Origin of the sequence: Pseudomonas syringae group sp. J309-1 (genome assembly GCF_032582135.1) — a bacterium.
Classification (GTDB): Bacteria; Pseudomonadota; Gammaproteobacteria; order Pseudomonadales; family Pseudomonadaceae; genus Aquipseudomonas; species Aquipseudomonas quasicaspiana.
Genome location: NZ_JAWHNU010000054.1, coordinates 1 through 46870, shown reverse-complemented (window position 1 = coordinate 46870; position 46870 = coordinate 1). Strand labels below are relative to the sequence as shown.

44 protein-coding genes and 1 pseudogene are annotated in these 46870 nt (G+C 57.6%); 30 read left to right on the top strand and 15 right to left on the bottom strand.

Annotated features, from left to right (window positions below):
- The first annotated feature begins 365 nt into the window (after positions 1-365).
- The 14 genes from flhA to RX972_RS23305 all read left to right on the top strand — a co-directional run bounded on the left by flhA (position 366) and on the right by RX972_RS23305 (position 15176).
- Positions 366-2495, top strand: coding sequence for a flagellar biosynthesis protein FlhA (flhA, locus tag RX972_RS23370; protein ID WP_316878886.1), 2130 nt, complete (start codon positions 366-368; stop codon positions 2493-2495).
- A gap of 11 nt (positions 2496-2506) precedes the next feature.
- A complete protein-coding gene (flhF, locus tag RX972_RS23365; protein ID WP_316878884.1) occupies positions 2507-3835 on the top strand; it encodes a flagellar biosynthesis protein FlhF in 1329 nt (442 codons plus the stop codon).
- A gap of 114 nt (positions 3836-3949) precedes the next feature.
- The gene (gene fleN, locus RX972_RS23360) at positions 3950-4783 is read left to right on the top strand and encodes a flagellar synthesis regulator FleN (protein WP_027898770.1); all 834 of its coding nucleotides are present in this window, start codon (positions 3950-3952) and stop codon (positions 4781-4783) included.
- Positions 4780-5520, top strand: a complete 741-nt coding sequence (gene fliA, locus RX972_RS23355) for an RNA polymerase sigma factor FliA (RefSeq protein ID WP_027898771.1) — start codon at positions 4780-4782, stop codon at positions 5518-5520. The genes fleN and fliA overlap by 4 nt, the downstream gene beginning before the upstream one ends.
- 289 nt (positions 5521-5809) lie before the next feature.
- The gene (locus RX972_RS23350; protein ID WP_176469940.1) at positions 5810-6184 is read left to right on the top strand and encodes a chemotaxis response regulator CheY; all 375 of its coding nucleotides are present in this window, start codon (positions 5810-5812) and stop codon (positions 6182-6184) included.
- Positions 6185-6203: 19 nt separating this feature from the next.
- Positions 6204-6992, top strand: a complete 789-nt coding sequence (locus tag RX972_RS23345; RefSeq protein ID WP_027898773.1) for a protein phosphatase CheZ — start codon at positions 6204-6206, stop codon at positions 6990-6992.
- A 38-nt stretch (positions 6993-7030) separates the two neighbouring features.
- Positions 7031-9316: a chemotaxis protein CheA gene (locus RX972_RS23340; RefSeq protein ID WP_316878877.1), complete on the top strand. Its 2286-nt coding sequence runs from the start codon at positions 7031-7033 to the stop codon at positions 9314-9316.
- 239 nt (positions 9317-9555) lie between these two features.
- The gene (gene cheB, locus RX972_RS23335) at positions 9556-10755 is read left to right on the top strand and encodes a chemotaxis-specific protein-glutamate methyltransferase CheB (RefSeq protein ID WP_316878875.1); all 1200 of its coding nucleotides are present in this window, start codon (positions 9556-9558) and stop codon (positions 10753-10755) included.
- Positions 10755-11495 carry a flagellar motor protein gene (locus tag RX972_RS23330; protein WP_099267345.1) on the top strand — a complete coding sequence of 247 codons (741 nt, stop codon included), beginning with the start codon at positions 10755-10757 and terminating at the stop codon, positions 11493-11495. The genes cheB and RX972_RS23330 overlap by 1 nt, the downstream gene beginning before the upstream one ends.
- Positions 11496-11501: 6 nt before the next feature.
- On the top strand, positions 11502-12389 hold the full coding sequence (gene motD, locus RX972_RS23325) for a flagellar motor protein MotD (RefSeq protein WP_027898777.1): 888 nt from the start codon (positions 11502-11504) through the stop codon (positions 12387-12389).
- 45 nt (positions 12390-12434) lie between these two features.
- Positions 12435-13223, top strand: a complete 789-nt coding sequence (locus RX972_RS23320; protein WP_027898778.1) for a ParA family protein — start codon at positions 12435-12437, stop codon at positions 13221-13223.
- A gap of 114 nt (positions 13224-13337) precedes the next feature.
- Positions 13338-14240 (top strand): CheW domain-containing protein, encoded by a 903-nt coding sequence (locus RX972_RS23315; RefSeq protein WP_316878869.1) that lies wholly within the window; start codon positions 13338-13340, stop codon positions 14238-14240.
- Between the two features lie 57 nt (positions 14241-14297).
- Positions 14298-14777, top strand: coding sequence for a chemotaxis protein CheW (locus tag RX972_RS23310; protein ID WP_027898780.1), 480 nt, complete (start codon positions 14298-14300; stop codon positions 14775-14777).
- The gene (locus RX972_RS23305; protein WP_099267343.1) at positions 14778-15176 is read left to right on the top strand and encodes a DUF2802 domain-containing protein; all 399 of its coding nucleotides are present in this window, start codon (positions 14778-14780) and stop codon (positions 15174-15176) included.
- Positions 15177-16464: 1288 nt separating this feature from the next.
- Here the strand turns inward: RX972_RS23305 and RX972_RS23300 are convergent.
- Together RX972_RS23300 and RX972_RS23295 are read right to left on the bottom strand one after the other, a co-directional pair.
- Complete coding sequence (locus RX972_RS23300) at positions 16465-16788, bottom strand: EscU/YscU/HrcU family type III secretion system export apparatus switch protein (RefSeq protein WP_027898021.1); 324 nt, start codon at positions 16786-16788, stop codon at positions 16465-16467.
- Positions 16788-18425 (bottom strand): flagellar hook-length control protein FliK, encoded by a 1638-nt coding sequence (locus RX972_RS23295; protein WP_316878864.1) that lies wholly within the window; start codon positions 18423-18425, stop codon positions 16788-16790. The genes RX972_RS23300 and RX972_RS23295 overlap by 1 nt, the downstream gene beginning before the upstream one ends.
- Positions 18426-18617: 192 nt before the next feature.
- On the opposite strand from RX972_RS23295, the gene ccmA reads away from it, so the two are divergent.
- From ccmA to RX972_RS23245, 10 genes are all read left to right on the top strand, one after another.
- Positions 18618-19259 (top strand): cytochrome c biogenesis heme-transporting ATPase CcmA, encoded by a 642-nt coding sequence (ccmA, locus tag RX972_RS23290; RefSeq protein WP_316878862.1) that lies wholly within the window; start codon positions 18618-18620, stop codon positions 19257-19259.
- On the top strand, positions 19256-19927 hold the full coding sequence (gene ccmB / locus RX972_RS23285) for a heme exporter protein CcmB (RefSeq protein ID WP_122394921.1): 672 nt from the start codon (positions 19256-19258) through the stop codon (positions 19925-19927). The genes ccmA and ccmB overlap by 4 nt, the downstream gene beginning before the upstream one ends.
- An 84-nt stretch (positions 19928-20011) precedes the next feature.
- Complete coding sequence (locus RX972_RS23280) at positions 20012-20809, top strand: heme ABC transporter permease (protein WP_027898025.1); 798 nt, start codon at positions 20012-20014, stop codon at positions 20807-20809.
- Complete coding sequence (ccmD, locus tag RX972_RS23275) at positions 20806-20982, top strand: heme exporter protein CcmD (RefSeq protein ID WP_027898026.1); 177 nt, start codon at positions 20806-20808, stop codon at positions 20980-20982. The genes RX972_RS23280 and ccmD overlap by 4 nt, the downstream gene beginning before the upstream one ends.
- Positions 20979-21443 (top strand): cytochrome c maturation protein CcmE, encoded by a 465-nt coding sequence (ccmE, locus tag RX972_RS23270; RefSeq protein ID WP_027898027.1) that lies wholly within the window; start codon positions 20979-20981, stop codon positions 21441-21443. Before ccmD ends, ccmE begins: the two co-directional genes overlap by 4 nt.
- 2 nt (positions 21444-21445) lie before the next feature.
- Complete coding sequence (locus RX972_RS23265) at positions 21446-23416, top strand: heme lyase CcmF/NrfE family subunit (RefSeq protein ID WP_263267847.1); 1971 nt, start codon at positions 21446-21448, stop codon at positions 23414-23416.
- A complete protein-coding gene (locus RX972_RS23260; protein ID WP_122705972.1) occupies positions 23413-23949 on the top strand; it encodes a DsbE family thiol:disulfide interchange protein in 537 nt (178 codons plus the stop codon). The genes RX972_RS23265 and RX972_RS23260 overlap by 4 nt, the downstream gene beginning before the upstream one ends.
- Positions 23946-24416, top strand: coding sequence for a cytochrome c-type biogenesis protein (locus RX972_RS23255; protein ID WP_231677508.1), 471 nt, complete (start codon positions 23946-23948; stop codon positions 24414-24416). Before RX972_RS23260 ends, RX972_RS23255 begins: the two co-directional genes overlap by 4 nt.
- Positions 24413-25618 (top strand): c-type cytochrome biogenesis protein CcmI, encoded by a 1206-nt coding sequence (gene ccmI, locus RX972_RS23250; protein WP_316878857.1) that lies wholly within the window; start codon positions 24413-24415, stop codon positions 25616-25618. The genes RX972_RS23255 and ccmI overlap by 4 nt, the downstream gene beginning before the upstream one ends.
- Positions 25619-25631: 13 nt before the next feature.
- On the top strand, positions 25632-26036 hold the full coding sequence (locus RX972_RS23245; protein ID WP_027898032.1) for a hypothetical protein: 405 nt from the start codon (positions 25632-25634) through the stop codon (positions 26034-26036).
- A gap of 269 nt (positions 26037-26305) precedes the next feature.
- Here the strand turns inward: RX972_RS23245 and RX972_RS29625 are convergent, their stop codons facing one another.
- The 6 genes and pseudogenes from RX972_RS29625 to RX972_RS23220 all read right to left on the bottom strand — a co-directional run bounded on the left by RX972_RS29625 (position 26306) and on the right by RX972_RS23220 (position 33419).
- Positions 26306-27010 carry a methyl-accepting chemotaxis protein gene (locus RX972_RS29625; RefSeq protein ID WP_410478254.1) on the bottom strand — a complete coding sequence of 235 codons (705 nt, stop codon included), beginning with the start codon at positions 27008-27010 and terminating at the stop codon, positions 26306-26308.
- A gap of 150 nt (positions 27011-27160) precedes the next feature.
- A pseudogene (locus RX972_RS29620) lies at positions 27161-28234 on the bottom strand (methyl-accepting chemotaxis protein); the annotation flags it as partial.
- Between the two features lie 329 nt (positions 28235-28563).
- On the bottom strand, positions 28564-29562 hold the full coding sequence (locus RX972_RS23235) for a sulfate ABC transporter substrate-binding protein (RefSeq protein WP_316878853.1): 999 nt from the start codon (positions 29560-29562) through the stop codon (positions 28564-28566).
- 126 nt (positions 29563-29688) lie between these two features.
- Positions 29689-30522, bottom strand: a complete 834-nt coding sequence (locus RX972_RS23230; protein ID WP_099267334.1) for an ion transporter — start codon at positions 30520-30522, stop codon at positions 29689-29691.
- Positions 30523-30682: 160 nt separating this feature from the next.
- Positions 30683-32314: a methyl-accepting chemotaxis protein gene (locus RX972_RS23225; RefSeq protein ID WP_122705981.1), complete on the bottom strand. Its 1632-nt coding sequence runs from the start codon at positions 32312-32314 to the stop codon at positions 30683-30685.
- A gap of 493 nt (positions 32315-32807) precedes the next feature.
- Positions 32808-33419, bottom strand: a complete 612-nt coding sequence (locus tag RX972_RS23220) for a TetR/AcrR family transcriptional regulator (RefSeq protein ID WP_316878850.1) — start codon at positions 33417-33419, stop codon at positions 32808-32810.
- A gap of 168 nt (positions 33420-33587) precedes the next feature.
- On the opposite strand from RX972_RS23220, the gene RX972_RS23215 reads away from it, so the two are divergent.
- Positions 33588-34496, top strand: coding sequence for a DUF808 domain-containing protein (locus tag RX972_RS23215; protein WP_099267332.1), 909 nt, complete (start codon positions 33588-33590; stop codon positions 34494-34496).
- Between the two features lie 16 nt (positions 34497-34512).
- Positions 34513-34728 (top strand): hypothetical protein, encoded by a 216-nt coding sequence (locus RX972_RS23210; protein ID WP_027902392.1) that lies wholly within the window; start codon positions 34513-34515, stop codon positions 34726-34728.
- Between the two features lie 133 nt (positions 34729-34861).
- On the opposite strand, the gene RX972_RS23205 is transcribed toward RX972_RS23210, so the two are convergent.
- Positions 34862-35647, bottom strand: a complete 786-nt coding sequence (locus tag RX972_RS23205; protein WP_027902391.1) for an outer membrane protein OmpK — start codon at positions 35645-35647, stop codon at positions 34862-34864.
- A 14-nt stretch (positions 35648-35661) separates the two neighbouring features.
- Here RX972_RS23205 and RX972_RS23200 point away from each other — a divergent pair, with 14 nt between their 5' ends.
- Positions 35662-35865: a hypothetical protein gene (locus RX972_RS23200; RefSeq protein ID WP_263267836.1), complete on the top strand. Its 204-nt coding sequence runs from the start codon at positions 35662-35664 to the stop codon at positions 35863-35865.
- Between the two features lie 231 nt (positions 35866-36096).
- Here the strand turns inward: RX972_RS23200 and RX972_RS23195 are convergent, their stop codons facing one another.
- The 6 genes from RX972_RS23195 to RX972_RS23170 all read right to left on the bottom strand — a co-directional run bounded on the left by RX972_RS23195 (position 36097) and on the right by RX972_RS23170 (position 40922).
- Positions 36097-37389 (bottom strand): urate hydroxylase PuuD, encoded by a 1293-nt coding sequence (locus RX972_RS23195; protein WP_316878844.1) that lies wholly within the window; start codon positions 37387-37389, stop codon positions 36097-36099.
- A 43-nt stretch (positions 37390-37432) separates the two neighbouring features.
- A complete protein-coding gene (locus RX972_RS23190; protein WP_027897924.1) occupies positions 37433-37936 on the bottom strand; it encodes an ureidoglycolate lyase in 504 nt (167 codons plus the stop codon).
- Positions 37937-38072: 136 nt separating this feature from the next.
- Positions 38073-39068, bottom strand: coding sequence for an allantoicase (gene alc / locus RX972_RS23185; protein WP_316878841.1), 996 nt, complete (start codon positions 39066-39068; stop codon positions 38073-38075).
- 42 nt (positions 39069-39110) lie between these two features.
- Positions 39111-39626, bottom strand: a complete 516-nt coding sequence (gene uraD / locus RX972_RS23180; RefSeq protein WP_231677516.1) for a 2-oxo-4-hydroxy-4-carboxy-5-ureidoimidazoline decarboxylase — start codon at positions 39624-39626, stop codon at positions 39111-39113.
- Entirely contained in the window at positions 39623-40552 is a 930-nt protein-coding gene (puuE, locus tag RX972_RS23175; RefSeq protein ID WP_099267328.1) for an allantoinase PuuE, read from the bottom strand. The genes uraD and puuE overlap by 4 nt, the downstream gene beginning before the upstream one ends.
- A gap of 13 nt (positions 40553-40565) precedes the next feature.
- Positions 40566-40922, bottom strand: a complete 357-nt coding sequence (locus RX972_RS23170) for a hypothetical protein (RefSeq protein WP_316878889.1) — start codon at positions 40920-40922, stop codon at positions 40566-40568.
- On the opposite strand from RX972_RS23170, the gene uraH reads away from it, so the two are divergent.
- The 3 genes from uraH to RX972_RS23155 all read left to right on the top strand — a co-directional run bounded on the left by uraH (position 40902) and on the right by RX972_RS23155 (position 46304).
- Complete coding sequence (gene uraH / locus RX972_RS23165; RefSeq protein ID WP_316878838.1) at positions 40902-41255, top strand: hydroxyisourate hydrolase; 354 nt, start codon at positions 40902-40904, stop codon at positions 41253-41255. The genes RX972_RS23170 and uraH overlap by 21 nt on opposite strands.
- Positions 41256-41357: 102 nt before the next feature.
- The gene (locus RX972_RS23160) at positions 41358-45449 is read left to right on the top strand and encodes a dermonecrotic toxin domain-containing protein (protein WP_316878836.1); all 4092 of its coding nucleotides are present in this window, start codon (positions 41358-41360) and stop codon (positions 45447-45449) included.
- Between the two features lie 111 nt (positions 45450-45560).
- Positions 45561-46304: a GntR family transcriptional regulator gene (locus tag RX972_RS23155; protein WP_316878834.1), complete on the top strand. Its 744-nt coding sequence runs from the start codon at positions 45561-45563 to the stop codon at positions 46302-46304.
- Positions 46305-46870: the final 566 nt, after the last annotated feature.

Here is a 46870-nt window from a genome sequence, read left to right as displayed (position 1 = left end):
GTTTAGCCGCCTCAGGCCATGGATGGCCGGTGGCGGCGGCCCCACGCAGCAAGGTCGGATTACGGGTATGCCGAGCGCCAGCGAGGGACCGAGTGGTGGGGCAAGAGCGTTTTGCTTACTTTTGTCTGGGCCGGCTTCCGGATTTCAAAAGTGACGCGCTGTAAAAGCGCAACCAATATCAGCCATTAACGCAACAACGGATATGTACACAAAAATCAGTACCCGTTCCAAAAAATCTCACACTTTCTTACAGACCCCACCCGCTATTTCATCACCGATTCCACAGTTGGAAAGCTTCTTGCAATAGGTCATATCAGGTCGCCATCGGCGTCAAAGTTTTGATTTAGCGCGCAGGTGAATAATCGGTGGAACGCTCTCAGTTAATCAGTAGCGCACGTAGCAATCTGGCAGGCCTCGGCCGCGGCCAGCTGGGCGTTCCGTTGCTGCTGTTGGTCATGATGGCAATGATGATGTTGCCCATCCCGCCGTTCCTGCTGGACGTGTTCTTCACGTTCAACATCGCGCTGTCCATCGTGGTTCTCCTAGTCTGTGTGTACGCACTGCGTCCACTCGACTTCTCGGTATTCCCGACCATCCTCCTGGTCGCCACCTTATTGAGGCTGGCGCTCAACGTCGCCTCCACACGTGTAGTCATGCTTCACGGTCAGGACGGTCACGCCGCTGCCGGTAAAGTGATTCAAGCGTTTGGTGAAGTGGTCATCGGCGGTAACTACGTCGTCGGTATCGTGGTATTCGCCATCCTGATGATCATCAACTTCGTGGTAATCACCAAAGGTGCCGGACGGATCTCCGAGGTGAGCGCGCGTTTCACCCTGGACGCCATGCCCGGTAAGCAAATGGCAATCGACGCCGACCTGAACGCCGGTCTGATCGATCAGCCTGAAGCCAAGCGTCGCCGTCTTGAAGTCGCTCAGGAAGCCGAGTTCTACGGTTCCATGGACGGTGCCAGCAAGTTCGTTCGTGGTGACGCCATTGCCGGCTTGTTGATTCTCTTCATCAACCTGATTGGCGGCATGCTCGTGGGTATGCTGCAACACAACATGACTTTCTCCGAAGCCGGCAAGATCTACACCTTGCTGACCATCGGTGACGGTTTGGTGGCGCAATTGCCATCACTGCTTTTGTCCACCGCCGCAGCGATCATGGTGACCCGTGCTTCCGGTTCGGAAGAAATGGGCAAGATGATCAACCGCCAGATGTTCACTTCATGGAAAGCGCTGGGTGTGTCTGGCGCGATCATGATCGTGATGGGCCTTGTGCCAGGCATGCCGCACTTTTCCTTCATCAGTCTGGGCCTTGTCGCTTGCGGCATCGGCTACCTGCTGTGGAAGAAAGAGAATCAGGTCAAGGTCGTCGCGTTGGAAGAGGTCAAGCGTCAGCAGGAAATGCTGCCTTCGCCGACGCGCATTCAGGATTCCAAAGAGCTGGGCTGGGATGATGTAACCCCCATCGACATGATCGGTCTGGAAGTGGGCTATCGCCTCATTCCACTGGTAGACCGTAATCAGGGTGGTCAACTGCTGGCGCGGATCAAGGGCGTGCGCAAGAAGCTCTCTCAAGAGCTGGGCTTCCTGATGCCGACCGTACACATTCGCGACAACCTGGATCTGGCTCCCAGCGCCTATCGTTTGACGCTGATGGGGGTCACGCTGGCTGAGGCGGAGATTTATCCGGACCGCGAGCTGGCCATCAACCCGGGTCAGGTGTTCGGTTCGCTCAATGGTATTACCGCCAAGGACCCGGCGTTTGGCCTGGAAGCCGTCTGGATCGAAATCAGCCAGCGCAGCCAGGCTCAGTCTCTCGGTTATACCGTGGTTGACGCCAGTACGGTGGTCGCGACTCACCTCAACCAGATTCTCTACAAGCACTCTCATGAGCTGATTGGTCATGAGGAAGTGCAGCAACTGATGCAATTGCTGGCTAAAAGCTCGCCCAAGCTGGCTGAAGAGCTGGTTCCAGGCATTCTGTCGTTGTCTGCCCTGCTCAAAGTGTTGCAGGCGCTGCTGTCCGAGCAGGTTCCTGTGCGGGACATCCGCACCATTGCCGAAGCCATCGCCAACAACGCTCAACGGAGTCAAGATACCGCCGCGCTGGTGGCTGCAGTCCGGGTCGGATTGAGCCGCGCAATCGTCCAAAGCATTGTAGGCATTGAGCCGGAGCTACCAGTTATCACGCTGGAGCCAAGGTTGGAACAGATATTGCTCAATAGTCTTCAGAAGGCTGGTCAGGGTCAGGAAGAAGGCGTTCTCCTTGAACCAAGCATGGCGGAAAAACTTCAGCGTTCGCTGATCGACGCCGCCCAGCGTCAAGAGATGCAAGGCTTACCAGTGATTCTGCTGGTAGCAGGCCCGGTTCGGGCCATGCTGTCGCGGTTTGGACGGTTGGCTGTACCAAATATGCACGTGTTGGCGTATCAGGAAATTCCTGACAACAAGCAAGTAACCATCGTAGCGACTGTCGGGCCTAACGGCTGAGGTAGTGAGTCATGCAAGTTAAGCGATTTTTCGCCGCCGATATGCGTCAAGCCATGAAACTGGTTCGTGATGAGCTGGGCGCAGAAGCGGCCATCATCGGTAACCGGCGCATTGCCGGTGGCGTCGAGCTGACTGCCGCTCTGGATTACAAACTGTCCGCGCTCGCACCTCGTGTGCCTAATATCGAGCTCGAGGACGAGTTGCGCAAAACCCAGTCGCGCATCGTCTCGGCCCAGGCAGAACTGAACAACCGCAGCGACAGCGACGGCGCGACCAATCGCCAGTTGTTTGCCGGTTTGCCATTGAGCACCGCTGACACCCACATCGAGCCGACGCTGGAAGAGCCGCCACGTCCCTCCGCACAGCCGCAGGCTGCTCCGGCGGCACCTGCTGGTGGTCAGCGCGGTTACGACTCGATGCGTTTCGAATTGAATGGCCTGCGTGAGCTGCTGGAGGTCCAGCTCGGCTCCCTGGCGTGGAATCAGTTGCAGGGCAGTCGTCCGGCCCAGGCCAACCTGTGGCGCCGTCTGCAACGTGTCGGCTTGTCTGGCCCGTTGTCCCGCGACCTGCTGGAAATGATCCCGGATATCGACGAGCCACGTCAGGCCTGGCGCATGTTGCTGGCCCACCTGGCGCGCATGATTGAAGTGCCGGGCGTCGAGCCGCTTGAAGAGGGCGGTGTGATTGCCATGGTCGGCCCGGCTGGCATGGGCAAGACCACCACGCTGGCCAAGCTGGCAGCGCGCTACGTACTCAAGTACGGCGCACAGAATATCGCTCTGGTCAGCATGGACAGTTTCCGTATCGGCGCTCAGGAGCAGCTCAAGACATTGGGCCGTATCCTCAACGTACCGGTGACTCACGTCGATCCTGGCCAGTCGCTGGCGCAAGCGCTTGATCCGCTGTTGCGCAAGCGCGTCGTGTTGATCGATACCGCGGGCCTGCAAGCCAGTGATCCGGCGTTGCGCATGCAGCTGGAAAGTCTGGCAGGGCGCGGTATCAAATCCCGTAATTATCTGGTCCTGGCAACCACCAGCCAGAAACAGGTGCTGACTGCTGCATATCACAGCTACAAACGCTGTGGTCTGGCCGGATGCATCCTGACCAAGCTGGACGAAACCGCCAGCCTGGGTGAAGTGCTCAGCCTTGCGATCAGTCATGAGCTGCCTGTTGCCTATCTCACTGATGGGCCTAGAATTCCTGACGATCTTCACATTCCACGCCGCCACCAATTGGTGACACGCGCGGTCAACGTGCAGATGCAAGAAGAGCCAAGCGAAGAGGCCATGGCGGATATGTTCGCCGACCTTTACCACAACCCCAACAAACGGGTCGGTTAAGTGAAGCGAACTATTGAGAGTTACCTGCATCGGTGGTCTGCCTGGCATTGCTCTTCATTGAGCGTGTCGCCTGCAATCTGGCTTCGGTCTACGCAAGACAAGGTAAAGAATTAAATGGGCAGCATGCATCCCGTACAGGTGATCGCGGTGACCGGCGGCAAAGGTGGCGTCGGTAAGACTAACGTGTCAGTGAATCTTTCACTGGCCTTGGCCGAGCTCGGCCGGCGCGTCATGTTGCTGGACGCCGACCTTGGCCTGGCGAATGTCGATGTCCTTCTGGGGCTGACGCCTAAACGCACCCTCGCCGATGTGATGGAGGGTCGTTGTGAGCTGCGCGACGTTTTGTTGCAAGGCCCGGGCGGGATCCGGATCGTGCCTGCTGCCTCCGGCACGCAGAGCATGGTTCATCTGAGCCCGGCGCAGCACGCCGGCCTGATCCAGGCATTTAGTGACATTGGCGACAATCTTGACGTGCTGGTCATCGACACGGCCGCCGGTATCGGCGAGTCGGTGGTCAGCTTTGTCCGGGCTGCTCAGGAAGTCTTGCTGGTGGTGTGCGATGAGCCCACTTCCATCACTGACGCCTACGCCCTGATCAAGTTGCTCAATCGCGATTACGGCATGAACCGTTTCCGGGTCCTGGCCAACATGGCCCAGAGCCCGCAGGAAGGGCGCAACCTGTTCGCCAAGTTGACCAAGGTGACCGACCGCTTCCTGGACGTCGCTTTGCAGTATGTCGGTGCAGTGCCTTACGACGAATGTGTGCGTAAGGCCGTCCAGAAACAACGCGCCGTATACGAAGCTTTCCCACGCTCTAAATGTTCGCTGGCATTCAAGGCCATTGCGCAGAAAGTCGATACCTGGCCTCTGCCTGCCAACCCACGTGGACATCTTGAGTTCTTCGTTGAGCGACTGGTTTACCAGACAAGTGCAGGGCCTGTTCAATGACCGCGAGCGGCTATCAGATGTACAGCAAAGCGTCCCGAAACTCGCAATATGAGTTGATCGAGCGGTATGCTCCGCTGGTCAAGCGCATTGCTTACCATTTATTGGCGCGCCTGCCTGCCAGTGTTCAGGTCGAAGACTTGATTCAGGCGGGGATGATCGGCTTGCTGGAAGTTTCCACAAAGTACGATTGCACCAAGGGTGCCAGTTTCGAGACGTATGCCGGGATTCGAATCCGGGGTGCGATGCTCGATGAAGTGCGCAAGGGAGACTGGGCTCCTCGCTCGGTTCACCGCAATACGCGCATGGTGAGTGACGCAATTCGCTCAATTGAAGCAAAAACCGGCCGTGACGCTAAAGATCACGAGGTTGCGGCCGAACTCCAATTGAGTCTCGATGATTATTACGGGATTTTGAACGATACCTTGGGCAGTCGCCTCTTCAGTTTCGACGACCTCTTGCAGGACGGCGAACATGAAGGACTGCATGAGGATGGCGCAAGCGGTTCGCTTGAGCCGTCGCGCGACCTGGAAGATGAACGTTTCCAGGCTGCGTTGGCAGATGCAATTGCCAACTTGCCGGAGCGTGAACGTCTGGTTTTGGCGCTGTACTATGACGAGGAGCTGAACCTCAAGGAAATCGGTGAGGTCCTGGGGGTCAGCGAATCTCGAGTCAGCCAGTTACACAGCCAGTGCGCAGCTCGTTTACGAGGGCGTTTGGGAGAGTGGCGAGCGCGTTGACAGGTGGTACGCAATCCCTGGTGATTGTGTGTCTCGTGTGAGCAGGCTGTGCAAAGCGTTACGTGGGACAGTGGACAAGGCTGGAGCCGTACAGGCATTCGCGCCACGGACTGTTAAAAGCAATAGCTTTCATGCAGTCCGTGGATTTGCTGTGCGGTTTCCATAGTTGTTGATTTGCCAAGCCCGTCGTTTACGTGCAGCCGATGTGAGCTGTGCCGGTATTGATTGAACAGCGCGTTCAGGTGCTGAACGCGTCAAAGACTGCTTGGAGGTCGAATTGGACAAGAACATGAAAATCCTCATCGTTGATGACTTCTCAACGATGCGGCGGATCATTAAAAACCTGCTGCGTGATCTGGGCTTTACCAACACGTCCGAAGCCGATGACGGGCTTACCGCGTTGCCGATGCTGGAAAGTGGTTCCTTTGACTTTCTGGTAACGGACTGGAACATGCCTGGCATGACTGGTATCGACCTGCTGCGTAAAGTGCGTGCCGATGAGCGCCTCAAGCACCTTCCGGTGTTGATGGTGACCGCAGAAGCCAAGCGCGACCAAATCATTGAAGCGGCTCAGGCCGGCGTCAACGGTTATGTCGTCAAGCCATTCACGGCTCAGGCGCTGAAAGAAAAGATCGACAAGATCTTTGAGCGCGTAAATAGCTGATGTATGCCGCGAGGGCTTTATGGAGAACAACGAAACGTCAATGGGCGAGTTTGAATCGACCCTGAAAAAACACGCAACCGAGCTGGTGGCGAGCCTTGAAAAAGGCCGTTTCGGCGACGCCGTGCAACTGATCCATGAGCTCAACCAGGCTCGGGATCGTGGCCTGTATCAAGAAATCGGCAAGCTGACGCGCGAGTTGCACAGCGCGATCGTCAACTTCCAGATTGACCCGAACATGCCGCAAGCCGAAGAGGTGTCCCAGATCACGGATGCCACCGAGCGCCTGTCGTATGTCGTCAGGCTCACGGAAAACGCGGCCAACCGCACCATGGACCTGGTCGAAGAAAGCACCCCGCTGATGCACAGTCTGAACGACGAGGCCAAGGCCTTGAGTGCGGATTGGGGGCGTTTCATGCGCCGTGAGGTCAGCGCTGATGAGTTTCGTGAGCTGGCGCGTCGTGTCGATGGTTTCTTGACGCGCACTGAAAAGGATACCCATCAGGTTTCCTCCCACCTCAACGACATTCTGCTGGCTCAGGACTTCCAGGACCTCACCGGTCAGGTGATCAAGCGCGTCACGCAGTTGGTCACTGAAGTCGAGAGCAATCTGCTCAAATTGGTGCTCATGGCCAGTCATGTGGACCGCTTTGCGGGCATCGAACATGACGACGAATCCATCCGCGCAGAAAAAGATCCAGAAAAACATATCAAACAGGGTGAAGGTCCGCAGATTCATGCCGATAAACGGGAAGACGTTGTGTCCGGACAGGACGATGTAGACGATCTGCTATCGAGCCTGGGCTTCTAAGTCTGGTCTGTTGACGGTTAATTTTAGGGAGCACCCCAATGAGCTTCGGCGCCGATGAAGAGATCCTTCAGGATTTTCTGGTAGAGGCCGGCGAAATTCTCGAGCAGTTGTCTGAACAGTTGGTCGAGCTGGAAAGCCGACCGGATGACGCAGATCTGCTCAATGCAATTTTTCGCGGTTTTCACACTGTAAAAGGGGGCGCCGGCTTCCTCCAGCTCCATGAGCTGGTGGAGTGCTGCCACATCGCCGAGAACGTCTTCGACATCCTGCGAAAGGGTGAGCGTCGCGTAGACTCGGAACTGATGGACGTGGTCCTTGAAGCGCTGGATGCGGTCAACGCGATGTTCAGCCAGGTGCGTGAGCGCAGTGAAGTGACTCCGGCAACACCGGAATTGCTGGCTGCCCTGGCGCGTCTGGCAGAGCCTGCGTCTGCTGACGAAGCGCCCGCTGCTGAAGTCGTGGAGGAGGCACCTGTCGAAGCTGTCGCTGAAGCGGCTTCCGACGAGATCACCGATACCGAATTCGAAAACCTGCTTGATTCGCTCAATGCCGCCAAGGAGCAACCACAGGTTGTTGCCGCACCGGCTGCTACGGGCGGAGCCGCAACTGACGAAATCACCGACTCGGAATTCGAATCGCTGCTCGACCAGTTGCATGGCAAAGGTCAGTTTGCGCCTGACGCGGCACCTGTTGCCGCTCCGGTCGCTGCAGCACCGGCTGGCAAGGCTCAAAGCGGTGATATCACCGACGATGAATTCGAAGCGCTGCTTGATCAGTTGCACGGCAAAGGTTCGTTCGATGCCACCGCAGTGGCGTCTCCAGCCGCTGCCGCAGTTGCGTCAGCGCCTGCTGCTGCCGGGGCTGCATCGGCTGGCAAGAACAACGAAATCACCGACAACGAATTTGAGGCCTTGCTCGATGAGCTGCACGGCAAGGGCAAGTTCGAGCCGGAAATAGCAGCAACAGCCGTCGCGACTGCTGCGCCTGCGGCCGCCGTTGCAGCACCTGCCAAAGCCGCGACGCCAGCGGCCAAGCCTGCTCCGGCTGCTGCAGCCAAACCGGCTGCTGCACCAGCGCCCGCCAAGGCCGCGACGCCTGCTCCCGCGCCTGCCAAACCGGCTGCGCCACCTGCTGAAAAGCCGGTCGCTTCAGAAGCGGAAACCACCGTGCGGGTCGATACCGCGCGCCTGGACGAGATCATGAACATGGTCGGCGAACTGGTGCTGGTGCGTAACCGTCTGGTTCGCCTCGGTCTTAATAGCGGCGACGAAGCCATGTCCAAGGCGGTTTCCAACCTGGATGTGGTAACGGCCGACTTGCAGACCGCGGTGATGAAGACCCGGATGCAGCCGATCAAGAAAGTCTTCGGTCGCTTCCCGCGACTCGTTCGCGACCTGGCTCGTCAGCTCAAGAAAGAAATCAACCTTGAGCTGGTGGGTGAAGAAACCGATCTGGACAAGAACCTCGTCGAGGCGCTTGCCGATCCACTGGTCCACTTGGTGCGTAACGCGGTTGACCACGGTGTGGAAACACCGGAAGAGCGTGAAGCATCCGGCAAGCCTCGTGGCGGTCGCGTCATTCTCTCGGCCGAGCAGGAAGGCGATCACATCCTGTTGTCGATCTCCGATGACGGCAAGGGCATGGACCCTAACGTCCTGCGCGCGATTGCGGTCAAGCGTGGCGTGATGGACAAGGATGCTGCAGATCGTCTGAGCGATACCGACTGCTACAACCTGATCTTCGCACCGGGCTTCTCGACCAAAACCGAGATCTCCGACGTGTCGGGTCGTGGTGTGGGCATGGATGTGGTGAAAACCAAGATTGCCCAGCTCAACGGTACGATCAACATCTACTCGACCAAGGGCCAGGGCTCGAAGATCGTCATCAAGGTGCCGTTGACCCTGGCGATCATGCCGACCCTGATGGTGATGCTGGGCAACCAGGCCTTCGCTTTCCCGCTGGTCAACGTCAACGAGATCTTCCACCTGGACCTGTCGACCACCAACGTCGTCGATGGTCAGGAAGTCGTGATCGTGCGTGACAAGGCGCTGCCGCTGTTCTACCTCAAGCGCTGGCTGGTCAGTTCGGCCGTCCACGAAGAGCAGCATGAAGGGCATGTGGTGATTCTTTCCGTGGGCACTCAGCGGATCGGCTTCGTTGTCGATCAGCTGGTCGGCCAGGAAGAAGTGGTCATCAAGCCTCTGGGCAAAATGCTGCAGGGAACGCCTGGCATGTCAGGCGCCACCATCACCGGTGACGGTCGCATTGCCTTGATTCTCGATGTGCCGAGTATGCTCAAGCGGTACGCCGCACGGCGTATTTGATTCTGGTGCCACCGGCAGGTAACTGCCTGTGGCGCCTGGTCAGGTTGTGTCGAAACGCTGCGAATGCACGAGAAGGCAATAACAACAACGTCGAGTCGCGTGCGTAGCTGGCAATAGAGCGTATGCGTCTCGTGGCCCTTTGGGATGCGTTCGGTCGATTTGTTGTCATCGCCCGAATCGCGCTTCAAAGGCATGTCGCACAGCGCAGTCGTTTCCGTGCAGCCTGTAATGGAGTGTTTATGGTAGTCAAGGTATTGGTGGTGGATGACTCCGGTTTCTTCCGCCGCCGCGTCACGGAAATTCTTTCTTCAGACCCAAACATCAAGGTTGTCGGTACTGCGAGCAACGGCAAGGAAGCGATTGATCTGGTGCTGTCGCTCAAGCCTGACGTGATTACCATGGACTACGAAATGCCCATGATGGACGGCATTACCGCCGTTCGCCAGATCATGCAGCGCAGTCCAACCCCGGTGCTGATGTTCTCCTCGCTGACTCACGAAGGTGCCCGCGTTACGCTGGATGCACTGGACGCCGGTGCGGTGGATTTCCTGCCCAAGAATTTCGAAGACATTTCGCGTAACCCGCAGAAGGTCAAGCAACTGCTGTGCGAAAAAGTCCACAGCATTTCGCGCAGTAATCGCCGCGGCTTGAGCGGTTCTGCTGCGCCCGTAGCAGCTCCCGTCTCACCTCCGGCTCATGCGTCGTCTCATGCACCGATTCACAGCCCGGCCCATGCGCCGGCTGCGACTCCGGTCAGCAGCAGAACTGCGAGTCCGACTCCGGCTCCAGCGCGGCCGATAACCCCGCGTGCAACAGCCGCGCCAGCTCCGGCGGCAAGCAGCTCGCACCCGCCGTTGTCAGGGACACCGAAACGCAAGAACTACAAGCTGGTCGCTATCGGCACCTCGACGGGCGGCCCGGTTGCCTTGCAACGCGTACTGACCCAGCTGCCTGCCAGTTTTCCTGCGCCGATCGTGTTGATTCAGCACATGCCCGCAGCGTTTACCAAGGCCTTCGCCGAGCGTCTGGACAAGCTGTGCAAGATCAGCGTCAAGGAAGCGGAGGATGGCGACATTCTGCGTCCAGGCCTTGCGCTGCTGGCGCCAGGCGGCAAGCAAATGATGATTGACGGCCGTGGTTCGGTGAAGATCCTGCCGGGCGACGAGCGTTTGAATTACAAGCCATGCGTAGACATTACGTTCGGTTCGGCGGCCAAATCCTACGGTGACAAGGTATTGGCGGTAGTGCTGACCGGCATGGGCGCAGACGGCCGCGAAGGTGCGCGTCTGCTCAAGCAGGGCGGTAGCCACGTCTGGGCTCAGGATGAAGCGAGCTGCGTGATCTACGGCATGCCAATGGCGATCGTCAAAGCTGATCTGGCTGACGCGATTTACAGTCTGGACGATATCGGCCGGCACCTCGTGGAGGCGTGTGTCTGATGGATGTTTTGAGTCTGATCGGCATCATCCTCGCGTTCGTTGCAATTGTCGGCGGTAACTATCTGGAAGGTGGGCATCTGTCCGCCTTGCTCAATGGTCCAGCGGCCTTGATCGTGATTGGCGGTACGCTGGCGGCGTCGATGCTGCAGGCACCCATGAGCGCGTTCAAGCGTGCCATTCAGATTGCTGTCTGGATTCTCTTCCCGCCACGCATTGACCTGGCGAGTGGTGTCGACCGGGTCATCAACTGGAGCATGACTGCCCGCAAGGAAGGCTTGCTCGGCCTTGAGTCGGTGGCCGATGCCGAGCCTGACAGCTATGCCCGCAAAGGCCTGCAGTTGTTAGTCGATGGTGCTGAGCCGCAAGCGATTCGCAGCATCCTGGAAGTGGATTTCATGACCCAGGAGCATCGTGATATCCAGGCCGCCAAAGTCTTTGAAAGCATGGGCGGCTATGCGCCTACCATCGGCATCATCGGCGCCGTCATGGGCCTGATCCACGTCATGGGCAATCTCGCTGATCCGAGCCAGTTGGGCAGCGGTATTGCCGTGGCTTTCGTAGCCACTATTTATGGCGTGGCCTCGGCCAACCTGATCCTGTTGCCGGTTGCCAACAAGCTCAAGAGCATCGCCCTGCGTCAGTCGCGCTATCGCGAAATGCTTCTCGAAGGTCTGCTGTCCATTGCCGAGGGTGAAAACCCGCGCTCCATTGAACTCAAGCTGCAAGGCTTCATGGAGTAATACGCCATGGCTCGACGTCGTCGACCCGAAGAGCACGAAAATCACGAGCGCTGGCTGGTGTCCTACGCGGACTTCATCACGCTGCTGTTTGCCTTCTTTGTCGTGATGTACTCGATTTCTTCGGTCAACGAAGGCAAGTACAAAATCCTTTCCGAAGCGCTGGTGGGCGTGTTCAACGAACCCGAGCGCAGCATGAAGCCGATTCCCATTGGCGAGCAGCGTCCTTTATCGGTCAAGCCGGCCGAGCCGTTGGTCAAGGACAGTGAGCAAGTCGATGCGGGCATTGGCCAGAACGTGACCGACCCGCTCAAGGAAATTGCCGATGAAGTGCGTGATGGTTTCGGTGACCTGATCAAGTCCAATCAGATGACGGTGCGTGGCAACGAACTGTGGATCGAAATCGAGCTCAGTTCCGGCCTGCTGTTCGGCAGCGGGGACGCCATCCCCAGTGACAAGGCGTTCACGATCATTGAAAAAGTCGCGAAGATTCTCAAGCCGTTCGACAACCCGGTTCATGTCGAGGGCTTTACCGATGATCAGCCGATCAGCACTTCCCAGTTCCCGACCAACTGGGAGCTGTCTTCGGCGCGCTCGTCGAGCATCGTGCGCATGCTGGCGATGGAAGGGCTTAACCCGGCCCGCATGGCTTCCGTTGGGTATGGCGAGTTTCAGCCTGTGGCTTCCAACGCTACGGCGGAAGGGCGTGGCCGCAATCGCCGGGTGGTGCTGGTGATCTCCCGTAATCTTGATGTGCGTCGCAGCCTGACCGCTTCCGGTTCAGCCAATGCGCAACCGGATGCTGCATTGCGCCGTGCTGGCACACAAACTGCACCTGCGCCTGTCAACCCGGCGGTGCGCAGCAATACCGTCAATTCTTCGTCACCCGTACGATAGTCGTTTCTCGGTATGGCCACCGCCATGGCGGGAGGAAGAGCACACATGAGAGTCTGGGCAGTAGCCAATCAAAAAGGTGGCGTTGGTAAAACCACCTCCACCATCGCGTTAGCCGGGCTGTTGGCCGAGGCGGGCAAGCGCGTGGTCGTGGTCGATCTGGATCCCCATGGCTCGATGACCAGTTATTTCGGTCACGACCCGGACACCCTTGAACACAGTGTCTATGACCTGTTTTTGAACAAGGGCAGCATTCCGGACGGCCTGCCAGGCCAGTTGCTGTTACCCACCAGCGATCAACGTATTTCGTTGTTGCCGTCGAGCACTGCGCTGGCAACGCTCGAGCGCCAGTCACCCGGCCAGAATGGCCTGGGCCTGGTCATCGCCAAAAGCCTGGCGCAGCTTTGGCAGGAATTCGATTACGCGTTAATCGACAGCCCTCCGTTGCTGGGCGTGCTGATGGTCAATGCATTGGCGGCCAGTCAGCAACTGGTGATCCCGGTGCAGACCGAGTTTCTCGCCGTCAAAGGTCTGGAGCGCATGGTGAACACGCTGGCGATGATCAACCGTTCGCGCAAGGTCCCATTGCCGTACACCATCGTGCCGACCTTATTCGACCGACGTACCCAGGCCTCCATGGGCACCCTTAAATTCCTGCGCGACAGTTTTCCCGAGCACGTCTGGAAAGCCTATGTGCCGGTGGATACCCGTTTACGAGACGCCAGTCGCAAGGGCGTGACGCCTTCGCAGTTTGATAACAAAAGTCGCGCGGTGCTGGCTTATCGGGCACTGCTCAAGCATTTGCTGTCCGAACAACTCATGGCGCAGGTGGCCTGACATGAGCATGTCATCTTTATTTGCAGCGGGCACACAGATCCATTCAAGTCGGGGCTTACATTGGCCGATAACTCTTTCAAGCGGTAAACGCGTCAATCATTGTGTGGCACCTGTATGAACCTGAATCGGCCTGTAGAGATAGCAACACGACCGCAGTTGGCGCTGCAGTCTTATCTGGATGCGCTGCTTCAGGACGCCACCGAAGATTTGCCCGAAGTATTGCCAGCCGAACCGCAGTTCTCGGCTGAGGATGATTTCGAAGCAGCGGTGCGTGAGGAGCAGGAACATGACAAGCGCATGCAGGCGCTGGCGACACCGATAGCGGTGGCCGTTGCCGCACCTGCGCCTGTCGCTGTGCCGGTTGCAGTCGCTGCGCCAGTGGTCGTGCCGGTTGCGACTCCAGTAGTGGCGCGGGTTGAAGTTGAAGTGGTGCCGGAAGTCGCGGAAGTGGTTCCGGTGCAAGAGGTTGAGTTGATCGAGCCGGTTGCCGAAGTACATCTCGCAACCGCCCATGGCACACCCACGCCGCCGCCTACCAGCGACGGCCGACCTGCATGGGCAGAAGAGCCGTTCGAATGCCTGCTGTTTGATGTGGCCGGTTTGACGCTGGCAGTACCGTTGGTTTGCCTGGGTTCGATTTATCCCTTGGCCGGACATGATTTGACGCCGCTGTTTGGTCAGCCGGAATGGTTCCTCGGAATCCTGCCGAGCCAGAGCGGTAATCTGAAAGTCCTGGATACCGCGCGCTGGATCATGCCGGATCGCTATCGCGATGATTTTCGCCAGGGCTTGCAGTACGTAATTTCGGTTCAAGGCTACGAGTGGGGGTTGGCGGTGCATCAGGTCAGTCGCTCGCTACGCCTTGACCCAAAGGAGATCAAATGGCGTACCCAGCGAGGGCAACGTCCCTGGTTGGCGGGCACAGTGATAGAGCACATGTGCGCCTTGCTGGATGTTTCAGAGTTGGCCGAGTTGATAGCCAGTGGCGCGGTCAAGCAGATGCACAAAACCAAATAATCAAGAGGGGGCGTACAGCACGCCTCCTGCACAGCACACACGCGAGGGGTTGGGGTTATGAAGAAGTCGTCCGCACAAGGTTCCGAAGATCCTATTCTGCAGTGGGTTACTTTCCGCCTGGATAACGAGTCTTACGGCATCAACGTGATGCAGGTTCAGGAAGTGCTGCGCTACACCGAGATCGCTCCCGTACCGGGCGCTCCAAGCTACGTACTGGGTATCATCAACCTGCGCGGTAACGTCGTGACCGTGATCGACACGCGTCAGCGTTTTGGTCTGGACCCGGTTGAAGTCAGCGACAACACCCGTATCGTGATCATCGAAGCCGACAAGCAAGTGGTCGGTATTCTGGTCGACAGCGTTGCCGAAGTGGTTTACCTGCGTCAGTCTGAGGTGGAAACTGCACCAAACGTGGGTAACGACGAATCCGCCAAGTTCATTCAGGGCGTCTGCAACAAGAACGGCGAGCTGTTGATCCTTGTCGAGCTGGACAAGATGATGTCCGAAGAAGAGTGGTCTGAGCTGGAGAACATCTGATTGATTGAGGTAGCTGTCATTTTCCTGGGGATTCTCTGGGTAGTGACCCTGGGTTGGTTTATCACTTACACCAAGCGTCAGCGCCAGCTCGAACTGAAAAGGGAAGAGTTGGACGTTTTACGTGATCAGCGCTTTCGGGAGCTGGCCAGGCGGGTGGACCATTTCCAGAGCGGTACCGTCAAGATGGGTGAGGCCTTGCACGAGCTGCGGGCGACTGTCGGGCCTTTGCCCGACAAACTCACCGCATTGGAGCAGCGCGACCCATCAACTCTTTCTTTCGCCCAGGCCGCACGCCTGGTCGGCATGGGCGCCAGCGTCGATGAACTCACTCAGGCCTGTGGTTTGACTCAGGCAGAGGCTCAGTTGATGAGCAAGCTGCATAGTCATAATCAGGGGTGATAGCGGACGTTCCTCCACCTTGTGGGGACATATCCGTTTCTGGGGTGATGGCGGATATTGGTTGCGCTTTTACAGCGCCTCACTTTTGAAATCCGGAAGCCGGCCCAGACAAAAGTAAGCAAAACGCTCTTGCCCCACCACTGGGTGCCTCGCTGTCGCTCGGCATGCCCGTAATCCGACATTGCTGCGTGGGGCCGCCGCCACCGGCCATCCATGGCCTGAGGCGGCTAAACCGGCATCCCTGCCGGTTTGCCCCACGCAGCAATATCGAATTCCGGCCGGCGTGGTTTAACGGGGCGCCTCAGATCAAGATCAAAAGCAGCGGTTTCACCGCGGAACGGTAGGAGCGAACTTGTTCGCGAGACGTCCCGACAGCCAACGCATTCTTCGTATGACACACCGAATCGCAGCCTTCGGCAGCTCCTACCGAATATCGGTAAGTTCACGCATCAGGTCGGCTATCAGGCCGCCGCGCTGTTGATTTTGATCTGAGGCGCCCCGTTAAATCACGCTGGCCGAACGCAGATTCTGAAGCGTGGGCAACCCGGCAGGACGCCGGGTTAGCCGCATTGGGCCATGGATGGCCCATTGCGGCGGCCCACGATTCAGGATCTGCGGGCGGGTACACCGAGCGACAGCGAGGTGCCGAGTGATGGGGCAAGAGCCTTTTGGTTACCACCGCGGAACGGTACAGACCGTGTGAAAACCCTCAGGCAAAAGCAAACTGCGCGCGCTCACGTGAAATCTTTAAAAGTTTGTGTGGGTCACAGACCTCAAACTCACGTAGGAGCGCGTTTTTTTGAGCGTTTTTTAGCCAGCTAATTGGCTCGGGAGGTTTTCACACAGCCTGGGTAGGAGCGAACTTGTTCGCGAGACGTCCCGACAGCCAACGCATTCTTCGTATGACACACCGAATCGCAGCCTTCGGCAGCTCCTACAGAGTGTCGGTAAGTTCACACATCAGGTCGGCTATCAGGCCGCCGCGCTGTTGATTTTGATCTGAGGCGCCCCGTTAATCACGCTGGCCGAACGCAGATTCTGAAGTGTGGCTAAACCGGCAAGGATGCCGGTTTAGCCGCACCGGGCCATGGATGGCCCATTGCGGCGGCCCACGGTTCAGGATGTGCGGGCGGGTACACCGAGCGACAGCGAGGTGCCAAGTGGTGGGGCAAGAGCGCTTTGGTTACTTTCGTCTGGGCCGGCTTCCGGATCTTCGAAAGTGACGCGCCGTAAGGGCGCAACCAATATCCGCCATAACCCAGCAACGGATATGTACACAAAAGTAGCTTCACCACTTAGGCGTAATATCCCGCTCCACCGGCGGTGCATCCGGATCCTGACCCACCGGAAACTTGCCCTTCAAATGCCATGCAAAAGCAATGATCTCCGCAATGGTCCGATACAGCGGCTCTGGAATGCTGTCGCCCAGCTCCATACGCGCCAGTAACTTGACCAGCTCGGCATTCTCATAAATAGGCACCTCATATTCCCGGGCAATGGCCAGAATAGCTTCGGCTAACTGATCGTCACCTTTGGCGCTCAAGGTCGGCGTGTGCGTACCGTCGTAAGTCAGCGCGATCGCCTGGCGCGGGTTTTGGTCGGGTTTGCTCATCAGGCGTTCTCGTCGATCCAGCGTTGTTGAAGGGTAGTGCGCGGACCCTGATGGGGTACGCCCTGACTGCAAGCCAACTCACCGACTTCAAGGCCGGAGGCGATCAACCGCTCGCGCAAATACCCGAGTTCATTGCTGATCAGGGCAGCACTGTCAGCGCGTTCGGCCCACAGCTGGCTCGACAACTTGCCACGGTGCAATTGCGCCTGAACCTGAAGTGCGCCAAGGGGCGTCAGATCGAAGGCCAGGTCGATCTTCCAGAGTTTCTCCCGTACGTCCTTCGGCTCGCTGTCGTCCTTCTCCTGATTGCTGTCTTTTTCCGGCATGTCTTCGCGCTGTATCTTGACCTGCATCGGCACGATGTCCTGGCCGTTGCGCATCGGGATTTCCAGTTGCCAAGCGGTCACTTGAGTACCGTCAGCGTTGGTCCGGGTCTGCTCCAGGCTACCCAACTGATGACTCTGCACGCGTGAAACGGCTGCGGCAGCGAGTTTCAGCAGAATCTCCAGGTCATCCTCTTTGCCGCTCTTGATCGCTCGCGAGGGCAGCGGGAAATGGACTGGCAATGGCGGTGGCGCGACCAGTCCCATGGTGCCCAGCGCGCTACGCAATACACCGGGCATGGTTCGCGCCAGCATGTTGGAGGCGGCAGCCGCGTCATAGCTGGTGTTGGCGGGCAAACCGGGCAGCAACTGCGCGATGAGTTGCATCAGGTTGGCCTTCATGTCTGGCATCGCCGTCGGGTTCATTCCCGAGAGCAGCTTTGCCTCCATGAACAGGCCGCTGGCATTGATCGCCTGGGCGACGACGCGGGGATTGCTCATTTGCTCCATGTCCGGCAAGTCTGCCAGCAACTGCTGAATGCTCGCTTGCAACGGTGTTGAGGGCGCAGACGATGTAGAAGGAGGGGGTTGAAGGTTGCGCAGCGCATTGATCAGCACGTCCAGCGAACCCTGACGGTTTTGCTGATTGGTGAGTTGCTGGGTCACCGCCAATTGATCAAGGTTGCTGGGCAGCGGCACGAAATTTAGCGACTGGCTGCCCAGCACCTGGGCGCTCAGCAATGAGCCGGGGCGCAACGGCTGAGGGCTTTCGATGCTCAGGCTGGTGCCCGCCAAGGCCGTATTAAGCAGAACCACAATGGATTTATACAGGGCTGGCTGTGCGGCGGATTGTGTACCAGGTTGCGCCGTCCCCAAGCCGGTCAGTTGATTCACGGCATCAGCCACGACCTGAGTCGTCAGCACCCGCGCCTGCAGCAATGTGCCTTGCGGTAACTTTTCAGTGTCGATGCTGGTCTGCAGGTTATTCAATGCAGTGTTGACCTGTTGCAAGGTCATGGTCAGCGCATTGGGGGACGCTTGCGAGATTGAGAGCGTAGTGCCCGGCGTGAGGGGCAGGGGGCTGGTTACACTGACGCTGGTCTGTAGACCATTACCCAACGCGATCTTGATCAGTAACTGAAAATTCTGTTGCAGTTGCTTGAGGGTGATCACCTCGGCAGCGACAGTCTCGCCCGGCTTTATAAGGTTTTCCATCGGCTGGAGGAGTTGAAGCACTTGCGCCGGGGAGAGGCCTGCGCGGCCCAGAGCGGCAGCGGCGGTAGTCGGTTGAAGGCTGGTGATGTCACCTGTCATGGAATAGCGACCTGTTGAAAATGCCCTCTTGTGGCGGACATGCCATGTATAATGCGGCCCGCTGTGGCAGCCACCGATACAAATGAAGTTGCCAATGTAACGGCCGTTTCAAAGCTGACTTGAACAGCCATTTCCTCAGACCGCATTTTCCGCGCTGTGTTCTGATGCGACTATGCGGCACCGGGACATCTGATGACTCCTTCTGTACCTTTTCTGCAAGCCATTGATCTGGCGTGCGAGCGCGACTGGCGAATGCTTTTCGAGCACCTCGACGTGCACGTAAACGCTGGCGACATGCTGCAGATCAGTGGTCCTAATGGCAGCGGCAAGACCAGTCTTTTGCGCCTGCTCTGCGGACTCATGCAGCCGACTGCGGGCCAGGTGCTGGTCAACGGCTTGCCGTTGAGCGAACAACGAATCCAGCTGGCCCGTAATCTGCTCTGGATCGGCCATGCGGCGGGCATCAAGGATTTGCTGACCCCGGTGGAAAACCTTGTCTGGCTGAGTGCGCTACATCGTCCGGTTGAATCAGCGGCTATCTGGCAGGCTCTCCAAGCCGTCGGTCTTGCAGGGTTCGAAGACGTCCCGTGTCACACCTTGTCGGCCGGGCAGCAGCGACGGGTCGCGCTGGCGCGCTTGTATCTGGACAGTCCGCCGGTCTGGATCCTAGACGAACCTTTCACGGCGCTGGACAAGCAAGGCGTCGCGCAACTGGAGGAACATCTGGCCGGGCACTGCGAGCGGGGCGGCATGATTGTGTTGACCACTCACCACACCTTGAGCCGTACACCGGCCGGTTATCGCGATATTGATCTGGGGCAATGGGCCGTATGAGTCATGTGTTTACCCTGTTGATCGCACGCGAGGCACGCTTGTTGTTCAGGCGTCCCGCCGAGTTGGCCAACCCGTTGGTGTTCTTTGCGATTGTCATTGCGTTGTTCCCGCTAGCGGTCGGTCCGGAGACGCAACTGTTGCAAACCTTGTCGCCGGGATTAGTCTGGGTAGCGGCTCTGTTATCGGTGCTGCTCTCGCTGGACGGCCTGTTCCGTAGCGATTTCGAGGACGGCTCTCTGGAGCAATGGGTGCTTTCCTCGCACTCTCTGGCGATGCTGGTGCTGGCCAAAGTGCTGGCTCATTGGACCTTTTCCGGGCTGGCACTGGTATTGTTGGCGCCGCTGCTGGCACTGATGCTGGGTTTGCCCACTCAGTGCCTGCCGGTGTTGTTACTGTCATTGCTGTTGGGGACGCCGGTATTGAGTCTGCTCGGTGCCGTCGGCGCGGCGTTGACGGTGGGGCTGAAGCGAGGCGGTTTGTTACTGGCCCTGTTGATTCTGCCGTTGTATATCCCGGTCCTGATTCTGGGAAGTGGCGCGCTGCAAGCGGCACTGCAAGGTATGCCTGCGACGGGTTACCTGCTCTGGCTCGGCAGCCTGACCGCGCTTGCGGTTACCCTGACCCCCTTTGCAATAGCGGCTGGCCTGAAGATCAGCGTCGGCGAATAAATGAGGTTCTGCCTGAATGGCTTTTTTAGTCAGCAGCAAGCCCGAGCGACACCGTGAGAAGGCAGTTTGATGAAAGGCAGCGTGATGAAAGACAACGCTAAACGCGGGTTGAGCTGGGCGTGGTTCCACAAGCTCGGTTCCCCTAAATGGTTCTACGGCATCAGTGGGCGTCTGCTGCCCTGGCTGAGTATCGCCGCGGTGTTGCTGATCGGCATCGGCGTCGTCTGGGGCCTGGCCTTCGCGCCGCCGGATTACCAGCAGGGCAACAGCTTTCGCATCATCTATATCCATGTTCCGGCCGCCATGCTCGCCCAGTCCTGCTACGTGATGCTGGCGGTCTGCGGCGTGGTCGGGCTGGTGTGGAAAATGAAACTCGCCGACGTCGCGCTGCAAAGTGCTGCGCCCATCGGTGCCTGGATGACGGCGTTAGCGCTGATCAGCGGGGCTATCTGGGGCAAGCCCACCTGGGGCTCGTGGTGGGTCTGGGATGCGCGCCTTACCTCGATGCTGATTTTGCTGTTCCTTTATCTGGGCCTGATCGCCCTCAGCAACGCCATCAGCAACCGCGACAGCGCCGCCAAGGCCTGTGCAGTGCTGGCCATTGTCGGGGTGATCAATATTCCGATCATCAAATACTCGGTGGAGTGGTGGAACACCCTTCATCAGGGCGCCACATTCAGCCTCACCGAAAAACCGGCGATGCCTGCGGAAATGTGGCTGCCGCTGCTGTTTACGGTACTGGGTTTCTATTGCTTCTTCGGCGCGATCGTTTTGCTGCGCATGCGCCTTGAGGTGCTCAAGCGTGAAGCCCGGGCCAGTTGGGTCAAGGCCGAAGTGCTCAAATCCCTGGGGCAGCCGCCGGTGAAGGGAGAGGCACCATGAAATTTGATTCATTCGGCGAATTTCTGGCCATGGGTCATCATGGTCTGTTCGTCTGGTCGGCCTATGGCATCTGTTTTGTGGTGCTGGCGATCAATGTGGCGTTGCCGTTGCTGGCACGTCGGCGTTACCTGCAACAAGAGGCGCGTCGCCTGCGCTGGGAGAAACAGAAGTGAATCCGCTGCGTAAAAAGCGCCTGTTGATCATCGTGGCGATCCTCGCCGGTGTCAGCATCGCCGTGACACTGGCCTTGAGCGCCTTGAAAGAAAACATCAACCTGTTCTACACCCCGACCCAGATTGCCAATGGCGAAGCGCCGCTGGATACGCGGATTCGTGCGGGCGGCATGGTGGAAAAAGGCTCCTTGCAGCGCTCTCCGGACTCGCTGGACGTGAAATTCATCGTCACCGATTTCAACAAGGCCGTAACCATTACCTACCGTGGCATCCTGCCGGACCTCTTCCGCGAAGGGCAGGGCATTGTCGCCCTTGGCAAGCTCGGCGCAGATGGCGTGGTCGTCGCCGATGAAGTGCTGGCCAAGCACGATGAAAAGTACATGCCACCGGAAGTCACCAAGGCGCTCAAGGAAAGCGGTCAACCCGCCCCGATTTCTTCAACACCATCGAAGCAGGGCTGATCATGATTCCTGAACTCGGCCATCTGGCCATGATTCTGGCGCTTTGCTTCGCCGTCGTGCAGGCCAGCGTGCCGTTGATTGGTGCCTGGCGTGGCGACCGCCTGTGGATGGGCCTCGCACAACCCGCTGCCTGGGGGCAATTCAGCTTTCTGGTCTTCGCCTTTGGTTGTCTTACCTACGCGTTCATGGTCGACGATTTTTCCGTGGCTTATGTCGCCGAAAACTCCAACAGCGCCTTGCCCTGGTACTACAAGTTCAGCGCCGTATGGGGCGCGCATGAAGGCTCGTTGCTGCTCTGGGCATTGATTCTCGGTGCCTGGACGTTCGCTGTTTCGATATTTTCCCGTCAGTTGCCGCAAGTGATGCTTGCCCGGGTGCTGGCCGTCATGGGCATGATCAGCGTCGGCTTCATGCTGTTCCTGATTCTGACCTCCAACCCTTTCTCCCGCATCCTGCCGCAAGTGCCCGCCAACGGCCGCGATCTTAATCCGCTGCTGCAGGACATTGGGCTGATCGTCCATCCGCCGATGCTTTACATGGGCTATGTCGGTTTCTCGGTGGCGTTCGCGTTTGCCATTGCCGCGTTGCTGGGCGGGCGGCTCGATGCCGCATGGGCGCGCTGGTCACGTCCGTGGACCATCGTCGCCTGGGCATTCCTCGGTGTCGGCATTACCTTGGGCTCCTGGTGGGCCTATTACGAACTTGGCTGGGGCGGCTGGTGGTTCTGGGATCCGGTGGAAAACGCCTCGTTCATGCCATGGCTGGTCGGCACTGCGTTGATACATTCGCTGGCTGTGACCGAAAAACGGGGCGTGTTCAAAAGCTGGACGGTACTGCTCGCCATCGCTGCATTTTCTCTGAGCCTGCTGGGGACATTCCTGGTTCGCTCCGGCGTGCTGACGTCGGTGCATGCCTTCGCCTCTGATCCGGAGCGCGGCGTTTTCATCCTGATTTTCCTGCTGTTCGTGGTCGGCGGTTCGCTGACACTGTTTGCCTTCCGCGCGCCGGTGGTCAAAAGCCACGTTGGCTTCGGCCTGTGGTCCCGGGAAACCCTGCTGCTGGGCAACAACCTGGTGCTGGTGGTCGCCGCATCGATGATTCTGCTCGGCACCTTGTATCCACTGGTACTCGACGCCATGAGTGGCGCGAAGATGTCCGTAGGCCCGCCATACTTCAACGCGCTGTTCGTGCCCTTGATGGGCTTGCTCATGGCGGTCATGGCCATTGGTGTGCTGGTGCGCTGGAAAGACACTCCGGTCAAATGGCTGGCAAGCATGCTCGCGCCTGTGCTGATCGGCAGCGCTGTTCTTGCGGTGATCGCCGGTTTCGCGATGGATGATTTCCACTGGGCGGTGATGGCAACTTTCATGCTGGCTGCCTGGGTGTTGTTGGCGGGTGTCCGCGATCTGCTGGACAAGACCCGCCACAAAGGTTTGATCAAAGGTTCACGCAGTCTGACCCGCAGTTACTGGGGGATGCAGCTCGCTCATATCGGTATCGCGGTGTGCGCCCTCGGCGTGGTGTTGTCCAGCCAGAACAGCGCCGAGCGGGACTTGCGCCTGTCGCCAGGCGAATCCATGGAGCTGGGCGGTTATACGTTCGTGTTCGAAGGTGCCCGGCATTATCAGGGGCCAAATTTCACCTCTGATCGCGGCACAGTTCGCGTACTTGAAGGCGACAGGCAAGTGACCATCCTGCACCCTGAAAAGCGCCTCTACACCGTGCAGCAGTCGATGATGACCGAAGCCGGTATCGACGCTGGTTTCACTCGCGATCTTTACGTGGCCATGGGCGAGCCGCTGGGGGATGGCGCCTGGGCCGTACGTGTTCACGTCAAACCGTTTGTGCGCTGGATCTGGTTCGGTGGTTTGATCACAGGCTTGGGCGGTGTGCTGGCGGCGATGGACAAGCGCTATCGGGTCAAAGTGAAAAGCAAGGTGCGTGATGCCTTGGGCATGGAGGCTGCGGTATGAGGCGCTGGATCATGCTGTTGCCGCTGGTGCTGTTTCTTGGCGTCGCGGTGTTTCTGTATCGCGGTTTGTATCTGAACCCGGCCGAGCTGCCCTCGGCGTTGATCGACAAACCATTCCCGGAGTTTTCCCTGCGGGATGTGCAAAGCGACCGGATCATCACCCGTGCTGATCTGCTGGGCAAACCGGCACTGGTCAACATCTGGGGCACCTGGTGTGTCGCCTGCCGGGTTGAGCATCCAGTGCTGAACAAGCTGGCGCAGCAGGGCGTGGTCATCTACGGGGTCAACTATAAGGACATCAATGCTGATGCCTTGAAGTGGCTCAAGGATTTTCATAACCCGTATCAGCTGAACATTCGTGATGACGAAGGCAGCCTGGGCTTGAACCTCGGCGTCTATGGCGCACCGGAAACCTTCCTGATCGACAGCAAGGGCATCATTCGTCACAAGTTTGTCGGTGTCGTGGATGAAACCGTCTGGCGTGAAAAACTCGCTGGCCTGTATCAGGGCCTTGTGGATGAGGCGCGTCAATGAAGCGTTTACTCGCCGCAGTGGTTTTCAGCCTTGGCATTGTCAGCGTGGCGCATGCCGCCATCGATGCTTACGAGTTTCGTGATGACGCCGAACGCGCGCGCTATGCCGAGCTGACCAGAGAGCTGCGTTGCCCCAAGTGCCAGAATCAGGACATCGCCGATTCAAACGCCCCCATCGCTGCAGACCTGCGCAAAGAGATTTTCCGCATGCTCGGCGAAGGGCAGAGCAATCAGCAGATCATCGACTTCATGGTTGATCGCTACGGCGACTTCGTGCGCTACAAGCCTGCGTTGAGCGCCAAAACCTGGCTGTTGTGGTTTGGGCCTGCCGGGTTGCTGATCGGTGGCCTGGTGGTGATTGGTGTGATTGTCGTGCGTCGTCGTGGCCAGGGTCGCGAGGAAACCGATGTGCTTTCCGACGAGGAGCGTCAGCGCCTCGCAAATCTGCTGGATAAAAACCGCGAATGATTGATTTCTGGCTAGCCGCCGGCCTGCTGTTGCTGGTGGCCATGAGTTTCCTGCTGATCCCCGTCCTGCGTGGCCGTCGCGCGCAAAGTGAAGAAGACCGTACCGCGCTCAACGTTGCTTTATATCAGGAGCGCGTTGCCGAACTGCAAGGTCAGCAGGAGCAGGGCGTACTGACCTCGACGCAAATGGACAGCGGGCGCGCCGAAGCGGCCCGTGAGTTGCTGGCAGACACAGAGGGGGCTGAACCGCTGCGTACCTCGCGCCTGGGCAAAACCTTGCCACTGCTGGTTGCATTTCTGGTGCCGCTGATGGGTATCGGTCTTTATCTGCATTTTGGTGCCAGTGACAAGGTTGAGCTGACTCGCGAATTCGCCCAGCCTTCTGGCTCGATTGCCGAGATGACCAATCGCCTGGAGCGTGCCGTTAAAGCCCAGCCGGATTCGGCTGAGGGGGTATACTTCCTGGCCCGCACCTACATGGCTCAGGATCGCCCGGCTGACGCTGCTGCAATGTTCGAACGAGCCGTCGCGCTGGCAGGTCGTCAGCCCGAACTGCTCGGTCAGTGGGCGCAAGCGCTGTACTTTGCCAGTGACAAGAAACTCAGCCCTCAGGTGCAAGCCCTGACCAATGAGGCGTTGCAGGGGGACCCCAAGGAAGTCACCAGCCTTGGTCTGTTAGGGATTGCTGCTTTTGAAAGCCAGCATTACCAACAGGCCGTTGATTACTGGAAGCGCCTGTTGGCTGTTCTGCCTGCGCAGGATCCATCCCGGCAAGCACTGGAAGGCGGCATTGCCCGCGCCACTGAAAAGCTCGCCGAAAGCGGTGGCAAGGTTGAACCGCCTGCCGCAGTGGTGAATAAAACCGCATCTATCAAAGTGCGTGTCACTCTGGCCGCTGACCTGAAAGCCAAAGCAGCGCCGGGTGACAGCGTATTCATCTTCGCCCGCGCGGTAGGCGGCCCTCCGGCGCCATTGGCAGTCAAGCGAGTGACGGTGGCAGACTTGCCCATTGAAGTCGAACTGGGCGATGCGGACGCGATGATGCCGCAACTGAAACTGTCGAACTTTCCGGAAGTCCAACTCGTGGCACGGATATCCCGCGCAGGTCAGCCGACCACCGGTGAGTGGATCGGCCGCAGCAAACCGCTGGCGAGCAACACCACGGTCTTGCAGACACTGACCATCGACAGCCCTGATCAGTAGAGAGCACACGCTTATGTACCGCGCAGCCGCACGTATTACGTTATTGGGTCTGGTTATGGGCTTGAGCGCCTGTGCGGTCCAGCCCACCGGACCGCGCAGCCAGGAGCCGATCCCGACGCTGCCTGGTAAATCCCAACCCGGTACGCCGAGCACGCCAACACCCACGCCGACCCCGAAAGCACCTGCAGCAGGCCCGAAGACCTCCAGCAACTTCGCACCGCCACCGGGTGGCAACAGCCACTGGGACGCGAGCCTGGGTGTACACGTTCTGGACGATGAAACAGACACCTTCTACCGCCAGCGCACCTACTACCGCTGGAACAACGGCTGGACCTGGTCCACTGGCCGCAATGGGCCATGGCAGGAGACGGACTCCAGCGGTGTGCCGGCGGGGTTGGGTAAGCAGTTCGGGAATTGAGATAGCAGGGCTCCCGTTTAACACACTGCAATCTTCCAGATTGAACCCGATCTTGTAGGCGCTCACCGAGGTCACGAGGCCAGCGATATCGGTTTGCCTGACACTGCGCTATCGCTGGCCTCGTGACCTCGGTGAGCTCCTACAGATCCAATGTTTGCTGCGTGACAGTGCGGTGTCAGGTACGCAGCGTTAGGGGCGACAGTACCGTTGTGTTTCTCCAGGCAAAAAAACGGCGACCCTAAGGTATTTTGTAAATTCTGCGAGCCCCATTAAACTTTAAAGCGGGCGACCATGGTTTGTAGCCTGCTGCCCAGCTGTGCCAGCTCGATAGTAGAGGCTGCGCTTTGCTCGCTCGCGGCGGCGGATTGGTCAGCTACATCACGTACGCTGATAATGCTGCGGTTGATTTCGTCAGTGACAGCGGTCTGTTGCTCCGCGGCGGCTGAGATTTGCTGGCTCATCTGCTCGATCGTGCCTATTGACTGAGTAATTTCCAGCAGCGCCTGCTCGGCCTGACGAGACAGCTCCACGGTGCCTTCAGTACGTTGTCTGCTGGCTGTCATCAGATTCGAAGCTGCGCCAGCACCCTGTTGCAGGGCCTGGATCAGCTCTTCGATTTCCCTTGTAGAGTTCTGCGTACGCTGGGCCAGCGATCGTACTTCATCGGCCACCACAGCAAAACCACGACCCTGTTCGCCAGCGCGTGCGGCTTCAATTGCGGCGTTGAGTGCCAGCAGGTTGGTTTGCTCTGCGACCGCTTTGATCACGTCAATGACACTGCCGATCTTGTCGCTGTCATTGTTCAGACGCTGCATCGCCCCCGCCAATTGCTCCACCTCTCCGGCCAGTTGGCCTATTTCCCGAGTGGTGTTTTGCACTACGCTACTACCGTGGGCTGCGCGCTCGCTGGCCTGTCTGGCGGCTTGTGAGGCGTCCTCAGTGTTTTGCGCAACTTCCTGTACGGTCGACGCCATTTCATTCATCGCGGTGGCGACCTGGTCGACTTCCATTTTTTGCTGAGTGACCCCGGCGCTGGTCTGTTCGCTCACGGCCGAAAGCTCCTCGGCTGAGGTTGCAATCTGCGTCACCCCGTTGCTAATACCGCCGATCAGCTCGCGCAATGAGGTGGTCATGTGCTGCATGGTGTTCTGAAGCAAGCCCAATTCGTCTTTACGACTGGTGCTTAGGTCGTTAGTCAAATCTCCGTCGGCAATGCGTCGGGCGGCAATGACACTGGCGCCAAGAGGACGAGTGATTTGGCGAGTAATCAACACCGCAGCCAATACACCTAGCAGCAGGACGATGAATGCCACGCTCAACAGTTGGATAACAGCGGTGCTCTTTTCCCGGTTGGCGGCAATGACCTGCGCCGCCATTAGTTCGTCCGCGCTTTTAACTGCGGCGCTCGCCTTTTGTTGCAACGCATCGCGCATTTGATCGTTTTGTTGCATCAACTGCGAAATTTCTGCCATCAATACTTTGTATTGACGCAGTGCAACCAGCGCCGTATCAACGGCACTATTGGCCTGGCTCGGCAGCTTATCGCGGGCTGCTGTGACGTCGGCTATCAGGGTGTCCGCAGTTTTAAATGTTGCCTGACGATTATCTTCGGTAGGGATACTCAGGTAGCGGCGGAATATCAAACGGAAGTTGGTCATGCCATTGCGCAGGTCGCCAGCGATCCTCACGTGCTCGATACCGTTTTGATCCGGTGAACGCGCCGCGTCGTCCAGCGTCTTCTGCAGCAGATTTTCGAAGGTGGCACTCACTTCATCGGAAACCTTGATAAGTGGTTTCAGAGCGTCATCAGCTTTCTGGTTGTTATTCACCAATTGGTCGAAAGTCTGCCTGAGGCTGGTGGCCTGATCACCAATACCTCTTAACATCACGACATTGCCGGGTACTGTCAGAATCTGCAGGCCTTTTTGAATGGTTTCATTCAAAGACGCCAAGCCTTCGATATAAGCTTTCGCGGTGCCGGCATTTGGGGTTGCGGAGTAAGTTTGTGCGGCGACTTTTACGTCCAGCACATTGGCTTTCACTTCCGCGACTCTGGCGGCTTTAGCCAAGCGCTCAATGAGCAGGTTGGTGCTGGCGTAGCCAATCGCCGTGACTGTCAGCACGCCAATCAGAATGGCGCCAAAGCCAATGCCCAACTTTTTACTCACATTCAAGTTGTCCAGCCACGAAGATTTCATTACGTTCTCACCGTTGATTTTCATTCCTTTGAGTTATCGACCTGAGAAAGTAAAAACTTACGTTGAAGTGGATCGAATTAATTGATCGATATGATCGAAAACCTCTATAGCGTTGCGCTCTACAGGGGTTATCGAGCCTGGTTCAGGTAGTCCACATAAACACGGGAATAAAGGATGGACCTCACTCGGCCCTGCTTCGGCGTTGCGCCGTTACGTTTGCTGGATGAAGGGACTGTTTTCTACAGGTATAAACCTGACGAACTGAACGGGGAGGTGAAGATAAATAACGGCGACCCTAAGACCGCCGTTATTTATACGACTAAGACTGATTACTGACCAGAATAAATCTGATCAAACACTCCACCATCAGCAAAGTGAGTTTTCTGCACGGTGCGCCAGTCGCCAAAGGTTTTCTCTACTGAAAGAAAATCAACTTTCGGGAAGCGGTCGGTGTATTTGGCCAGTACTGCTGGATCGCGTGGACGAAGGTAGTTGTTGGCAGCGATTTCCTGACCTTCCGGGGACCACAGGTATTTCAGGTATTCCTCGGCGGCGGCGCGGCTGTTTTTCTTGTCGACGACTTTATCTACCACGCTGACTGGCGGCTCTGCTTCTGCGGACACGCTCGGGTAGACCACTTCGAACTGATCACGGCCGAATTCACGGGCGATCATTTCTGCTTCGTTTTCAAAGGTGATCAGCACGTCGCCAATCTGGTTGGTCATGAAGGTGGTGGTTGCGCCACGGCCACCGGTATCCAGCACGGGTACGTGTTTGAACAGGTTGCCGACGAATTGCTTGGCAGCGGCTTCATCACCGCCGTTTTTCAGGGTATAGCCCCACGCCGACAGGTAGGTGTAGCGGCCGTTACCGGAAGTTTTCGGGTTAGGTACGATAACTTCCACGCCGTCCTTGACCAGGTCGTTCCAGTCTTTCAACGCTTTTGGGTTGCCCTTGCGGACGATAAATACGGTGGCCGAAGTGAACGGCGCACTGTTGTCTGGCAGGCGGGTTACCCAGTTCTTCGGTACCAGTTCGCCATTGTCAGCCAAAGCGTTGATGTCGGTGGCCATGTTCATGGTGATCACGTCAGCCGGCAGGCCATCGATGACCGAGCGGGCTTGCTTGCTGGAGCCGCCGAAGGACATCTGCACAGTGATGTTTTCCTTGTGCTCGGCCTGCCAGTGCTTCTGGAACGCAGCGTTGTAGTCCTTGTAGAAGTCACGCATTACGTCATACGACACGTTGAGCAGGGTCGGGGCGGCCTGGGCCGCGCTGCCGAAAGCCAGGCCAGCGGCGAGTAACGAAGCGGCGAAAAGTTTGTTCACTGCGCAATTCCTTTTTTGGATGTACCGACATTGATGGCCAGATGTTGATGGCCAGATGTTCATGGCATAGTGCCCGCGACTATAGCCGCGCAGCTACACGCTCTTAAAGACTTAAAAGGCATTTGCTTATGCCTTGTTTTCAACGCGCGGGAAAAGCGCATTGCCACAGCGCGAACAAAACGCCGCGCCGTGCTCGTGACTGTTCTTCGAACAGACCGGGCAATCATGCTTGAGCTGTTCGCCACGCATGGCCGTGGCGAGCTCCGCAGTAAAGATCCCGGTGGGGACAGCGATGATCGAGTAACCGGTAATCATCACCAGTGCCGAGAGCATTTGGCCGACCGCAGTTCTGGGCACGATATCGCCATAGCCCACAGTCGTCAGGGTCACGATCGCCCAATAGATGCCTTTCGGGATGCTGGTAAAACCATGCTCGGGACCCTCGATCACGTACATCAGCGTGCCGAACACCACCACTAGCGTAGACACAGTCAGCAAAAACACGATGATCTTCTGCTTGCTGCCGCGTAGCGCCGAAAGCAGGTAATTGGCCTGCTTCAGGTATGGGCTGAGTTTGAGCACCCGGAAAATTCGCAACATGCGGACGACGCGCACAATAAGCAGGTACTGCGCGTCGGTGTAATAGATTGCGAGGATGCCGGGCACGATGGCCAGCAAGTCCACCAGGCCATAGAAGCTAAAGGCGTATTTCAGAGGTTGCGGAGAGCAGTAGAGTCGCAGAACGTATTCAACGATGAATATGGCGGTGAAGCCCCATTCCGCATACGCCAACCAGTCACCGTAATTGGCGTGTACCGCAGGAATGCTGTCGAGAACCACCACAATCAGGCTGCAAAGGATAACCACGAGTAACGTTTTGTCGAAGCGTCGTCCGGCAGGCGTATCGTTCTGGAAGATAACAATGCGTAACTGTTCGCGGCGACTGATGGTGTTGTCCATGGTGCATTCCGAATTCAAGATCGGAGCAGTCTACGCAAATTTCCGGCTTTGGATTGCATTGTCTGGGGCGCACAAAACCGGTAGGAGCTAACTTGTTGGCGAGCGGTTTTCCTGATGCACCACCTCGCCAACAAGTTGGCTCCTACCGGTTCGAAAATGTCTAAACCCGGAACTGCCTCAACAGCCCATTCAAGTGTTCACTCATTTCCCGCAAGTGCACGCTTGCCCCTGTGGACTGTTCCGCTGCGATGGCGGTGCTCTGGGACAGTTGCGCCGCCTGGGTGACGTTCTGGTTGATGTCCTCTACTACATGGGATTGCTGCAGAGTCGCGCTGGCAATCGAGGCGTTGAGACTGTTGAGGTTGCGCAGGGCCTGACTGATCGACGTCAGGCTTTGTCCGGCCTGATTGGCCTGCTCGATGGTCAGTTGCGATGAGCGGCTGCTGTCGGCGATGACTTTCACCGCTGCGTCAGAGTGAGTCTGCAAGCGTTCGATCATGCTCTGAATTTCTGCTGTCGACTTCTGTGTGCGCTGGGCCAGCAAGCGAACTTCATCGGCCACCACGGCAAAGCCGCGACCCTGTTCACCGGCTCGCGCCGCTTCGATAGCTGCGTTCAGGGCCAGCAGGTTGGTCTGTTCGGCAATCGAGCTGATCACCTCAAGTACGCCGCCGATTTGCGTGCTTTCCGAAGACAGCGTGCGAATCACTTCTACCGCCTGATTGATCGTGCCGGAGAGGTGATCGATCTGGCGCAGGCTGCTGTCGATGTTGACCTGACCCTGATGCGCCTGAGATTCCGCGTCGCGCATTTCGTTGGCGGCGTGCTCGGCGTTTTTTGCTACATCCTGGACGCCGTAGGTCACTTCGTTGACGGCGGTCGCCACCAGCTCCATCTGCTGTGACTGTTGCTGGCTGCGTGCCTGGGCCTGTTCGGCATTGATGCCCAGATCTGATGAGGCTTTTTCCAGGCCATTGGCCGATGCCTGAAGCTGTAAGACGACACCGCGCAGCTTGGCAGTGAAGGCGTTGAAGTGCCTGGCCAGTTGCGTGACTTCATCGTTGCCTTGAGTTTCCAGAGAGCGGGTCAGATCGCTTTCGCCACTGGCGATGTCGGCCATGGCCTGCACGGAGTCGCGAAGAGGGCGGACGATGCTGCGTGCAATCATGATGACCAGCAGCACCATGATCACGATGATTGCCAGGCTGAACAAGGCAGCATTGATCGTCTGTTGCTGGAATTCTGCTTTCACGTCATCGACGTACACACCGGAGCCGAGAATCCAGCCCCAGGGTGTGAACAGTTTTATGTAGGAAATTTTCTGGACGGGTTCACTGGCTCCCGGCTTGGGCCAGCGGTACTGAACCATGCCTGCGCCTTTCTCTTTGGCGACGGCAACCATTTCATTGAAGACTGCGAAACCGTCCGGATCCTTGATGGCTGACAGGTCCTGACCGACCAGCTTGGCGTTCATGGGGTGCATGATCATCACTGGACGCATATCGTTGATCCAGAAGTAATCGTCCTTGTTGTAGCGCATGCCGCGAATGGCATCCAGTGCCTGCTTCTGTGCGACCTCACGGGTCAGCGTTCCAGCCGCTTCCAGGCCCTGGTAATAATCCAGGATGCCACTGGCGCTCTGTACCACGTGCATGGTCTTTTCCGCCTTGGCGGCGTAAAGGTCCGTGTGCACTTGCTTGAGCATGGCGGCTGTCAGGATAAACAGCATCAACACGGAAACGACGAGGATCAGCCAGAGTCTTCGGCTGATGGATAAGCTGCGCATTGTCATGACCGGTTGCTCCGTCTTATTTTTTATTGTGTAGAGCGCTGTGCGCCGTGAGATTCACAATGAAGTCGGTCTCGCTTCGATAATAGCTTTTTGACACCCGTCGTCTAGCCCACCGCTACTAAAGTGGATGTCGGCGCTGAAAGGATAAACCTGAGCGAGCGGCAGGAGATTTCTCGAAATGTTGTGCGGTATAGCGAAAGGCTTACACGAGGAAGGGAGTTTCGCTCTATGAGCTGTCACATTTGAACGGTAGATTGGATCCATCACCGCAGCGAAGGAAGCGCTCCGGGATCAGGGATGATCGACCATCGCCAGGACGGCTACTGACAGGATGTCGGAATGGTCATACAAAAAACCCGCTTCGGCGGGTTTTTTGTTGTCTGCGAAAAATGGCGTTGTCTTGCTAACAACCCTTTGTAGGAGCTGCCGAAGGCTGCGAACAGCAGTGTGTCAGGAGCAGTGCCTTCGAAGCCTTCGGCAGCTCCTGCAAGAACTATTCAATATCCGGAGCGCAGCCTTTGAGCACCAATCGAATGATTGTCTGGGTCGCAGCTTCGTAATCACTTCCTTCCAGCTTCGCCTTGCCTGTCACCGTCGATATCTGCCAGTCGAAGTCGGCATAGGTCTGGGTCGCGGCCCAGATCGTGAACATCAAGTGATGCGGGTCGATGGGCGCTATCAGGCCCTTGTCGATCCAGCCCTGAATACAATCGATATTGTGTTTGGCCTGCCCGTTGAGCTGTTCGACCTGCTGGGGCGAGAGGTGCGGCGCACCATGCATGATCTCGCTGGCAAATACCTTGGAGGCAAACGGCAGGTCGCGGGAAATTACAATCTTCGAGCGGATATAGGCGCTGAGCACCTCGGCGGGAACGCCCTCGCGATTGAAGGGAGTGGAAGCGCGAAGGATCGGTTCGATAATACTTTCGAGCACCTCTCGGTAAAGGTTTTCCTTGGATTTGAAGTAGTAGTAGACATTGGGCTTGGGCACACCAGCCTTGGCAGCGATATCGCTGGTTTTGCTGGCCGCGAAGCCTTTGTCGGCGAACTCTTCACTGGCTGCACGCAGGATCAGCTCTTTGTTGCGCTCGCGAATACTGCTCATAAACCAGAGGTTTCCTTGCCCGGTCGGCGGTCGCGCATGGTAGCACCCGCCTCAAGAACGCCTCAACATCGGACAACGACTCTGGCCGCGCTGTGCTTCAATGGCCGCCGCGTGGCATCAATTGTGCTGCGCTATCGAACTTAAATGACGTATTCAAGGATATTGATTGTGGCTGCTGGAAGCTTGCTTACCCTTTTGGATGACATCGCGACGCTGTTGGATGATGTCTCTCTGGCCGCAAAGAAAACCGCTGGCGTGCTGGGCGATGATCTGGCGCTGAATGCGCAACAGGTGACAGGGGTGTCCGCCGACCGTGAATTGCCGGTGGTCTGGGCGGTGGCGAAGGGATCTTTGATCAACAAGGCAATCCTGGTACCGGCAGCGTTGTTGATCAGTGCGTTTGCACCCTGGGCGATTCTGCCTTTGTTGATGATCGGCGGTGCCTACCTGTGTTTCGAAGGCTTTGAGAAGATTGCCCACAAATGGCTACACCCCGAAACCGAACAACAGCGTCAGCAACGGCGGGAGGCTGCAACCGACAAGAATGTCGACATGGTTGCGTTCGAAAAAGATCGGGTCAAAGGTGCGATTCGCACTGACTTCATCCTCTCGGCAGAAATCATCGTACTGGCGCTTGGCGTCGTCTCCACCCGGCCCTTTCTGGATCAGGTCGGCGTGTTGGTTATCGTCGCGGTACTGATCACTGTCGGTGTATATGGTCTGGTGGCGGGTATCGTGAAGCTGGACGATCTAGGCCTTTATCTGAAGAAAAGCGCCAAGTCGGCCGTTCAAGGTATCGGTTCAGGGTTGCTGTGGCTGGCACCGGTATTGATGAAAATCCTTTCCATCGTCGGGACTGCCGCGATGTTTATGGTCGGCGGCGGTATCCTCACTCACGGTGTGCCGGTCGCTCATCACTGGATCGAAGGCGTAACAGAACAGGCGGCGCAAACGGTCGGCGGTTTTTCGATGGTTGTGCCTACTCTGCTGGACGCGGTCGCCGGTATCATTGCTGGTGCGTTGGTCCTGTTGCTGGTTACGGTAGCGGGGAAAGTCTGGAAACTAATCAGGGCCTGATGGCTGGTCGACTTGAATGAATAGCCCACTGTTTTCCAGTGTTGTTGCGTACGCCCAGCAATGTGAGCGGCAGTTGGTCGAGATTCTGCATTTGCGGCCCAATCTGGATCGCAAGCAGGTTTCGGCCTGGGTCGATGAACAGAGTCACGCGCAAACCGAGAGTGATCCTTTGGAGTTGCTGCGTGCGATCAACTCGAAAGTGCGGGCGGGAAAACCGTTGCCGTGGGAGTAGATACGCAGAACTCTGGGCTCACGAGATTCCTGTGGGAGCGAGGCTTGCCCGCGATGCATGAGACGCAGCCAGAAGACATACCGCGTTATCATTTATCGCGAGCAAGCTCACTCCTACAGATTTCGCAGGTTTATCAGAAGAACACTTTCACCAGCAAACTTGCGGTGTTCTGGTTGGTATCAAAGAACTTGGTGTCTTCAATACCGTATTTGTCTGACCAGTAATCGTACTCGATACCCACATACAGCTGACGCTCAGGCAAGTTGATGGCTTTGCCCAGGTCGTATTTGATTTGCGGGTTGAAGTGAACGTTGGATTTGTATTCGCCGTTGCGGTCGGACTTGTTGTCCACCACCCAGTCGATAAAGCCGTCGATCAGGATGTCGGACTTGCCTACCGGGATCGTGTAGGACCAGACCGGCGTGACCTGCCAGGCGCCGTAACCTGCACGATGACCGTCGGTGTAACGCTTGTAGAAGTTCAACTGGAAGTAATCGAAGCCCGGAATGTTCAAATCAAAACCCGGACCAATCAGGTACGACTCGTTATCACCTTCACCAAACTCGTAAGTGGCCGCCAGCAATACATCGGAGATCGGGCCGAACTCGAATTTCTGACCAAAGATCTTGCCCATGGACAGGCGCGGGGATATTTCACCGTAGTAAGTGTTATCACCGTTGGTGGCGTCGCCTTTGCCGTTATAGAAGATCTTGTCGATGAACAGGAAGTTATCACCGTATTTCCAGCCGTCAGCGTGTTCAAAAGTGAACGTCTGCTGGTTTGACGGGTTGACTGTAAAGTCGCGGCCGTTGAGGTAAGTCAGGCTGTTGCTCTGCCATTGCAGCAGGCCGTCGGCCATGCTTTGTCCGGACGCCAGAAGACTACCGGCAACTATCGCGCTGGAAATAATACGGTTCATTCAATGCTCCCCTGATGGATCGTGATGGTCTTTTTTTGGTGCTCTTTTTAGGCACTTTTCCGCATTTAAAACATGTCTGTTTGGTCAGCTTTGACTACATAGCAAGAGCTGAGCCAATGCCGATTGAAAAGCGCACGAAAGTGCTGTCGGCTGCATTTTTAGCAGTCGATCGAGGCTTTTTTTCAGAAAACGTCACAGTTGACCGGTTGGTCAATTAGTTGTCTGTTCAGTCAGCATTGCAACAGGGTGGGTTTTAACGCGGCGGCGGAGGATATGGGGTGCGGAAGTTTAGTGCAAGTGCTCTGGGACAGGGCAGGGCGAGCAATTGTGGGGCGTGTGTGGAAGTTTCATTGGCTTACTGTAGGAGCTGCCGAAGGCTGCGATGGCGGTTTATCAGGAAGATTGCCATCGCAGCCTTCGGCAGCTCCTACAGTTAGTTCGGCCAAAGATCAGTGGGTCTGCGCACCTGCAGTCACCCACGCTCCTATCAATTCCCGTTCCTGCTGAGTCATCTGGGTAATGTTGCCCAGTGGCATGATTTGCGACGTTACGGCCTGGGCCTGGATGCGCGGGGCCATTTGCCTGATCTGTTCTGCGGTGTCGAACATCACGCCGGCAGGCGCAGCGCTGAATAGCTGGCTGGTAGGTTTGGCGGAGTGGCACACCGTGCAGCGTTCATGAATCACGCTTTGCACCTTGCCAAAGTCGATGCCTGGGCTTGCAGCGGCAACCTCGGCCACAGGTTCCGGAGGTGGGGCTGGCCGAACTTCGTCGTGGCGATAGCCGCCGACGGCAGTGCCCGGCAATGGCTGATATTCGATCTTCGTCGCTTGGGCAGGCTTTGGCATTGGCGCAGGGCCGGTGACGTAAGCCAGGCAGATCATGCCCAGTGCTGCGACGGGCAGGGTCCAGGCAAACTTGTGGCTGTTGTGCCGAGTATTGAAGTAATGACGGACAAGCACCGCCAACACGCCGATCCCGGCCAGGATCAGCCAGTTATACGCGCTGCCGTAAGTGCTCGGAAAATGGTTGCTGATCATGATGAACAGCACCGGCAAGGTGAAGTAGTTGTTGTGGCGCGAACGCAGCAAGCCTTTGGCGGGCAGAGATGGATCCGGTGTGCGGTTCTCGGCGATGGCGGCTACCAACGCACGCTGGGCGGGCATGATGATGCGGAATACGTTGCCGACCATGATCGTGCCGATGATCGCGCCGACATGAAGGTAAGCGCCGCGCCCGCTGAAGACTTTGCTGAAGCCATACGCCGCCGCGATAACCAGCACGAACAGAATCAGGCCGAGCAGAGCGGGGCGTTTGCCCAGCGCCGAATCGCAGAGAAAGCTGTAAACGAACCAGCCAACGAACAACGAACCCAACCCCAATGCCACGCCTTCCGGACCGGACAGGCTGCTGCCCGGTGCGAGCAGGTACAAGGTTGGATTGGTGTAGAACACCACACACAACAGGGCGACACCTGACAGCCAGGTGAAATACGCTTCCCATTTGAACCAGTGCAGGTTCTCGGGCATGGTCGGCGGCGCGAGTTTGTATTTTTCCAGGTGGTAGATGCCGCCACCGTGAATGGCCCATAAATCTCCGGACAGCCCGTCGCGCGGGTTGACCCGATTAAGGTTGTTCTCCAGCCAGACAAAGTAGAACGATGCGCCGATCCAGGCGATACCGACAATCATGTGAATCCAGCGCACGCTGAGATTCAGCCATTCCATCAAATGTGCTTCCACGGTATTACCTCAAGCCTGCGTCACTTGCCGGACGCTCAGGCTGCTACGGGTGGGGGTCGAGAACCAGCTTCTGGCTCTCAGCGAAAAAATGCTCATCGCAGTTATTTCCAGCTCCACTGCGATCAACCACCAGGAAGTCATCCCGCTTTTCGATCGTCAGCACCGGGTGGTGCCAGACGCCGCGATGGTAATTAACACCCTGCCTGCCGTTGGTAACGAAAGCGCGGGTCAGCTCTGAATCAGGTTCATCGCCAATGGGCGCGACCACGATCAGAAAAGGGTTGCCGAGCAGTGGCACAAACGCTTGGCTGCCCTGTGGATGGCGCTCCAGCATGCTGATGATCAAGGGCATCTGCAGCGCCTCGGCACGGAAGATACTGATGATCGCCTTGTCGTCCGGCGTAGCGGTTTGCACCTCGGCCAGACGATGAAAGCGCTGGGTCGAACCATTGTTGATCATGAAGTGATCGCTGCCGTCGGTTTCGATGACATCTCCGAACGGGGCAAAAGCTTCTTTGGTCAACGGTTCGATGGTCAGTGTGCGCATGCTGGGTCTTCTGTTTGAATTCATTTGATTTGCTGTAGGAGCGACCGGGGTGGCGCTCCACCTTGCCCGCGATAAGGGCCGAAGGACCTTCGTTGTCTTACACACCGCAATCGCGGGCAAGCGCGCTCCTACCGGTTTAGCGTGAAACCTTACCCAACACCCGAAGACGACTCACGCCACCATCCGGAAATACATTCAACCGGATATGGGTAATCGGGCCTAGGGCCTTGATCTGCTCGGCGAACTCGTGCTCGGCGTGCATGCTCAGTTTCTGGCTTGGCAGCAGTTCACGCCAAAACAGGCTCTGGGTTTCGATCTGGCTGTCAGTGCCGCCTTTGACGAAGGCGCCCTGAATCGAGCAACTGTCCGGATAGTTACCTTTGAAGTGCAGGGTATCAACCACGACTTTTTCCACTTCTCCCGCATGACCCAAGGCGATGATCACCCAGTCGTTGCCGGGTGTGCGACGACGTGCTGTTTCCCAGCCGTCGCCCATGTTCACGCCGCGACCCGGATTGAGAATGTTGCTCATGCTGCCGTAGTGTTCATCGGAGCATGCCAGAGCACGGCCACCGTTGAGCGCCGAGGCCAGATCGATCTGCTCGGATTCGCCCACCGCCGACCAGTCACGGAACGGCACGCCGTACACGCGCAGACGTGCAACGCCGCCATCAGGATAGATATTGAAACGCAGATGGCTGAAAGCCTGTTCAGCGTTGATTTCATGGTAGTGATGGCTGTCGCCGTTCAGCTCTACGGCGGACAGGATTTCAGTCCACTGAGTGTTCTCGTCCGGATCGCCGCTGGCCAGGAAGCACGCTTCCAGCGAGGCCGATGGAGGATAGTTACCGGTGAAGTAGGACGTGTCGATATCCACGCCCTTGATCGAGCCCGCCACACCCAGACGGATCACTGCACTGTCGTAACCCTCGAAACGCTTGCGACGCGATTCCCAGCCGTCCATCCACTTGCCGTTGTCGTCGAACACGCCTTCTTTCCACACCGCAGCGGTTGGCTGGAACAGGCGGTTGGCGTCGGCGAACCAGTCGTCAGTGACGGAAAGGATTTTGGTGCCCAGGCGCGCGTCGGCCAGGTTGACGAACTTCTCGAAGGGTGCGGCGTAAGCTTTCATTCTTTTAGGTCTGCCTTTTGATCAGTGGCCTGGGTAGGGCGGTTAGAGGGCTTGCAAACGAAACAGGGCAATCTTGTTGATCTCGGCCAGGGCGCATGCGAATTCGGCGTCGACCGTATTATCGATGCGGGTCTCAAAGGCTGCGAGTATCTGGTGCCGGTTACTGCCTTTGACCGCCATGATGAACGGGAAGGCGAATCGGGCTTTATAAGCGTCGTTGAGTTCAGTGAAGCGTTGAAACTCTTCAGGCGTGCACTGGTGAATACCGGCGCCGGCCTGTTCGCTGGTGCTGGCTTCGGTCAGTTGCCCTTGCACGGCGGCTTTACCGGCAAGGTCCGGGTGGGCGTTGATCAGTACGAGCTGCTGCTCATGATCGGCGCCGAGCAGGATTTGGCTCATTCGCACATGCAGGGTCTCGATATCGTCCAGCTCATCGACTGAGCCTTGATCGTAAGCCGCGGCTGCGACCCATGGCGAATGCTCGTAGATATCAGCAAAAGTGGCAATGAACTCATCGCGGCTCAGTGTCGACGGCTTTAGTGTCGTGAAATGACTCACCGCGCAGTCTCCGGCTGATAGGGATGTTCGGCGTGCCAGTGGCGCGCGATGTCGACCCGGCGCGTAAACCAGACCTGCTCGTGGCTTTTGGCGTATTCGATAAAACGCTTCAGAGAGGCCAGCCGTGCCGGGCGACCGATCAGGCGGCAATGCAAACCGATGGAGAGCATCTTCGGCGCGTCTGCACCTTCGGCATACAGCACATCGAAGGCGTCTTTAAGGTACTGGAAAAACTGATCGCCATTGTTGAAACCCTGCACCTGCGTAAAGCGCATGTCGTTGGTGTCCAGCGTGTACGGGATCACCAGATGCGCCTTGCCGGTCGGGTTGTTCGGCTCCCAGTAGGGCAGGTCGTCGTCGTAGGTGTCGCAATCGTAGAGAAAGCCACCTTCTTCCATGACTAGACGCCGGGTGTTGGGCCCGGTGCGGCCGGTGTACCAGCCCAGCGGACGTTCGCCGGTAATCTCGGTGAGGATGCGGATCGCTTTGAGCATGTGCTCGCGTTCCTTGGCTTCGTCCATGTACTGATAGTCGATCCAGCGATAGCCGTGGCTGCAAATCTCATGACCGTCTGCGACCATGGCGCGGATCACATCCGGATGACGCTGGGCGGCCATGGCCACGGCAAAGATCGTCAGCGGAATATCGAATTGCTTGAACAGCTTGAGGATGCGCCATACGCCCGCGCGGCTGCCGTATTCATAGAGCGATTCCATGCTCATGTTACGCTCGCCTTGCAGCGGTTGAGCGGAGACCATCTCGGACAGGAATGCTTCGGACTCCTTGTCGCCATGCAGAATATTGCGCTCGCCGCCTTCCTCGTAATTAAGCACGAAGGACAGCGCAATACGCGCGTTGCCCGGCCAGCGTGGATGGGGCGGGTTGCTGCCGTAACCGATCAGGTCGCGAGGGTAGTCAGCACTCACTGCAGTCTTCCTTTCATTCAAGTAGTCCTGTGATGGGCAGATTGTATACAAAGTGATTTGAGGATTGTAACCACCATTTCCCATCCAGCTGGTTTCGAAACCTTGGGAAGAACGCTTGCAAGAAACTTGCCTGACTGGTCAGGTTATCCACAAAAAAACCATTCAATTCCTGAGGTCCCGATAAATCGGCGTCCATCAGAACAGAGGCTGTCACCGAGCTTTGCCAACGGTATTTATTGTGTACAGATTTTCGTAAAAGTGTCTTAATTCGACATCGTCTGGTCGCCTGCCTGCACTCATAGGGTGCGACCGCAAACTCATTACTTTCATAACGGGGCATTGATTGGTCATGGGGAAATTGACGACGCATGTTTTGGACGCCGCTCATGGTTGCCCCGGCAGCTCCATCAAAATTCAGCTGTATCGGGTTCAAGACGAAGGCCTGGTATTGCTTGCCGACGCGGTGACCAACAGCGATGGCCGTTGCGATGGGCCTTTGTTGCACGGCGAAGATTACCGTTCCGGTGTCTACCAGTTGCAGTTCCATGTAGGTGACTATTATCGGGCGCGGGGCACACTGCTGGCAGAGCCGGCTTTTCTTGATGTGGTGGTGCTGCGCTTCGGGATTGATGCAGGGCAGGACCACTATCATGTGCCGCTGCTGGTTTCGCCCTACAGCTATTCGACCTATCGCGGCAGCTGACTGTTTTGTCAGCAATAGTTTTGTAAGCAATAGTTATGTAGTCACTTGGTCATTCGCAGATTCGGGACGCTCCAGAGACTTTGATCAATGGAGCATGACCCTGTGAATGATTCGACAACCCTCGCAACCCCGGACGCCGGCATCCACTGGACGGGCCGGGCTTGCGACCTGATAGCCTTCGACAGCCTGCCGGAAAGCTTCCCGGAAAGCCTCAATCAGCGGCGCATCGCCGATCACCTGCAACGCATCCTCAATCACGTGGGCGAGGCTTGTGAACAGGTTGATGTGTTGTCTGCTTATCAGACGTGCCGCATGCGGCTCCATGCTGCTGGCAAGTCACTGCGCACGCTGCTTGCGGCCCCCCTCGACAGCGAAGCATTGCTGGCGCTGAAACCGCAACTGATTGCGCAGCGGCAGGCAGCGCTGTTGGCGCTGGCTCAATTACAGGTCTGCGAAGGCACGCTGAGTGCGGCGGACCTGCAGCGGCTTCAGTATGCGCTGGGGCTTGCGGATGAGCCGGATGACGACGTGCTGCATCTCGATGTGGGCGTTGGCGATCCGGACGAGCCCGTGGTGTTCAGCGGTGCAATGATCGTCACCACTGAACAGGCGCTGAAAACTCCAGCGCTGATCGAACCGGCTTTGCTGTACGTGCCCGGTGAAGCGGGCGGTCTGCAAAAATTCGAATCGTTGCAGACGCTCAAGGACCGGCTGGGTTTTACCTTGGGCACAGGGGCGGAAACCACGCTGTGGCGCCATGTCAGCAAGACGCAACGCGCTGCGGCCATGGCGGCGCCGCTCACATTCGTGACCCGTGTGATCACCATAAAGCCGATTCAGCATGGGGTGAACACCCAGCTCAGGGAGCTTGAAGTTCTGTGTACGCAGCCCAACTCCTGTAGGAGCGCGCTTGCCCGCGATGGCTTTGAATCAGACGATGATGTTTTGACTGAACGGCCGCCATCGCGGGCAAGCGCGCTCCTGGAGATGGACAGTCGTGAGCGAGTGAGCAACCTCGGTGTAGCCCTTGGCGAAACCCGTGAGCGGGCCATCGACCTGATTGCCGAACAGCAACGTACCGCCGAACTGGTGCCGCAATTTCCCGTATGGTTGCTCAATGCACCTCTCGAAATACGTCAGGAATACGCAACCCGACTGGCTGAATTTCACAGTGCTGCGGCTCGGCTGGAGTCGCATCTGGCGGCTAAGCTTCCGACCTTCAATGCCTTCACTGCTCAGCAACTGAATGCTCGTATCAAAAACGACCTGAGGATGGACATCGATGCCGATCAACTGATCATAGATCTGCCGAAGAGCGTCCATCGTCACGTTGATATTGATCCGCAGTATGGAAGCCCATTGCATCACAAGCCCTGGAAGGGCAGCGAAGCGCGTGTGCAGTCGAGCCTGTCCGGGCTGGCCCGGGAAAACTTCGATGCTCGCGATGAGAACACCATCGCAAGGCTGGGCATGCTTGAACTCTCGTATCCACCATCGCCTCAGATGGCAGGTTTGCAGCGCATTACCGGAGACTACCTGCTCAAGATCATTCCCGAGCTGGATATCGCCGGGCAGTATCGTAGCCTGCTGCGCTCGGTGTTCCAGTTGCGCTCACCGGCATCGGCCCGCGACGCTGAGCTGATGATCAAAGCCTATGAGCTGCACATCATTCTCGATGGCTTCTGTGCACGCCAGCGTCGGCTATTGAGTGAGGCTGGTTATGCACTGCTGACCCAGGCGGCTAAAGCGAGATCCACTGCCGTGTTGAGCCAGGCAGGGGTGTTTATCAATCGACTGGTGTTCAAACCGGGCCAGGCTCTGACAGGAGAGCGCAGTAGCCGGACCTTGCAAGGCATCAGCGTCATCGAGCACAAGGCGAGCGGCAAGGTGCTGATGTATCTGCCCCAGGCGCCGGATGGAGAGTGCTTCATAGAGGCCGACAGTGTGCAGGAAGCTCGCGAGCGTCTGATCAGCAGCTTGCTGCGTCTGCCCGCACGGGTGGCCTGGCTGGCGTCCTGTGTGGAGAACGCCAGTGAGCAAGCTGCCGCCGAGCGTTATATCCGGGAAGCACTCAGGCGTGGATTTGAAGGTTTTGTCGCGATAGTGCCCGCGCTGGATCTGTTGATCAGCGAGCAGCAACTGCATGTGCGTGAGGACCTGCTTTACGAAAAATCCCTGACCGAAGCGCGCAGTAATCACGACCTCAAAGGGGAGCACAATCAGCGGCGCAATCAGTTGTATCTGATGTTCTTCAGAGGTGTTGTCTCGTTCGTGCCAGGTTTGGGCGTGTTGTTCAGTGTGCAAGACGGCTGGAGTGATGGTCATGCTGCAAGCAAGGCATTGAGGGCGGGCAAGCTTGATGAAGGTCTGTTGACGGCCGGTAGCACGATGCTTTCGGTGATCGACGTGCTGCTTTCGGTAATCCCCGGAGTGAGCACCGTGAGCGCTCTCGTGGTGGTAGCCCGTCGAGCGACCCGCTTGCGGCAGCTAACGAGCCTGGGGCGCGCATTACCATCGATGTCCGGACGTTCCAGAATCAGAAGCTTTGTCGGTTACGAGGCCGATATCTCGCTGTCAGGCGCCGTCGCGCAGAGCGGAAATGACGCGGGCACCTGGCTGAAAAACGGTGAGCTGTTCATCCATCAACAGGGCTCCGCTTACCGGATTTACCGCCGACCGGGTGAGCAGACCTTGCGCCTGAAAAAAACCGCTGCGCATGGTTACGAGCAGCCTGTGCGTCAGGTGGGCGGGGAATGGGTCTATCACAGCGACGTCGGCCTCAAGGGCGGTGGACGCTCAATGATCGCGGAGATACTGCTGGTTGAAGCCCATGGCAATAGTGCTTTTCGAACCAGGCAGGCCCGTGAACTGCTGGATCAATTCAATTTTCCTGTCGATCAACAGCAGCGCATGGAGTTGCTGCTCGCCGAGCATTACCGCAAGACCAGGTCGCTGCCTGACTGGGCTGAGCAGTACCGACGCCCGCCAGCGACTCAGACCGTACCGTCGCCAACAAAACGCAAGGAGCCTGATTCGCCGCAGGTCGAACCGGACCGTCGTCCGCCGCAACCCGTCGCGGGATCTTTCCGGCAGGCGGCCAGCGCCGATGCGTGGAGGGGATGGGAAAAGCAGGTGGACAATATGGCCGTGCTGGATCAGATCAGCGTCAACCCGCCGATTTACCGGCTCGACTTCGCTCATGATTACGACGTGATCCGCATCGGTCAGAAGTTTTACGAAATCCTGCCCGCCGGTGGACAGCGCAGGACCAATACTGCGTTCATTCGCAACCCTGGCAGCCATTCACAGTGCCGCAATTTTTCGGAACTCAGTGAGGTGATTCGACGCAATCCCTTCGATCAGCCGATGATGGCGAAATATCAGCCAGCAACAGGTCAGTGGGCAGTGGAGGGCCCGCTGTTCAATCGCAAAATCGAGGCCTATATCGCAGAGAGTCTCCCGGGGTTTACCGACATCACGAATCTGGTGCTGGCGCATAAGCTGTTCGAGATGGCCGACGCGTCGACGTCAGCCGTGACCGCCACCCGCATGATCAACCTCAAAGCTACCGTGAATGCGTGGCGTACAGGCCAAACGGCGCCGCTGGCGCAACTTAACGATCCGCTTTTAATGCTCAACAAGGCCTATCCGACCAATCAGGCCGACAATCAACTGCACTGGAGCATCGGTAACGAAAGCGCGCTGGACAGCTTTGAACGCCTGGACTTTGCCACCCACCATCCCGTGACAGTGGAATGGCTGATAAGATCGGCTTCCGAGGCCAGGCTACCAGGCAGCATCCAGAGCCTCAGAGGTCTGATGGCCGATGTATTGACGCGCAACGGCTACGAAATCCTGCATGACCAGTTGGCGGTCGGTGGGCGTGAGTTCATGGCGTTTCGTCGCCCAGGGCAGGAAGAGGTCTACCTGCTCTATCTTCGTCGTTCAACAACCGGGGATATTACGACCCCTCCGAGTGGTGCATTCCGCGATCCTCTGGACGGAGACGGGATGGTCGAACCCTTGATTCGCATCTATGCCGCAGAACCCATTTCCCACACCCTTGAACAGGCCAGGCAGCAAGGCAAAGTGATCAAATTATTGGGGGGCACCAATATCACCAGCCTGACGGACCGTGGCACACAGGTGTTCGTCATGCGCTTGCCCGATGACATCTCGATGCACCAGCGCTGATCAACACCGCGCTCAAAGGCTTCGCGGCACCTTGCGGGTGTCGCGATGCCTGGCGAACAAGTCGCCGTGTACAATGCGCGGACATTTTACCGGCGACTGCCTCGAGCGCTCATGAACGAACTGTTGCAACCCTTCAAAAAGCAGCCACGCACTGAAAAAACAGTACGCAGCGGTACTCAGGACGACGTTGTCTACGCGCACATCTTCGAGGCAATTCTCGAACAGCGCCTTGCCCCGGGTACCAAGCTGAGCGAGGAGGCGCTGGGTGAAATTTTTGGCGTGAGTCGTACGATCATTCGTCGAGCCTTGTCGCGCCTTGGCCACGAAGGTGTTGTGCTTTTGCGTCCCAATCGTGGCGCAGTGGTCGCCAGCCCGAGTATCGATGAAGCGCGCCAGGTATTTTTCGCGCGTCGACTGGTAGAGAAAGCCATTACCGAATTGGCGGTCGAGCATGCAACGGCCCAGCAGTTGTCGGCCTTGCGGCAGATGGTCAGCGACGAACGCGACAGCTTTGCCAGAGGCGATCGTGGCGCAGGCATTCGCCTGTCCGGTGAGTTTCACTTGCAGTTGGCGGTGGCGGCCAATAACAGTCCGCTGATCAGTTTCCAGCGCAGCCTGGTCTCGCAGACCTCGCTGATCATCGCCCAGTATGAAAGCGGCAATCGCACGCACTGTTCATGGGATGAACATAGCCAGTTGATCGACGCCATCGAAGCGCGTGATGCGAAGCGTGCGGTAGAGCTGATGATGCATCACATGGATCACATCGACAGAAAACTCCGTCTGGACGAGGACAGCGCGTCGGATGATCTGCAGGCGGTGTTTTCGCATGTGATGGTGGGGAAGAAGGGTTGAGCAATACTGCATATCCCTGTGGGAGTCGCCCCGGTGTCCCTGACACCACGCTGTCGCGCAGCAAACACGCACCCTGTAGGAGTGACCGGGGTGGCGATCCACATTGCTCGCGATTCGGCCTGTCAGTCGATGAATATATTGCCTGTACTGGAGCTATCGCGAGCAAGCTCACTCCCACAGTAAAAAGCATTCCAAATCAGATAGTTATATTTTGTTTGATAGGAGCTGGGCTTGCCCGCGATAAGAACAACTCGGTTGCCCTGCAACACTGCAGCGTCTGCATCGCGGGCAAGCCCGGCTCCCACAGGAAAAAATCATCGCCTAGCAAAGCAACGCTAGCCCGCGACGGCTTGCTTCAGAGGACGCTATCGCGCAGCCAGCCCATAACTCTGTGGGAGCTGGGCTTGCCCGCGATAAGAGCGACTCGGTTCACCTGCAACACCGCAGCGTCTGCATCGCGGGCAAGCCCGGCTCCCACAGGAGAAAGTGATCGCCTAGCAAAGCAACGCTAGCCCGCGACGGCTTGCTTCAGAGGACGCTATCGCGCAGCCAGCCCATAACTCTGT

What these genes read in the sequence shown, in the direction of transcription:
- flhF (WP_316878884.1), top strand. Translation starts at nt 2,507, where the DNA reads ATGCAAGTTAAGCGATTTTTCGCCGCCGATATGCGTCAAGCCATGAAA.
- fleN (WP_027898770.1), top strand. Translation starts at nt 3,950, where the DNA reads ATGGGCAGCATGCATCCCGTACAGGTGATCGCGGTGACCGGCGGCAAA.
- fliA (WP_027898771.1), top strand. Translation starts at nt 4,780, where the DNA reads ATGACCGCGAGCGGCTATCAGATGTACAGCAAAGCGTCCCGAAACTCG.
- RX972_RS23350 (WP_176469940.1), top strand. Translation starts at nt 5,810, where the DNA reads ATGAAAATCCTCATCGTTGATGACTTCTCAACGATGCGGCGGATCATT.
- RX972_RS23345 (WP_027898773.1), top strand. Translation starts at nt 6,204, where the DNA reads ATGGAGAACAACGAAACGTCAATGGGCGAGTTTGAATCGACCCTGAAA.
- RX972_RS23340 (WP_316878877.1), top strand. Translation starts at nt 7,031, where the DNA reads ATGAGCTTCGGCGCCGATGAAGAGATCCTTCAGGATTTTCTGGTAGAG.
- cheB (WP_316878875.1), top strand. Translation starts at nt 9,556, where the DNA reads ATGGTAGTCAAGGTATTGGTGGTGGATGACTCCGGTTTCTTCCGCCGC.
- RX972_RS23330 (WP_099267345.1), top strand. Translation starts at nt 10,755, where the DNA reads ATGGATGTTTTGAGTCTGATCGGCATCATCCTCGCGTTCGTTGCAATT.
- motD (WP_027898777.1), top strand. Translation starts at nt 11,502, where the DNA reads ATGGCTCGACGTCGTCGACCCGAAGAGCACGAAAATCACGAGCGCTGG.
- RX972_RS23320 (WP_027898778.1), top strand. Translation starts at nt 12,435, where the DNA reads ATGAGAGTCTGGGCAGTAGCCAATCAAAAAGGTGGCGTTGGTAAAACC.
- RX972_RS23315 (WP_316878869.1), top strand. Translation starts at nt 13,338, where the DNA reads ATGAACCTGAATCGGCCTGTAGAGATAGCAACACGACCGCAGTTGGCG.
- RX972_RS23310 (WP_027898780.1), top strand. Translation starts at nt 14,298, where the DNA reads ATGAAGAAGTCGTCCGCACAAGGTTCCGAAGATCCTATTCTGCAGTGG.
- RX972_RS23300 (WP_027898021.1), bottom strand. Translation starts at nt 16,788, where the DNA reads ATGAGCAAACCCGACCAAAACCCGCGCCAGGCGATCGCGCTGACTTAC.
- RX972_RS23295 (WP_316878864.1), bottom strand. Translation starts at nt 18,425, where the DNA reads ATGACAGGTGACATCACCAGCCTTCAACCGACTACCGCCGCTGCCGCT.
- ccmA (WP_316878862.1), top strand. Translation starts at nt 18,618, where the DNA reads ATGACTCCTTCTGTACCTTTTCTGCAAGCCATTGATCTGGCGTGCGAG.
- ccmB (WP_122394921.1), top strand. Translation starts at nt 19,256, where the DNA reads ATGAGTCATGTGTTTACCCTGTTGATCGCACGCGAGGCACGCTTGTTG.
- RX972_RS23280 (WP_027898025.1), top strand. Translation starts at nt 20,012, where the DNA reads ATGAAAGACAACGCTAAACGCGGGTTGAGCTGGGCGTGGTTCCACAAG.
- ccmD (WP_027898026.1), top strand. Translation starts at nt 20,806, where the DNA reads ATGAAATTTGATTCATTCGGCGAATTTCTGGCCATGGGTCATCATGGT.
- RX972_RS23265 (WP_263267847.1), top strand. Translation starts at nt 21,446, where the DNA reads ATGATTCCTGAACTCGGCCATCTGGCCATGATTCTGGCGCTTTGCTTC.
- RX972_RS23260 (WP_122705972.1), top strand. Translation starts at nt 23,413, where the DNA reads ATGAGGCGCTGGATCATGCTGTTGCCGCTGGTGCTGTTTCTTGGCGTC.
- RX972_RS23255 (WP_231677508.1), top strand. Translation starts at nt 23,946, where the DNA reads ATGAAGCGTTTACTCGCCGCAGTGGTTTTCAGCCTTGGCATTGTCAGC.
- ccmI (WP_316878857.1), top strand. Translation starts at nt 24,413, where the DNA reads ATGATTGATTTCTGGCTAGCCGCCGGCCTGCTGTTGCTGGTGGCCATG.
- RX972_RS23245 (WP_027898032.1), top strand. Translation starts at nt 25,632, where the DNA reads ATGTACCGCGCAGCCGCACGTATTACGTTATTGGGTCTGGTTATGGGC.
- RX972_RS29625 (WP_410478254.1), bottom strand. Translation starts at nt 27,010, where the DNA reads ATGGCGTCGACCGTACAGGAAGTTGCGCAAAACACTGAGGACGCCTCA.
- RX972_RS23230 (WP_099267334.1), bottom strand. Translation starts at nt 30,522, where the DNA reads ATGGACAACACCATCAGTCGCCGCGAACAGTTACGCATTGTTATCTTC.
- RX972_RS23225 (WP_122705981.1), bottom strand. Translation starts at nt 32,314, where the DNA reads ATGACAATGCGCAGCTTATCCATCAGCCGAAGACTCTGGCTGATCCTC.
- RX972_RS23220 (WP_316878850.1), bottom strand. Translation starts at nt 33,419, where the DNA reads ATGAGCAGTATTCGCGAGCGCAACAAAGAGCTGATCCTGCGTGCAGCC.
- RX972_RS23210 (WP_027902392.1), top strand. Translation starts at nt 34,513, where the DNA reads ATGAATAGCCCACTGTTTTCCAGTGTTGTTGCGTACGCCCAGCAATGT.
- RX972_RS23205 (WP_027902391.1), bottom strand. Translation starts at nt 35,647, where the DNA reads ATGAACCGTATTATTTCCAGCGCGATAGTTGCCGGTAGTCTTCTGGCG.
- RX972_RS23200 (WP_263267836.1), top strand. Translation starts at nt 35,662, where the DNA reads ATGGATCGTGATGGTCTTTTTTTGGTGCTCTTTTTAGGCACTTTTCCG.
- RX972_RS23190 (WP_027897924.1), bottom strand. Translation starts at nt 37,936, where the DNA reads ATGCGCACACTGACCATCGAACCGTTGACCAAAGAAGCTTTTGCCCCG.
- alc (WP_316878841.1), bottom strand. Translation starts at nt 39,068, where the DNA reads ATGAAAGCTTACGCCGCACCCTTCGAGAAGTTCGTCAACCTGGCCGAC.
- uraH (WP_316878838.1), top strand. Translation starts at nt 40,902, where the DNA reads ATGGGGAAATTGACGACGCATGTTTTGGACGCCGCTCATGGTTGCCCC.
- RX972_RS23170 (WP_316878889.1), bottom strand. Translation starts at nt 40,922, where the DNA reads ATGCGTCGTCAATTTCCCCATGACCAATCAATGCCCCGTTATGAAAGT.
- RX972_RS23155 (WP_316878834.1), top strand. Translation starts at nt 45,561, where the DNA reads ATGAACGAACTGTTGCAACCCTTCAAAAAGCAGCCACGCACTGAAAAA.